58 protein-coding genes and 1 tRNA gene (1 of these 59 cut by a window edge) are annotated in these 54,853 nt (G+C 61.5%); 30 read left to right on the top strand and 29 right to left on the bottom strand.

Features of this window, described 5'->3' with window-relative positions:
* On the bottom strand, positions 1–547 hold the 5' portion of the coding sequence (locus LB519_RS26950) for a hypothetical protein (protein ID WP_224621589.1). It extends 179 nt beyond the left edge of the window; 547 of the gene's 726 nt are visible here — the first part of the coding sequence; it begins with the start codon at positions 545–547; its stop codon lies beyond the left edge, outside the window.
* Between the two features lie 125 nt (positions 548–672).
* Between LB519_RS26950 and LB519_RS26945 the strand changes: the two genes are divergently transcribed.
* Together LB519_RS26945 and LB519_RS26940 are read left to right on the top strand one after the other, a co-directional pair.
* Positions 673–1,014: a DUF6949 family protein gene (locus LB519_RS26945; protein WP_063168099.1), complete on the top strand. Its 342-nt coding sequence runs from the start codon at positions 673–675 to the stop codon at positions 1,012–1,014.
* Positions 1,015–1,033: 19 nt separating this feature from the next.
* Entirely contained in the window at positions 1,034–1,561 is a 528-nt protein-coding gene (locus LB519_RS26940; protein WP_027160406.1) for a gamma carbonic anhydrase family protein, read from the top strand.
* Positions 1,562–1,609: 48 nt separating this feature from the next.
* Here the strand turns inward: LB519_RS26940 and LB519_RS26935 are convergent, their stop codons facing one another.
* Positions 1,610–2,158 (bottom strand): ankyrin repeat domain-containing protein, encoded by a 549-nt coding sequence (locus LB519_RS26935; protein ID WP_063173701.1) that lies wholly within the window; start codon positions 2,156–2,158, stop codon positions 1,610–1,612.
* Between the two features lie 172 nt (positions 2,159–2,330).
* On the opposite strand from LB519_RS26935, the gene LB519_RS26930 reads away from it, so the two are divergent.
* The gene (locus LB519_RS26930; protein ID WP_063172305.1) at positions 2,331–2,990 is read left to right on the top strand and encodes a DUF2726 domain-containing protein; all 660 of its coding nucleotides are present in this window, start codon (positions 2,331–2,333) and stop codon (positions 2,988–2,990) included.
* Between the two features lie 188 nt (positions 2,991–3,178).
* Here the strand turns inward: LB519_RS26930 and LB519_RS26925 are convergent, their stop codons facing one another.
* The 3 genes from LB519_RS26925 to LB519_RS26915 all read right to left on the bottom strand — a co-directional run bounded on the left by LB519_RS26925 (position 3,179) and on the right by LB519_RS26915 (position 5,462).
* Positions 3,179–3,787 (bottom strand): transglutaminase-like cysteine peptidase, encoded by a 609-nt coding sequence (locus tag LB519_RS26925; RefSeq protein ID WP_063172304.1) that lies wholly within the window; start codon positions 3,785–3,787, stop codon positions 3,179–3,181.
* Between the two features lie 241 nt (positions 3,788–4,028).
* The gene (locus tag LB519_RS26920; RefSeq protein ID WP_013531341.1) at positions 4,029–4,646 is read right to left on the bottom strand and encodes a PilZ domain-containing protein; all 618 of its coding nucleotides are present in this window, start codon (positions 4,644–4,646) and stop codon (positions 4,029–4,031) included.
* A gap of 183 nt (positions 4,647–4,829) precedes the next feature.
* A complete protein-coding gene (locus tag LB519_RS26915) occupies positions 4,830–5,462 on the bottom strand; it encodes a PAS domain-containing protein (RefSeq protein ID WP_024503876.1) in 633 nt (210 codons plus the stop codon).
* A gap of 388 nt (positions 5,463–5,850) precedes the next feature.
* Here LB519_RS26915 and LB519_RS26910 point away from each other — a divergent pair, with 388 nt between their 5' ends.
* Both LB519_RS26910 and LB519_RS26905 read left to right on the top strand, forming a co-directional pair.
* Positions 5,851–6,609 carry a rhomboid family intramembrane serine protease gene (locus LB519_RS26910; RefSeq protein ID WP_013531343.1) on the top strand — a complete coding sequence of 253 codons (759 nt, stop codon included), beginning with the start codon at positions 5,851–5,853 and terminating at the stop codon, positions 6,607–6,609.
* Positions 6,610–6,696: 87 nt separating this feature from the next.
* A complete protein-coding gene (locus LB519_RS26905) occupies positions 6,697–7,128 on the top strand; it encodes a CBS domain-containing protein (protein ID WP_013531344.1) in 432 nt (143 codons plus the stop codon).
* Positions 7,129–7,175: 47 nt separating this feature from the next.
* Here LB519_RS26905 and LB519_RS26900 read toward each other — a convergent pair whose 3' ends face one another.
* Complete coding sequence (locus LB519_RS26900) at positions 7,176–7,478, bottom strand: YjhX family toxin (RefSeq protein ID WP_013531345.1); 303 nt, start codon at positions 7,476–7,478, stop codon at positions 7,176–7,178.
* 354 nt (positions 7,479–7,832) lie between these two features.
* Between LB519_RS26900 and gatB the strand changes: the two genes are divergently transcribed.
* The 4 genes from gatB to LB519_RS26880 all read left to right on the top strand — a co-directional run bounded on the left by gatB (position 7,833) and on the right by LB519_RS26880 (position 11,135).
* A complete protein-coding gene (gatB, locus tag LB519_RS26895; RefSeq protein WP_024503878.1) occupies positions 7,833–9,332 on the top strand; it encodes an Asp-tRNA(Asn)/Glu-tRNA(Gln) amidotransferase subunit GatB in 1,500 nt (499 codons plus the stop codon).
* A 4-nt stretch (positions 9,333–9,336) separates the two neighbouring features.
* Complete coding sequence (locus tag LB519_RS26890; protein ID WP_224621588.1) at positions 9,337–9,831, top strand: GNAT family N-acetyltransferase; 495 nt, start codon at positions 9,337–9,339, stop codon at positions 9,829–9,831.
* 161 nt (positions 9,832–9,992) lie between these two features.
* Positions 9,993–10,691: an AIM24 family protein gene (locus tag LB519_RS26885; RefSeq protein ID WP_224621587.1), complete on the top strand. Its 699-nt coding sequence runs from the start codon at positions 9,993–9,995 to the stop codon at positions 10,689–10,691.
* A 27-nt stretch (positions 10,692–10,718) separates the two neighbouring features.
* Complete coding sequence (locus LB519_RS26880) at positions 10,719–11,135, top strand: hypothetical protein (protein WP_224621586.1); 417 nt, start codon at positions 10,719–10,721, stop codon at positions 11,133–11,135.
* 37 nt (positions 11,136–11,172) lie between these two features.
* Here LB519_RS26880 and panC read toward each other — a convergent pair whose 3' ends face one another.
* Both panC and panB read right to left on the bottom strand, forming a co-directional pair.
* A complete protein-coding gene (gene panC, locus LB519_RS26875; protein WP_224621585.1) occupies positions 11,173–12,024 on the bottom strand; it encodes a pantoate--beta-alanine ligase in 852 nt (283 codons plus the stop codon).
* Positions 12,021–12,836, bottom strand: coding sequence for a 3-methyl-2-oxobutanoate hydroxymethyltransferase (panB, locus tag LB519_RS26870; protein ID WP_224621620.1), 816 nt, complete (start codon positions 12,834–12,836; stop codon positions 12,021–12,023). Before panB ends, panC begins: the two co-directional genes overlap by 4 nt.
* A 255-nt stretch (positions 12,837–13,091) precedes the next feature.
* On the opposite strand from panB, the gene LB519_RS26865 reads away from it, so the two are divergent.
* The 3 genes from LB519_RS26865 to LB519_RS26855 all read left to right on the top strand — a co-directional run bounded on the left by LB519_RS26865 (position 13,092) and on the right by LB519_RS26855 (position 14,666).
* Positions 13,092–13,490: an NADH:ubiquinone oxidoreductase subunit NDUFA12 gene (locus tag LB519_RS26865; protein WP_013531353.1), complete on the top strand. Its 399-nt coding sequence runs from the start codon at positions 13,092–13,094 to the stop codon at positions 13,488–13,490.
* Between the two features lie 123 nt (positions 13,491–13,613).
* Positions 13,614–14,204, top strand: a complete 591-nt coding sequence (locus tag LB519_RS26860) for a DUF2155 domain-containing protein (RefSeq protein WP_013531354.1) — start codon at positions 13,614–13,616, stop codon at positions 14,202–14,204.
* A gap of 75 nt (positions 14,205–14,279) precedes the next feature.
* Positions 14,280–14,666 carry a hypothetical protein gene (locus tag LB519_RS26855; protein ID WP_024503882.1) on the top strand — a complete coding sequence of 129 codons (387 nt, stop codon included), beginning with the start codon at positions 14,280–14,282 and terminating at the stop codon, positions 14,664–14,666.
* A gap of 9 nt (positions 14,667–14,675) precedes the next feature.
* Here the strand turns inward: LB519_RS26855 and aat are convergent, their stop codons facing one another.
* The 6 genes from aat to LB519_RS26825 all read right to left on the bottom strand — a co-directional run bounded on the left by aat (position 14,676) and on the right by LB519_RS26825 (position 19,988).
* Complete coding sequence (aat, locus tag LB519_RS26850) at positions 14,676–15,293, bottom strand: leucyl/phenylalanyl-tRNA--protein transferase (protein WP_024503883.1); 618 nt, start codon at positions 15,291–15,293, stop codon at positions 14,676–14,678.
* A gap of 12 nt (positions 15,294–15,305) precedes the next feature.
* On the bottom strand, positions 15,306–16,649 hold the full coding sequence (accC, locus tag LB519_RS26845; RefSeq protein ID WP_013531357.1) for an acetyl-CoA carboxylase biotin carboxylase subunit: 1,344 nt from the start codon (positions 16,647–16,649) through the stop codon (positions 15,306–15,308).
* 10 nt (positions 16,650–16,659) lie between these two features.
* Positions 16,660–17,118 carry an acetyl-CoA carboxylase biotin carboxyl carrier protein gene (accB, locus tag LB519_RS26840; protein WP_013531358.1) on the bottom strand — a complete coding sequence of 153 codons (459 nt, stop codon included), beginning with the start codon at positions 17,116–17,118 and terminating at the stop codon, positions 16,660–16,662.
* 26 nt (positions 17,119–17,144) lie between these two features.
* Entirely contained in the window at positions 17,145–17,579 is a 435-nt protein-coding gene (gene aroQ, locus LB519_RS26835; protein WP_013531359.1) for a type II 3-dehydroquinate dehydratase, read from the bottom strand.
* Positions 17,580–17,728: 149 nt separating this feature from the next.
* Positions 17,729–18,532 (bottom strand): DsbA family protein, encoded by an 804-nt coding sequence (locus tag LB519_RS26830; RefSeq protein WP_013531360.1) that lies wholly within the window; start codon positions 18,530–18,532, stop codon positions 17,729–17,731.
* Between the two features lie 61 nt (positions 18,533–18,593).
* Positions 18,594–19,988: a M48 family metalloprotease gene (locus LB519_RS26825; RefSeq protein ID WP_013531361.1), complete on the bottom strand. Its 1,395-nt coding sequence runs from the start codon at positions 19,986–19,988 to the stop codon at positions 18,594–18,596.
* Positions 19,989–20,133: 145 nt separating this feature from the next.
* On the opposite strand from LB519_RS26825, the gene LB519_RS26820 reads away from it, so the two are divergent.
* On the top strand, positions 20,134–21,282 hold the full coding sequence (locus LB519_RS26820) for a pyridoxal phosphate-dependent aminotransferase (RefSeq protein WP_224621584.1): 1,149 nt from the start codon (positions 20,134–20,136) through the stop codon (positions 21,280–21,282).
* A 4-nt stretch (positions 21,283–21,286) separates the two neighbouring features.
* Positions 21,287–22,234 carry a glutaminase gene (locus tag LB519_RS26815; protein ID WP_013531363.1) on the top strand — a complete coding sequence of 316 codons (948 nt, stop codon included), beginning with the start codon at positions 21,287–21,289 and terminating at the stop codon, positions 22,232–22,234.
* A 172-nt stretch (positions 22,235–22,406) separates the two neighbouring features.
* On the opposite strand, the gene LB519_RS26810 is transcribed toward LB519_RS26815, so the two are convergent.
* Positions 22,407–25,355, bottom strand: coding sequence for a ribonuclease E/G (locus tag LB519_RS26810; RefSeq protein WP_063168092.1), 2,949 nt, complete (start codon positions 25,353–25,355; stop codon positions 22,407–22,409).
* Positions 25,356–26,009: 654 nt separating this feature from the next.
* On the opposite strand from LB519_RS26810, the gene LB519_RS26805 reads away from it, so the two are divergent.
* From LB519_RS26805 to LB519_RS26770, 8 genes are all read left to right on the top strand, one after another.
* Complete coding sequence (locus LB519_RS26805) at positions 26,010–27,272, top strand: N-acetylmuramoyl-L-alanine amidase (RefSeq protein ID WP_063168091.1); 1,263 nt, start codon at positions 26,010–26,012, stop codon at positions 27,270–27,272.
* Positions 27,273–27,485: 213 nt separating this feature from the next.
* Positions 27,486–29,942, top strand: coding sequence for a penicillin-binding protein 1A (locus LB519_RS26800; RefSeq protein WP_224621583.1), 2,457 nt, complete (start codon positions 27,486–27,488; stop codon positions 29,940–29,942).
* Between the two features lie 117 nt (positions 29,943–30,059).
* Positions 30,060–31,191, top strand: a protein-coding gene (gene prfB / locus LB519_RS26795) for a peptide chain release factor 2 (protein WP_013531367.1) whose coding sequence is annotated in 2 segments (ribosomal slippage) — positions 30,060–30,125 and positions 30,127–31,191 — 1,131 coding nt in all. Because the reading frame shifts where the segments join, the coding sequence is not laid out codon by codon here.
* Between the two features lie 77 nt (positions 31,192–31,268).
* Positions 31,269–31,688 (top strand): GFA family protein, encoded by a 420-nt coding sequence (locus LB519_RS26790; RefSeq protein WP_013531368.1) that lies wholly within the window; start codon positions 31,269–31,271, stop codon positions 31,686–31,688.
* A gap of 288 nt (positions 31,689–31,976) precedes the next feature.
* Positions 31,977–32,354 carry a hypothetical protein gene (locus LB519_RS26785; RefSeq protein WP_013531369.1) on the top strand — a complete coding sequence of 126 codons (378 nt, stop codon included), beginning with the start codon at positions 31,977–31,979 and terminating at the stop codon, positions 32,352–32,354.
* A gap of 168 nt (positions 32,355–32,522) precedes the next feature.
* Positions 32,523–32,891, top strand: coding sequence for a GFA family protein (locus LB519_RS26780; protein ID WP_224621582.1), 369 nt, complete (start codon positions 32,523–32,525; stop codon positions 32,889–32,891).
* A gap of 175 nt (positions 32,892–33,066) precedes the next feature.
* Entirely contained in the window at positions 33,067–33,717 is a 651-nt protein-coding gene (locus LB519_RS26775; protein ID WP_013531371.1) for an OmpA family protein, read from the top strand.
* Positions 33,718–33,958: 241 nt separating this feature from the next.
* Positions 33,959–34,564 (top strand): hypothetical protein, encoded by a 606-nt coding sequence (locus LB519_RS26770; RefSeq protein WP_013531372.1) that lies wholly within the window; start codon positions 33,959–33,961, stop codon positions 34,562–34,564.
* Between the two features lie 71 nt (positions 34,565–34,635).
* Here LB519_RS26770 and LB519_RS26765 read toward each other — a convergent pair whose 3' ends face one another.
* A complete protein-coding gene (locus LB519_RS26765; protein WP_024503893.1) occupies positions 34,636–36,231 on the bottom strand; it encodes a DEAD/DEAH box helicase in 1,596 nt (531 codons plus the stop codon).
* 198 nt (positions 36,232–36,429) lie between these two features.
* Positions 36,430–37,203, bottom strand: coding sequence for an NAD kinase (locus LB519_RS26760; protein WP_013531374.1), 774 nt, complete (start codon positions 37,201–37,203; stop codon positions 36,430–36,432).
* Positions 37,204–37,927: 724 nt separating this feature from the next.
* Between LB519_RS26760 and LB519_RS26755 the strand changes: the two genes are divergently transcribed.
* Positions 37,928–38,899, top strand: coding sequence for an NAD-dependent epimerase/dehydratase family protein (locus tag LB519_RS26755; RefSeq protein ID WP_224621581.1), 972 nt, complete (start codon positions 37,928–37,930; stop codon positions 38,897–38,899).
* 115 nt (positions 38,900–39,014) lie between these two features.
* On the opposite strand, the gene LB519_RS26750 is transcribed toward LB519_RS26755, so the two are convergent.
* Positions 39,015–39,293 carry a hypothetical protein gene (locus LB519_RS26750; protein ID WP_127370232.1) on the bottom strand — a complete coding sequence of 93 codons (279 nt, stop codon included), beginning with the start codon at positions 39,291–39,293 and terminating at the stop codon, positions 39,015–39,017.
* Here LB519_RS26750 and LB519_RS26745 point away from each other — a divergent pair.
* The 3 genes from LB519_RS26745 to LB519_RS26735 all read left to right on the top strand — a co-directional run bounded on the left by LB519_RS26745 (position 39,265) and on the right by LB519_RS26735 (position 42,654).
* The gene (locus LB519_RS26745) at positions 39,265–40,299 is read left to right on the top strand and encodes an extracellular solute-binding protein (protein ID WP_224621580.1); all 1,035 of its coding nucleotides are present in this window, start codon (positions 39,265–39,267) and stop codon (positions 40,297–40,299) included. The two genes, LB519_RS26750 and LB519_RS26745, sit on opposite strands and share 29 nt — an antisense overlap.
* Positions 40,300–40,384: 85 nt before the next feature.
* A complete protein-coding gene (locus LB519_RS26740; protein WP_127366804.1) occupies positions 40,385–41,812 on the top strand; it encodes an amidase in 1,428 nt (475 codons plus the stop codon).
* Between the two features lie 140 nt (positions 41,813–41,952).
* Positions 41,953–42,654 carry a TetR/AcrR family transcriptional regulator gene (locus LB519_RS26735; RefSeq protein ID WP_013531378.1) on the top strand — a complete coding sequence of 234 codons (702 nt, stop codon included), beginning with the start codon at positions 41,953–41,955 and terminating at the stop codon, positions 42,652–42,654.
* Positions 42,655–42,761: 107 nt separating this feature from the next.
* Here the strand turns inward: LB519_RS26735 and LB519_RS26730 are convergent, their stop codons facing one another.
* From LB519_RS26730 to LB519_RS26710, 5 genes are read right to left on the bottom strand one after another with little or no spacing between them, the layout of a single operon-like run.
* On the bottom strand, positions 42,762–43,520 hold the full coding sequence (locus LB519_RS26730; protein WP_127366805.1) for an MBL fold metallo-hydrolase: 759 nt from the start codon (positions 43,518–43,520) through the stop codon (positions 42,762–42,764).
* Positions 43,521–43,540: 20 nt separating this feature from the next.
* Positions 43,541–44,605, bottom strand: coding sequence for an ABC transporter ATP-binding protein (locus LB519_RS26725; RefSeq protein WP_127371014.1), 1,065 nt, complete (start codon positions 44,603–44,605; stop codon positions 43,541–43,543).
* Entirely contained in the window at positions 44,602–45,384 is a 783-nt protein-coding gene (locus LB519_RS26720) for an ABC transporter permease (RefSeq protein WP_013531381.1), read from the bottom strand. The genes LB519_RS26725 and LB519_RS26720 overlap by 4 nt, the downstream gene beginning before the upstream one ends.
* A gap of 1 nt (position 45,385) precedes the next feature.
* Complete coding sequence (locus tag LB519_RS26715) at positions 45,386–46,267, bottom strand: ABC transporter permease (RefSeq protein ID WP_224621579.1); 882 nt, start codon at positions 46,265–46,267, stop codon at positions 45,386–45,388.
* Between the two features lie 13 nt (positions 46,268–46,280).
* Positions 46,281–47,372, bottom strand: coding sequence for a spermidine/putrescine ABC transporter substrate-binding protein (locus tag LB519_RS26710; protein WP_224621578.1), 1,092 nt, complete (start codon positions 47,370–47,372; stop codon positions 46,281–46,283).
* A gap of 91 nt (positions 47,373–47,463) precedes the next feature.
* Between LB519_RS26710 and LB519_RS26705 the strand changes: the two genes are divergently transcribed.
* Both LB519_RS26705 and LB519_RS26700 read left to right on the top strand, forming a co-directional pair.
* Positions 47,464–48,078 carry a TetR/AcrR family transcriptional regulator gene (locus LB519_RS26705; protein ID WP_013531384.1) on the top strand — a complete coding sequence of 205 codons (615 nt, stop codon included), beginning with the start codon at positions 47,464–47,466 and terminating at the stop codon, positions 48,076–48,078.
* Positions 48,079–48,202: 124 nt separating this feature from the next.
* Positions 48,203–48,772: a DUF2569 family protein gene (locus tag LB519_RS26700; RefSeq protein WP_224621577.1), complete on the top strand. Its 570-nt coding sequence runs from the start codon at positions 48,203–48,205 to the stop codon at positions 48,770–48,772.
* Between the two features lie 366 nt (positions 48,773–49,138).
* On the opposite strand, the gene LB519_RS26695 is transcribed toward LB519_RS26700, so the two are convergent.
* The 5 genes from LB519_RS26695 to LB519_RS26675 all read right to left on the bottom strand — a co-directional run bounded on the left by LB519_RS26695 (position 49,139) and on the right by LB519_RS26675 (position 54,119).
* Positions 49,139–49,438, bottom strand: a complete 300-nt coding sequence (locus tag LB519_RS26695) for a DUF1236 domain-containing protein (protein ID WP_013531386.1) — start codon at positions 49,436–49,438, stop codon at positions 49,139–49,141.
* 1,247 nt (positions 49,439–50,685) lie between these two features.
* Positions 50,686–51,393 (bottom strand): Crp/Fnr family transcriptional regulator, encoded by a 708-nt coding sequence (locus LB519_RS26690; protein ID WP_224621576.1) that lies wholly within the window; start codon positions 51,391–51,393, stop codon positions 50,686–50,688.
* Positions 51,394–52,007: 614 nt separating this feature from the next.
* Positions 52,008–52,388, bottom strand: a complete 381-nt coding sequence (locus LB519_RS26685; protein WP_224621575.1) for a hypothetical protein — start codon at positions 52,386–52,388, stop codon at positions 52,008–52,010.
* A gap of 269 nt (positions 52,389–52,657) precedes the next feature.
* A complete protein-coding gene (locus tag LB519_RS26680) occupies positions 52,658–53,311 on the bottom strand; it encodes an outer membrane protein (RefSeq protein ID WP_013531390.1) in 654 nt (217 codons plus the stop codon).
* A 409-nt stretch (positions 53,312–53,720) separates the two neighbouring features.
* Positions 53,721–54,119, bottom strand: coding sequence for a hypothetical protein (locus LB519_RS26675; protein WP_224621574.1), 399 nt, complete (start codon positions 54,117–54,119; stop codon positions 53,721–53,723).
* On the opposite strand from LB519_RS26675, the gene LB519_RS26670 reads away from it, so the two are divergent.
* A complete protein-coding gene (locus LB519_RS26670) occupies positions 54,118–54,324 on the top strand; it encodes a hypothetical protein (RefSeq protein ID WP_224621573.1) in 207 nt (68 codons plus the stop codon). The genes LB519_RS26675 and LB519_RS26670 overlap by 2 nt on opposite strands.
* Before the next feature lie 83 nt (positions 54,325–54,407).
* On the opposite strand, the gene LB519_RS26665 is transcribed toward LB519_RS26670, so the two are convergent.
* A tRNA-Thr gene (locus LB519_RS26665) sits at positions 54,408–54,483 on the bottom strand.
* A gap of 156 nt (positions 54,484–54,639) precedes the next feature.
* Here LB519_RS26665 and LB519_RS26660 point away from each other — a divergent pair.
* Positions 54,640–54,807 carry a hypothetical protein gene (locus LB519_RS26660; protein ID WP_013531392.1) on the top strand — a complete coding sequence of 56 codons (168 nt, stop codon included), beginning with the start codon at positions 54,640–54,642 and terminating at the stop codon, positions 54,805–54,807.
* The last annotated feature ends 46 nt before the right edge of the window (positions 54,808–54,853 follow it).

The following is a 54,853-nucleotide window of genomic DNA, read 5'->3' as shown; positions in this document are numbered from 1 at the left end:
CCACTAACGGCTCCTTGCCGGGGCGATTGCCGACAACCAGCACCTCGTTCAGATAGCCTGATTTCTTGTTGAAACCATAAATCATCGTGCCGCCAGGCCCGGCAGTGCCGGGTCGGGTGATCAGCGCGCTGTAGATCGGCGCGAAGCGGCCGCTCATGTCACGCGACATCATCTGCTGTTCGAAGGACAGGAAGACGATGCTTTTGGCTGTCCCCGTATGGTTGAAATCATCCCGCGCGGCCTCGCTGTAGCCGTCCATCTGGGGATAGCGCAGATAGAGGTCGAGCCGCGAGGCGATGCCGTCGCGCCGGGCCTGGGCGAAACGGATGGCATTGGCCGGGACCGTGATGACATTGTTGCCGATCACCACCTGGTGGGCTGTTGCGTCGTCGGTGTATCCGGCCATGGCGATCGAATGGCCGAACCATTTGCCGGCAAGGCTGATCGCCACCGACAACAGGGCGAGCGCCGCGAACCCGTAGAGCACCCGCTTCATCAGCGTGGAATCGACCACGGTGAGTTCGTTGGCGAGCGCTGCCTGCTTCATCTCAGTCCTCGGATCTCGGGCCGCCCGTCCGCCTCCAGTGTCCCCGGGCGGCACACATCGCACGGCATGGCTCTTGCAGCCTGCATGGAACGACTGTGCAATTTCATGGTAAATGGAAAGTTAAGATGGGACCGCTGGAACTCACACTCTTTGCTTTTGCCGTCGGGTTGACGGCCTGCGGGCTGGCCGGATCGGCCATGGAACTGGTGTCGGGCCGCAAGGTCGCCTTCACCGAACCCTATGTGTCGCCGTCACATGTCTTGCGCTCGCTGCTCGCCACGGCCTGTGCGGGACCGTTCATGCTGGTCAACGACGCCATCGATGCCCGGCGTCAGCGCCGCATTTCAACGTTGGCGCTGATGTCCTGCGGCTGCACGGCAATTGCGTGGACCTTGGCGCTGGGCGTCGTCGTGCTTGCCATTGCCTCATGGTCGGTCCGTCTCCTAGGGTCCGAGCTGCCAGCTTGAGACGATTCGGAGACCAGAAATGCCGCTTTATGCGATCGATGGAACAGAGCCCAGCTTCGCCGATGCGGACTCGAACTGGATCGCGCCCGATGCGACGCTGATCGGCGACGTCAGGGTCGGACGCAATGCCGGCTTCTGGTTCGGCGCCGTCATCCGCGGCGACAATGAGCCCATCGTCATCGGTGCCGACACCAACGTGCAGGAACATACGGTCATGCACACCGATCCCGGTTTCCCGCTGACGATCGGCGAAGGCTGCACGATCGGCCACCGCGCCTTGCTGCATGGCTGCACGATCGGCGACAACAGCCTGATCGGCATGGGCGCCATCGTGCTGAACGGCGCGAAAATCGGCAGGAATTGCCTGGTCGGCGCCGGTGCGCTGGTTACCGAGGGCAAGGAATTCCCGGACAATTCGCTGATCGTCGGCTCGCCCGCCAAGGCGATCAGGGTGCTGGACGACGCGGCCGTGGCAAGGTTGCGCGGCTCGGCGGCGCATTATGTCGCCAACGGCAAGCGCTTCAAGGCGGGGTTGAAGAAGGTTTGAGGCTAGCCTGGCATTTGCTGGTTTCTTAGCGCCTCAACTCACTGTTCGTCAGTTGCGCCCAGCCATCGCATCGCGCAGCAAGGAAGCACCGCCTTCAAAGCCGGCAATCTCGGCTTCCTCGATCGCGGTCCTGTAGTCATCGATGCGGGTTTCGAGCGCCGGGTCGGCGCCCGCCGCCAAAAGCAGACGGATCGCATCGACACTGCGGATGGCCACCGAATAGTGCAGCGGAGTCCAGTCGTTGACGCCCCGCATGTTGGGGTCGGCGCCAGCTTCGATCAGCACCCGCACGATGTCCAGCCTATTGGCGCGATCGGTGGACAGCGCCGCAATGATGGACGGAAACCCGCCATGATCCTGATAATTCGGATCCGAGCCCGCATCCAGCAAGGTCGAGATGAAGCCGACGGGACTCCAATAGATCGCATATTCCAGCGGATGCCCAAGGCCGAACTCAAACGGCATGCGCTCGTCGAACCAGCGCGAAGAGCCGCCCAAGGCTAGACCGAGGCCGTCGAAGTCGCCGGCCTTGAAGGCATCGTCGATCGCCTTGAAGAGGCGATGACGCTCGCATCGATCTTCCGGGATTTCCAACATCGCCGTGTTCCAGAAGGCGAAAACCAACGGCCTATATTGCCCCGATCCCCTGCGCGTGGAAAGGCGGTCGTCCGATGCGTCCAGTAGGTCGACGATGCGCATAACATTTCACGGATTGCTGATATAAGTCATCGCTGAATAATAATCTGCATCGCGGAGGTAGCTTTCCGGCATGCCATTCCAGCTCAGTGAGCAAACGCAGCAAATTCTTTCGCTAATTTGCATTCTGTTAGCTGGCGTCTTCATTGGTATGGCCTTGGAACGTCTCCTATCGAGGAAACGGAGGCAGGCATGGAGGGAGAGCAATAGCAGGCGCTGGGCGAGAGAGCGCAGAGGGGGCGACATTCTTAGCGGCCTATGGGTTGCCCCGAAGCCTGTTTCCGCGCCACCGAAACCGATTGATCCTGCTGACCAGTTGCGGATCGTCATGGGTGCGAGCTTCACTATTCAACCGCTCCTCAACAGGAGTGAAGTGCGCGTCTTCAAGGAACTTGATCGCATGGTGATCAGCTGCAATCCGGGATGGCAGGTGATGGCCCAAGTGTCACTGGGCGAAATTTTGCGCAGCGCGAACGCTGACGCCTACAGCTGCATCAACTCGAAACGAGTGGACCTTCTTCTTGTGGACGAGACTTGTCTGCCTCGACATGCGCTCGAATACCAAGGCCATGCGCATCACCAAGGCACAGCAGCAGCACGTGATGCGGTCAAAAAGGAAGCGCTGCGACGTGCTGGCATCAGTTACCATGAGATCGTCGGCGGTCACACGACACCTTCGGAACTCAGGCGACTGGTTGAGAGGCTGGTGGACAAGCCCACCGCACCGCAATAGCTGACCTTTTGCAACGCAGATTTCTCGGAACCTGATTGGTTTTCGAACGGCCATAGCCAGAAATGGCGGAGCCGGCCCGGGGACGGGGCCGGCTCCTTTCACCCGGTCGTTGGGGACGGGGAGGGTGGGGACTCGACCGGGTTTCTCCTGAAGCGCCTCGCATTCACGCGGCGCGCTTGAGCTCTGTTTTAGCGGACGCTGGCGACCGCGTCGGAGCGGCCGTCATTGATCGTCACCCAAACGCCGGAATTCTGGTCCGACTGGCGCTTGAGATAGGTGTAGTCGGTGTCCGTCCAGGACAGGACCTTGGTCTCAAGATTGTCGAGGATGAATTCTCCGAGGCTGGTGCGCACGGTCAGCACCGCGTGGCCGTCGCCATTCGGCTGGCGCGCCACCGTCATCAGCAGATTGCCGGCGGGGACGCCCGCATCCATCAACTCGCGGCGCTTTTCCAGCGCGTAATCCTCGCAATCGCCATAGCCATTGGCCGGATAGGCCCAATATTCCTCGACACCGTAGTTTTCCATGTCGGTGCGCGGCTTGATGCGGGTGTTGACCGAATTGTTGATGTTGACGATCGTCGCCCACAGCTTGCGGGTCAGTTCGACCGGCGCACCCCTGGGGGTCCGTTCGCTGCATTCGCCGGGAATGCGCTGGCAGAACTCATAGTGACCAACAGGCTGGGTGGTGCGTCCACCGGTGTGCATATAGGCCGGTCCCGCGGCATATGCTGATCCCCAAGCGGAAAGCTGCATCGCCATTGCCGCCAGCAACAGCTTGCCCCTCGTTTTCTTCATTGTTGTGGTCTCCCCGTTCGAAGGAGACATTGCCACGTGTGGATTTATTTGACGCAAAAGCGCGAAGTAGATATTGAGTAAAACTCCAATAGAATAAACGTAAAATTTGAATCATTTGAGTATTAATTCGTTTGGATCTGAAGGCTCCCACCTCGGGCGCGGAGCGCTCCCAGAAACAAGCTCCCAGAAACAAAAAACCGGCCGCAAGGGCCGGTTCCTGGAATGTTGCTGTCGGGCCTGCTCAGGCGCGTGGCGTGTTGAATTCGGAATCAAGCGTTTCGGGACGCTGGATCACAGCGAATTCGATGGCGACGCCATCCTCGAAATGACGCACGACCTGCCCGCGCATGGTGCCAAGCATGACCTGGATGCCGATCGCCGGTTTGACGTCGATTTCGACAGCGGCGCCGGAGAGCGAAAGGTCGATGATGCGGCACTGGTACTGGCGGCCGTCGGTGAGCTGCAGCACGCTTGTCGGATTGCGCGGTGCGACGCGCTCGTGGCGGCGATCTTCCGGCAGGTCGAGTTCATGCTTGTTGGCCAGCCAGGTCAATTGCGCGGCCAGCTTGTCCTTCTTGCGATCCGACGCAATGACGGTCATCGCGAAACCGTCCTGCAGGGTGCGTGTGACGACGCCTTCGATGCGGCCGATATGATCGATGTAGGCGATGATTTTTTCGCCGGGCATGCCGATGCGGTCGGTGCGAAACGCGACATTGCCCGGTGACATGTCGACGACTTGGCAGGGATGTTCGGTGCGGTCTTCCAGCATGAAGCGTCCGTAAATTTTAACCCGGACGCGCTGAAAGTTTCGCCTTTCAGCTTGGGACGGCGCATAGTCGACCGCCGCTGACCTCATGACTGCCTACACCCCGTTTGGCATCCCGCGCGCCGATGCGAGGAACTTCATCAGAGAAGTACAACAAAGCGGGTTAACAAAGGGGAAAAGCGGGCGCTCCAGCGTTTTCCTTTTTGCAGGCCGTGGTGCCAAAACCGCCGCGCAGTTTTGGGCGACGTGCATCAGGTCTCAAAAAACAGCGGACTATTCCTCGCGCCCGCCATCGAAGACGACGAGATGACGGATGCGACGCACCCGGCCGAGCGCCGAGATCGTCTCGGGTGCCCCAAGTTCATCGGGAACAAGCGAGGGAACATCGATCGCCGGGCGATTGTTCAGAAGCTCCTTCTCCGGATCTATGACGCGGATTGAATCGATCAACGCATCGGTGATCGGATCGGCACCCAGCCAGAAGGGTTTCTCCACGGCGCTGATGACGCCCAGGCAGCGCGGATTTTCGACGCCGCCGTCCAGCGGCAGGGCAAGCAGTTCGAACTTGTTGGAGCGCCCGTTGCGGCTGAAGCCCTCATAGCTGATGAGCACAACCGATTTCTGCTCGAACACGCCATGGATCAGGCGCGAGACGAGCCGCTGGTCCTTCTCGCGCCACAGCGATGGAAAGGAAAACCCCTTGAGCTCGCGGCCGTAGCAGGCGCAAAGCCTTGTGCCGGCCAGCCGGAATACGGCCTGTCCGCGCGTGTCACGTTCCAGGATAAAGGTGTCGGCCAGCAGCGACTTAATGTCGGCCGGTTCGACCTCCGAACGCTTCGGGGCGGGGCGTCCATCACGCAGGCGGTTCCAATATTGGAACAGCGTGATCGATCCATTCTGGTTCATGCTATGCTGCTCCGCGCAATCTGTCGTCTGATGTCCCATCGGTGAACAGAAGGGCGCCCTCCGAGGACCTACATGCGTTGCGGAGCAGGAAGCGTGCCAGCGTCGTTAACACTTGTTCACGGGTCGGGGCCGTTAAGGTTAACAAGTGGTTTACGTTGCGTCTGAGCGAGCCCCGTGGCACACAAAAACCACTCCAGAAGCGGTCGTTTCGCGACGATCGGCAGCACTTCAGTCAGAGTTTTAGGGGAGCAGGGGGCTCGACCGGCCGTTCAAGGGAAACCTTGAACGGCTTCTTTTTTGATTCGCGCCAGATGATTCGCGGTTTGCTGTTCGGTCCGCGTTAATCTAGATGCTCGAACCTGGAATCCCGCAGTGAGTGCAATTTCAAATGAGTGAACCGGTAATTCCCTCGGAAGCCGACCCGGTCGAGGGCGCGCCCGAGCCGCGGCGCGAGCCGGTGTTCAACCTGCCGCCCGTCGTGCTGGCGGTGATCGGCATCTGCGTCGTCGTCTATCTGTTGCAGCAATATGTGTTGAGCGAATCCCAGCAGATGACATTGCTGTATGACGGGGCCTTCATCCCCGTTCTCTACACCGGGCAATACGGCTTCGACTGGTTCCTGTTTTCGCGGCCCTTCACCTACGCGTTCATGCATGGCGGCTTTGCCCATATCGCCATCAACATGGTGTGGCTCGCCGCGTTTGGTTCACCATTGGCAAACCGTCTGGGAACGCTGTGGTTCGCGCTGTTCTTTGCCGCAACCGGGCTGGCTTCGGTCGCGCTTTTCTGGGCACTGCATCCTTACGGTGAGGCGCCGCTGGTCGGGGCTTCCGGTGCGATATCAGGCATGATGGGGGCTGCGGCGCGTTTTGGCTTCCGCACCGATCGTTCGGCCGGCAAGGCCGCCTTCGCCGGCCCGGTGCTGCCGATCGCATTCGTGTTGCGCTTACGCGGTGTCGTGATTTTCCTTGCCATGTGGATGGTCATCAATCTCGCCACCGGCCTGCTCGGTTTCGCCCCGGGGGTAGACGGCCAGATCGCCTGGGAGGCCCATATTGGCGGCTTTGTCGCCGGCTTCTTCGGCCTGCGCTGGTTCGACAGGAGATGGCAGGCGCCCGAATGGGAGACGGCCGACCACCACACTTGAAATGCAACCGATCACGGCGCACGATGTTCACTCTTACGTGAAGGCCGGTCAGGGCAGGAACCGGCAGGCAAAGCAGAGGAGGACGCCATGACGGTTAAGGCAATTCTCGAGAGAAAAGGCCATGACGTGTTGACGCTCGGGCCGAACGAAAAGCTTAGCGAAGCCATCCGTATCCTGGCAGAGCACAAGATCGGGGCGCTGGTCATCACCAATGGCGATCGCAAGATCGTCGGCATCCTGTCAGAGCGCGACATCGTCCGGGTTGTCGCCCGCGAAGGTGGAGCCGCGCTCGATATCCCCGTGCGTTCGGCGATGACGCCGAAAGTGAAGATCTGCAACGAAAACCACACCGTCAACGAGGTGATGGAGATCATGACCCGAGGCCGCTTCCGCCATCTGCCGGTGGAAAAGGACGGCATGCTCGATGGCATCGTGTCCATTGGCGACGTGGTCAAGCGCCGCATCGAGGATGTCGAACGCGAGGCCGACGAGATCAGAGCCTACATCGCCACCGCCTGAGCGGTGAGGCGAACCGCCGGCCGGAGAACCGACCGGCGGAGCCGTGGTTACCTGTTGTCGAGTTCGGAGCGGACGAGTGCGAGCCCGCGCCGGGTGATGCGGTAGGGTCCACCGTCAGACGAAGAAACAGCCTTCTTCCGCTTCAGTTTTCGAAACAGCTCGAGATCGACGCCCGGATAATGCCAGCCGTCGCGGGTTAGGCATTTGACGGAGGCGATCCGTTTCTTCTCGTTCTTTTCGATTTCAATGCGTCCGCCCTGCGCGAGCAGGTGCAGGATGCGCTGTTTCCACAGCGCCGCGCGTCCTCTTGGACGCGCAAAGGACGCTGTGGCACTTATGATTTGGCGCATGATCCTTTCCGAAAATCGATACCGATTTTCGGGGTCATGCGCTGCGCGAAATACCCATGTGAGAGTTTTCCGGGAAAACAAAAAATGCCGCCGCCGCGAAGCTTCGCGGCACGGGGTTTCAGGTTTTCTGCCCTGCCTCGCCAGGAGGTCAGGGCCTTACCGGGACTGAGCGTAAGTGGACATCCACTCTCCATTGGAATGGACCTCCTATAGGCGAACGCAGCTGAAAAGGCCAGTCCGCGGCTTTGCGCTTGTGTTTTTTGGGCGCTTGTCTCTTTTGGCGGTTTGCACTAGCGAAGTTGCACACCAAAGTGTGCGAAACGCATTATCCGCAGTTCCAATACGCAGGCCACCATGTCCCTCATCGACACCCGCACGCCCGACGCCAAGCGCCTTGTTTCCGGTGCCACCGGCGACTGGGAGATCATCATCGGCCTCGAGGTCCATGCCCAGATTACATCGGAAGCAAAGCTGTTTTCCGGCGCCTCGACCGCTTTCGGCGCGGCGCCCAACGCCAATGTCAGCCTGGTCGATGCGGCGATGCCCGGCATGCTGCCGGTCATCAACGAGGAATGCGTCAAGCAGGCGATCCGCACCGGCCTTGGGCTGAAAGCGCAGATCAACCACAAGTCGGTCTTCGATCGGAAGAACTACTTCTATCCAGACCTGCCGCAGGGCTACCAGATCTCGCAGTTCAAGCAGCCGATCGTCGGCGAGGGCACGGTGATCGTTTCCGTTGGCCCCGATCGTCAGGGCGAATTCGAGGACATCGAGGTCGGCATCGAGCGGCTGCATCTGGAGCAGGATGCCGGAAAGTCGATGCACGACCAGCATGTGACCATGTCCTATGTCGACCTCAACCGCTCCGGCGTGGCGCTGATGGAGATCGTCTCCAAGCCCGACATGCGCTCGGCCGACGAAGCCAAGGCTTATGTCACCAAGCTGCGCACCATCGTGCGCTATCTCGGCACCTGCGACGGCAACATGGACGAAGGTTCGATGCGCGCCGACGTCAACGTTTCGGTGCGCAAGCCGGGCGGCGAGTTCGGCACGCGCTGCGAGATCAAGAACGTCAACTCGATCCGCTTCATCGGCCAGGCCATCGACTTCGAGGCGCGCCGGCAGATCGCCATTCTCGAGGATGGCGGCAAGATCGACCAGGAGACGCGGCTGTTCGACGCCGTCAAGGGCGAGACGCGTTCGATGCGCTCCAAGGAAGAGGCGCATGATTACCGCTACTTCCCCGATCCGGACCTCTTGCCGCTGGAATTCGACCAGGCCTATGTCGATGCGCTGGCCAAGGAATTGCCGGAACTGCCAGACGACAAGAAGGCGCGGCTGATCGCGTCGCTCGGCCTGTCGGTATATGACGCCTCGATCCTGGTTTCGGAAAAGCCGATCGCCGACTATTTCGAGAAGGTGGCCGCCGGCCGCGACGGCAAGCTCGCCGCCAACTGGGTCATCAACGATCTGCTCGGGCAATTGAACAAGGCCGGAAAAGACATTGAAAACGCTCCGGTTTCCCCCGAGCAGCTTGGCGCGGTCATCGATCTGATCAAGGACGGCACCATTTCCGGCAAGATCGCCAAGGACCTGTTCGAGATCGTCTGGAATGAGGGCGGCGATCCGCGCCAGCTGGTCGAGAGCCGTGGCATGAAGCAGGTCACCGACACCGGCGCCATCGAGAAGGCCGTAGACGAGGTGATCGCAGCCAACCCCGACAAGGTCGAACAGGCGCGCGCCAAGCCGAGCATGGCCGGTTGGTTCGTTGGCCAGGTGATGAAGGTGACCGGCGGCAAGGCCAATCCACAAGCGGTCAACGACCTCGTCAAGACCAAGCTGGGCATCGAGTAGCGCGGTGTTTGTCCGCACCGCAGGTGAACGTGATCTGACGGCCATCCGGGCGCTGCTGGTCGAAACCTGGCACACGACCTATGACGCGGTCTATGGCCCTGATCGGATCGACCGGGTCATCGAGGATTGGTGTTCGCCGGCGAAATTGAGAGCTAGCCTTGAGCGGCCGAATGCCGAATTCCTGGTCGCCGACGACGGCAAGCGCATTGGCGGCGTCGCCTATGCCGAAAGCGTCGAAGGCGGCACCGTGGTCGACCTGCAACAGCTCCATGTCGCACCCGACCTGCAAGGCCGGGGCATCGGCGGGATGTTGCTCGATGAGGTGATCGAGAATTTTCCGGAAGCCCGCTCTCTACGCATCGAGGTCGTGGAGCAGAACAGGCGTGCGGTCGCCTTCTATCTGACCAACGGCTTTGCCGAGATTGGCGGGGCCGACAATTATGGGCCGGCGCAGTCCGGGATTGCTGCGTTGATTCTTGAGCGGATGCTGACCGCCTGAGCGCTCGATGATCGCGCGATTGCATCACGTTGTTGCGAGTGGACCCTCGAGCGCACGGCTTTCATTTGACGGCGCAAATATCGAGCGCAAAGCTGTGGCCGCTGACCCCAGCCATGATCGGTGTTTGACCGGTGGCATGCGAGGCAGCTTGGGGAATCGTCATGCCAAGCTTGCCGGAACTGATGCCGACACAGGTGTCGGACGAGACCTTTGGCGGCGTCACCTATCATATAGCGGGCGAGCTGGTGCCGGTGCTTTCGGTCGATGTCACGCGCATGCCGGTCTATTTCGAGCACCACATCCTTTTGTGGAAGAATTCCATCATCACCATCGGCCTGAAATCGCTGAAAGGCGCGCTGAAGCGGATGATGGCCGGCATGCAGATCTTCGTCACCGAGGCGTCGGGGGCGGGCATCATTGCCTTCAGCCGCGATGGGCCTGGCCACATCGTGCCGATCCATCTCAGGCACGGCGAAGAGATCCAGGTGCGCGAGCACCAGTTTCTCGCCGCCACCGGCAATGTCGACTACACCTTCGAACGGGTGCGCGGCCTGGCGACGATGCTGTTCGGCCAGAGCGGCTTTTTCATCGACCGCTTTCGCGGTGATTCCGGCGATGGCATCGTCTGGCTGCACGGCTATGGCAACGTCTTCGAAAAGACGCTCGCCGCCGGCGAAACCATCGACATCGAACCAGGCGGCTGGCTGTTCAAGGATGCCTCGGTCAGGATGGAAACCAAGATCGATCGCCTGTCGAGCGGCTTCTTCGGCGCCAACATGAATTTCATCGTCAACCGATTCACCGGACCGGGCCGTGTCGGCATCCAGTCAATGTATCTGCATATGCCGACGGAGGAATAGTTCGGCGAAGGCCACTGGCGGGCAGCAATGGCGGCCGCGACCCGGCCATGCGTCATCGCGGCGTTTGCCGTGCCGGCTCACCACGGATATGCAAGGGCCATGACCAAATTGTTCCGCACTGCGGCGCTGGCGCTGCTCGCCATCATCATTTTCGCGACCTTGTCGCCGATCCAGATGCGGCCGCATCTCGCTGAAGCAAATGTCGAGCGTGCCATGGCTTATGTCCTGCTGGGCTTCGCCCTGGCGGTCGGCTTCCCCAACCGACTGTATCAAGTGGTGATTTTCGTGGCTGTGATCGCCGGCATGCTGGAACTGCTTCAGCTCATTGATCCCGGTCGCCATGCACGCCTCATCGATGCATTGGTGAAAGCCTTTGCCGGGGTGGTTGGGATCGTCGCGGGACACCTGATCGTCAGGGCCGGCCGGCAAAAGAGCGAGAGCTAGGCGCGGCAGCAATCCGCCGCGGAGGATCGAGCCTTCGCTAGGCAGCGGGAACCCCCACATTGTCGATTAGCCTGGTCTTGCCGAGCCATGCCGCTGCGAGAAGACGCCCTTCGCGGTTTCGACGCCATGGCGCAAGCGTCAGGCTTTCGCGTGCCTCGACATAGTCGACCTTCTGGAAACCGGCGGCGATGAGGTCGCGGCTGGCCTCTTCGGTTGCGTCGGTTTGGTGGGCGCCTGCCGCCAGGGCCGCAGCCGTTTTGCGCAATATCACGTTGAGTTGGCGGGCGACCTTCAGTTCGGCCTCATCGAGATAGGCGTTGCGTGACGACATGGCGAGACCATGCGCGTCGCGTATCGTCGGGGCGCCGACGATCTCGACGGGCAGGTCGAGATCGCCGCAGAGCTGTCTCACCACGCAAAGCTGCTGGTAGTCCTTCTCGCCGAAGACCGCAAAGTCGGGCGTTGCCTGCAGGAGGAGCTTTGCCACCACGGTGGCGACGCCTTCGAAAAAGGTCGGCCGAAAGTCCGATTCGAGCCCGGCGGAGGGGCCGCCGACCGAGATTTTCGTGGCGAAGCCGGCGGGATACATCTCGCCAACCGTCGGTGTGAAAGCAAGGTCGGCCTTTGCCGCGCCGAGCCGGTCGAGATCGCGGGCGAGTTGGCGCGGGTACTTGTCGAGGTCTTCGCTCGGCGCGAACTGTGTCGGGTTGACGAAGATCGACACGACGCAGCGCTCGGCTTTTTCGAGCGCGATCCTGACCAGCGAGATGTGCCCGTCGTGCAAAGCGCCCATGGTCGGCACCATGGCGACACGAAGGCCGTCACGGCGCCAGTCATGGATTTGCGTGCGAAGTGCGGCAACGCTGTCGACGACGACGGGTTGGCTCATGCGTCATCCCTGCTGTTTGTCGCCGAAAAGACATGGCCGGGGCCCGGGAATGTCCGGTTTCGCACTTCTGCTGCATAGCTCTTCGCGGCATGCGAGATCGCGTTGCGCAGGTCGGCGTATTCCTTGACGAATTTCGGCACGCGATCGACGGTCAGCCCGACCATGTCGTCGATGACCAGGATCTGGCCATCGCAGTCGCCGCTGGCGCCGATGCCGATGGTTGGGATGGCGAGGCGGCGGCTGATATCGGCGGCGACCCTCTCGACCGTGCCTTCGATGACCACCGAGAAAGCCCCGGCGTTCTCGACGGCGAGCGCATCGCGAAGCAATGCCGCAACAGCCTCCTCGGTGCGGCCTTTGATCTTGTAGCCGCCGTCCTTCTCGACCGATTGCGGCTGCAGGCCGATATGCCCCATGACCGGAATGCCGGCGGCGACGATGGCCGCGATCTGGCTAACCATTTCGACGCCGCCTTCGAGCTTCACCGCCTGGCAGCCGGTTTCGTCGACGACCCGCCGCGCCGAGGCGACGGCAAGTGCTGCCGTGACCTCATAGCTGCCAGCCGGCAGGTCGACGACGACGCAGGCACTGGCCGAGCCGCGCATCACGGCTTGCCCATGCGCGATCATCATCTCCAGCGAGGCACCCAGTGTCGTCTTGTGGCCATGGAGGACCATGGCGACACTGTCACCGACCAGAAGCAGATCGACATGGTGATCAAGCAGACGGGCGATGGGATAGGTATAGGCGGTCAGGCAAACGATCGGCGTGCCGCCCTTGCGGTGGCGAATCGCCTCGGCGCTGATGCGCATGTCGGTGGTCGGCAATTCCGTGGCCAATCGTCACCTCCTTTGGCCTCAAGCCGGGCTGGATATAAGCATGGGCGCGCAGAGCTTTAGAAACACCGCAAAGGCTTGGCAAGCGTGCATGCAGCCACCGGCAGGATCACAGGCTTGTGTCGGGTTTCAGGAAAGCCATTTGCGCACACGCAGTGGCAAAAGCCTTGCCTTCGGCAAGGCCTGACGCCATAAGCAGGAAACGGGCGCTGCTGGCGCGAGGGTTTTGAAATGAAGACTTTCCTTACGCAGTTTTTCACCTGGTGGAACAGCCAGACGATAGGAACCCGCCTGCACACGTGGCGGTATGGCAAGAAGGTCGGCCAGGACGAGACCGGCAATTTTTACTACGAAGGCGGCATCGATTCGGAAGGCCGCACGCGCCGCTGGGTCATCTACCGCAATTATTCGGAAGCTTCGGCGATACCGCCCGGCTGGCACGGCTGGATGCACCACCGTGTCGACGTCGCGCCGTCCAGCGAGGACTACAAGCCACGCGACTGGCAGAAGCCGCATCAGCCCAATCTGACCGGCAGCCCGGCGGCCTATCGCCCGAAGGGCTCGGTGCTCACCAATCAGCATCGCCCGCAGGTCACCGGCGACTACGATGCCTGGACACCCGGGTCGTAGCGACAGGGTGCAAGCCGGTCCTTTATCGCCACAATTGGTGTTTAGCTGCTTGCTGATCAGAAAACGGCGACTAGCCTTGGCGATCGACAGAATCACCCGGGCGCGAACCACCGGTATCTTTGCATGAGCTTTTCTTACTCAATATCGGCCAGTCTGGCGCTAGCCGCCGGTCTTGCCGTCAGCACCGTGGCCTTCGCCGCTTCGCCTGAGCCCGCGGCACCCGCGCCGGCGCCGCCCGCGGGAGCGGACCGGGTTACCAATGCCGTTGCCGAGTTTGCCGGTATCGACAAGATCACCGGCCGGATCATCACCTTCGATGTCTATATCGACGAGACGGTGCAGTTCGGCGCTTTGCAGGTGACGCCGCGCGTCTGCTATTCGCGGCCGCAGGCGGAGGCGCCGAAGACCGATTCCTTCGTCGAGGTCGACGAGATCACGCTCGACCGCAAGATCCGCCGCATCTTCACCGGCTGGATGTTTGCCGAAAGCCCCGGCCTCAACGCCGTCGAGCATGCCGTCTACGACGTCTGGCTGAAGGCCTGCAAGCAGAAGTCGGATGTGCCGGCGCCCGACGGAGCCAAGGCTGACGCAACCAAAGCGGAGGCTCCCAAGCCCGCCGCAGCCAAACCGGAAGCCGCGACCACTCCGGACGTCACAACGCCTGATGTGACGGAGCCGGACGCTTCGGAACCCGATACTACCGACACCAACTGATCCCCCGGAACCGTCCTGGCCACAATGCGTTGGGCCACGGACGAGCGCACATTCATGCGTAAGGAGGATCTTCCGATGTCAGACAGCAAACGGATCACGGCTAGCAAGGCCGAATTGCTGGAACTCGAAAAGGGATTCTGGACGGGCGACTCCGCCTACTACGCGGCCAACGCCGACACCGAATGCCTGGTGGCATTTCCGCAGATGGCACAGGCGATGGACAATGCGGATCTGGCCAAGACCGCGGCCAAGCCCAACCGCTGGCGCAACCTGCAGATGGATCTCAAGGGCATTATCGAGCCGGGCAGCGACATCATCATGCTGACTTACGAGGCGCGTGCGACACGGGAGAATGGCGAGGCTTATGCCGCGCTGGTCAGCACCGGCTACGTCCATCGCGCCAACGGCTGGAAGATGATGTTCCATTCGCAGACGCCATTGGAAGCCGCTACCGGGAAGTAGGCTCAATCCTCAGGGATAGAATATTGCCTCGCCCTTCAACGCATCGGCGAGCATCTTCTCATACTTGCCGCGCGGCACGTCGACCGCGCCGAACCGCTTGAGGTGCTCGGTGGTGAACTGCGTATCAAGCAGAGCAAAGCCCCGCGCCTTCAAGCGCTCGACGAGGTAGAAGAGGCAGGTCTTGGAAGCGTCCGTCTCTCTGGCGAACATGCTCTCGCCAAAAAACACCCGGCCGAGCGACACGCCATAGAGGCCGCCGACCAGCCGGTCCTCACGCCACGCTTCGACCGAATGACAATGGCCTATCCGATGCAACTCGATATAGGCTTCGCGGATCGGCGCATTGATCCAGGTCGAGCGCCGCTCCGCGCGCTTTTCGGCGCAGCCGTCGATGGTCGCCTCGAAATCGAAATCGAAACGGATGTCGAAGGGATGTTTCTTGATCGTTTTCCAGAGACTTTTCGGCGTGTGAAAGCCGTCAAGCGGGATGATGCCTCGTGTCTCCGGCCGCACCCAGAACACCTCCGGGTCGCCGGCACTTTCTGCCATTGGGAAGACGCCCGAGGCGTAGGCCTTGAGCAGCAGGTCGGTGGGGATGCGATAGCCGGGCGCGTAGGGGCGGGTCATCGCGTCTCCGCGCTACTCTTCCTTGGCCAGGTATTTTTCCAGCCAGTGGATGTCATAATCGCCATTGGCGATGTCGGCATTGCCGACGAGATCGCGAAACAGCGGCAGCGTCGTCTTGATACCGTCGACGACGAACTCGTCCAGGGCGCGGCGCAGGCGCATCATGCACTCGACGCGGTTACGCCCATGTACAATCAGCTTGCCGATCAGGCTGTCGTAATAGGGCGGGATCTTGTAGCCGGAATAGACGCCGGAATCGACGCGGATGCCCAGACCACCCGGTGTGTGGAAATGGGTGATCGTACCGGGCGAGGGGGTGAAGGTGCGTGGGTCCTCGGCGTTGATGCGGCATTCGATGGCGTGGCCGTTGAACTTGATGTCCTCCTGCTTCACCGAGAGGCCGCCGCCGGAAGCGACGCGGATCTGCTCATGCACGAGATCGATGCCGGTGATCGCTTCCGTCACCGGATGCTCGACCTGCAGGCGCGTGTTCATCTCGATGAAATAGAACTCGCCATTTTCGTAGAGGAACTCGATCGTGCCGGCGCCGGAATAGCCGAGGTCGGCGATCGCCTTGGCGCAGATGCCGCCGATACGGGCGCGCTCTTCGGCATTGAGGGCCGGCGAGGGCGCCTCTTCCCAGACTTTCTGGTGGCGGCGCTGCAAGGAACAGTCGCGCTCGCCGAAATGCACGCCGCGGCCAAAGCCGTCGCCGAACACCTGCACCTCGATATGGCGCGGCTTTTCCAGGTATTTCTCGATGTAGACCGCATCGTCGCCGAAGGCCGCACCGGCTTCCGTGCTCGCCGTTTGCAAGGCGACCTCAAGGTCGGCCTCGGTAAGCGCTACCTTCATACCGCGCCCGCCACCACCGGCCGATGCCTTGATGATCACGGGATAGCCGATCTCGGCGGCAATGCGCCTGGCTTCCTTTTGGTCGGTGACGGCACCGTCCGAACCGGGCACAACCGGAATGCCGAGGCGCTTGGCGGTTCGCTTGGCCTCGATCTTGTCGCCCATGATGCGGATATGGTCGCCGGACGGACCGATGAAGGTGATGTTGTGCGCGGCCAGTATGTCGGCGAACTTGGCGTTCTCCGACAGGAAGCCGTAGCCCGGATGCACGGCGTCGGCGCCGGTGATTTCGCAGGCCGCAACGATCTGATGGATGTTGAGATAGCTGTCGCGCGATGGCGGCGGACCGATGCAGACGCTCTCGTCCGCGAGCCGCACATGCATGGCGTCGGCATCGGCGGTCGAATGCACCACCACCGTCTGGATGCCGAGTTCCTTGCAGGCGCGCAGTACCCGGAGGGCGATTTCGCCGCGATTGGCGATGAGGATCTTCTGAAACATCAGGCCCGCTCTACTCGATCACGACGAGCGGCATGCCATATTCGACCGGCTGCGAATCCTCGAAAAGGATCGCGGTCACCGTGCCGGCGCGTGGCGAGGGGATCTGGTTCATCGTCTTCATTGCTTCGATGATCAGCAGCGTCTGGCCTTCCTTGACCTTCTGGCCGACTTCGATGAATGCCTTGGCGTCCGGCGACGGAGCCAAATAGGCCGTGCCGACCATCGGTGAGGTGACCGCATTCTTGGAAAGGTCCGCCACCACAGGCACGGCAACGGCGGCAGCCTGCGCTGCTGCCGGCGCATAGGCCGGTTGCGGCGCCGCGATTGCATGAACGGCCGGCGCCTGCCGCGAGACGCGCACCTTCAGGTCGCCCAGTTCAACCTCGATCTCGGTGAGATTGGTGTCGTTCAGTATGCCCGCCAGATCGCGGATCAGTTGCTGGTCAACACCGGTCTTCTTTATCGACATTTTCGAGCCTTCTGTTTGTTGGCCGGTCATAGGCGTGCGGCCAGCGCCTGTAGCGCCAGCGTATAGCCGAGCGGCCCAAAGCCACAGATCATGCCGACGGCGACCGGCGCGACCATGGAGACGTGGCGGAATGGTTCCCGCGCATGGATGTTGGAAAGATGAACTTCGGCCACCGGCAATGGTGCGACGGCGCGGATGGCGTCGTGGATGGCAATCGAGGTGTGGCTGTAGGCGCCCGGGTTGATGACGATGCCGACAGCCTTGTCGCCGGCTTCCTGAATCCAGTCGACAAGGTCGCCCTCATGGTTCGACTGGCGGAAATCGATCTCGAACCCCAGCGCCGTGCCTGCCTGCTTGCAGTCGTCGGCGATCGCGGCAAGCGTCTTGCCGCCATAGATGCCCGGCTCGCGCTTGCCGAGCGCGTTGAGATTGGGACCGTTCAGGACGAAAACCGTTTTCAAAAAAGCCGACCTTTCCCGGCGCCGTCATCAAGCCGGCGCGCTGGGCCCTCTATAATGGGCATAGCCGCCCGCGGAAAGAGCGCAAGTGCGTTCTTTCACTGTCCACAACAGGCGGAAATGTGCCAGTGAGAGATAGCTGGCGAGCAAGATCAGAGCGCGGCTTTCGCCGCCTCGATCTTTTCAGCCAGCACTTCCTGCCCGAGCGCCCCGAACACCACCTCGTTGCCGACGACATAGGACGGCGTTCCGGTGATCGCCAGTTTGTTGGCAAGATCGTAGGTCTTGGCGAGGGCCTCGTTGATTGTCGGGTCCTTCATCTTCTCGCGCAGCGCCGCTTCGTCGGCGCCGAGCGACAGCGCGACCTTCATGGCCGCCGCCTCGGTGGCGCGTCCCTGACCGCCGAGCAACGCATTGTGGAACTCGCCGTACTTTTCCGGGTGCATCAGGTGGAAGGCCATCGAGACCACGCTCGCCTTCTGCGAATCCGGTCCGAGGATGGGGAATTCCTTGAGCACGAAACGCAGGTCCGGATCGGTCTTGGTCAGCGCCTTCATGTCGTCGATGGCACGTTTGCAGAAGCCGCAATTATAGTCGTAGAACTCGACGATGGTGACCTTGCCGGTCGGATTGCCGACGACGCCGTCGAAGGCGGAGTTGAAAATCTGGTCCTTGGCATCCTTGATCACGCCGAGATGAGCGATGCGCTGCTCTTCCTTCTGCTTGGCCTCAAGCGCGTCCTGGACCTCCAGAAGAACTTCCGGGTTTTTCAACAAATAGTCGCGGATGATGCCTTCGACCTCGGTGCGGTCGATCTTGGTATCGGCCGCCGCCGTCTCGACCGGCTGTGCGGTCCCGGCCTTGGCGATCTGCGGGTTTCCGGCAACGAATCCGAAAGCCAGCATGGCCAGAGCGACCGCAACCCCCGTGGTGCCCAGCAGCAGTGCCTTTTTCATCGTTCCTGTTCCTTCTGCCTGTTTTCCGGTCTGGCTATGTCGTGGCGCGGGGCCGGAAGGTTCACTTGATCTTGGTTGATGGCTTGTAGTTTATGATATCCTGGGCGCGAAGCCAGCGCGGCTCGCCGCGTTTCATCTGCTGCTGCGCCCGCATGGCGAAAATCTTCGCATCCTTGTAGTTGCCGGAATAGAAATGGCTTTCAGCGGTGGCAAGTTCAGCGCCAGGTATGTCGCCCAACTCGCCATAGGCCTGCGCCAGATAGCGATATCCGGCTGAATTTTCCTTGTCGCGACCGAGGCCATTGTTGATCTGCACGACGGCTTTTTTGAGGGAGTCGGGCGTGCCGACGGCCATCAGCGCCTGGCCCACGGACACTGGCAGCAGACCGGACCGAGCCGAATCGAGGCTGACCGCCTTGGCATAGGCGTCCGCGGCTTCCTTGGGTTTGTTGGCTTTCATCAGGATGTCGCCGCGCAGTTCCTGGAAGTAGGCATTCTTCGGTTGCGCTTTGATCAGTGCATTGGTCTTGGCGAGGGCGGCGGCGATGTTGCCGAACAGGTAGGTCGACTGGGCGTCGCCGTACTGGGCGGCGAGGGTTCCTTGCATCTTTCGCATCAGCCGGGACGCGGCCGCCTGGCCTTCCATGTAAACGGCGATCTTCACCCGCATCATGTCATGGCGCTGCTGCAGCGCGGGCGGGTCCGGCCTGTCGACATTGGGGTCCTGTTTCACCAGCACTTCGAGATTGGCGATGCGATCCTGCGGCATCGGATGGCTGATCCGATACGGATCGACCTGGGCGCCCGAAAGCGAAAGTGCGGTCTGGAAGCGGCGGAATGTCTTCAGCATGCCCATGCCGGACTGGCCGGTGGCGTTGAGATAGGTGATCGCCGAGCGGTCGGCCGTCATCTCCTCGGTGCGCTGATAGGCGAGGATGCTGCGCTGTGCCATTTCGCCGCCGCCGGCAGCCACGCCCATGCCGGCGCCGGCGAGACCGCGGCTGCTGGTTGTGGCACCGGCGACAATGGCGCCGGCGCCAAGCAATGTCGCGATGACGGCCATCGTCTTGGCTCGTTCGAGCTGGTCGCGCAGCTTCTGCTGGTGGCCGCCGGCAATATGACCGGCTTCGTGCGCGATGACGCCGATGATCTCGTTGGGCGTTTCAGCCGTCATCAGCGCGCCGGTGTTGATGAACAGCCGACGCCCGGTGACGAAGGCGTTGAAACTCTGGTCGTTGACCAGGACGATGTCGATGCCGTCATTCGCCAGGCCGGCCGCCCTGAAGATCGGCCGCGCGTAATCGCGCACCAGCGCCTCGATCTCGGCGTCGCGCACCACCGGCACGTTCTGGGCGAAGGCGCTGACCGAGCTCGACATTGCAACGGCAACGCCAAGCGAAAGCGTCGCGAAGACGCGCGCTGCCTGGGCAATCGTCGATCTGGGTCGGCTCAACATGATGTGTCCACTGGTAGACGAGCGGGCGAAAGATGAAAAGTCGGCGCCGGAAACTTCCTCAACTTGTGATCCTCACATCAATCGGGCATTTGTGCGGCACATGCGCCAGTGCCTGGCGCCGTCAGTCATCGGGAATACTGGTTAAATGGTCGTTTCGCTCTCACGCCGCGGCAATGTCGAGCCCTTCCATGCGATGGACATTCTGGCAGAGGCAAACCGGCTGAAGTCCCAGGGCGTGCCGGTTGTTTCGATGGCCGTCGGCCAACCCTCCGATCCCGCACCGGTTCTGGTTCGCGCCGCAGCAGCCAAGGCGCTGCAGGATGGGCGCATCGGCTACACCGACGCGCTCGGACTGGCAGGTTTGCGCAAGGCGATAGCCGGACACTACGCCGATCACTATGGGCTTGATATCGAGCCCGGCCGGATCGCGGTGACCACCGGATCGTCGGCCGCCTTCAATCTTGCCTTCCTGGCGATGTTCGATCGGGGTGACCGCGTCGCCATCGCGGCACCCGGTTACCCTGCCTACCGCAACATCATGGCCGCACTCGGCATCGAGGTGGTCGAGATCGAGCTCGGCGACGCCGCCTACCTGCATGCCGGCCATTTGGAAGCCGCGCATCGTGAAAAGCCGCTGAAAGGCGTTCTCTTCGCCAGTCCCGCCAATCCAACCGGCGCGGTCATACCAGCCGATGAACTGGCGGCTCTGGTAAGGACGGCACAGGACCTCGGCATCGCCGTCATCTCCGACGAAATCTATCACCGGCTGGCCTATGCCGCCCCCGACACCACGGCACTTGCCTATGGCGGCGATGTGACGGTGATCAATTCCTTCTCCAAATATTACTGCATGACCGGCTGGCGAATCGGCTGGATGGTGCTGCCGCAGGAACTGGTGCGGCCGGTCGAGCGCGTCGCCCAGAGCCTCTACATCTCGCCGCCGGAGCTATCGCAGATTGCCGCGATCGAAGCGTTCAGGGCGACCGAGGAACTGGAGGCGGTAAAAGGCCGCTACGCCTGGAATCGCGAGCTCTTGATGAAACGCCTGCCGGAACTCGGCTTTCCGCTGGCGGCGCCCATGGACGGCGCCTTTTATGCGTTCTGTGACGTCACCAGGCATACCAATGACAGCATGGCCTTCGCGCGAAAGATGCTGGCCGAGGCGCATGTTGCAGCAACGCCCGGCCGCGACTTCGACACTCAGGCTGGGCACCGGACCATGCGTTTCTCCTATGCCGGCAGCCACGACGACATGGTCGAGGCAATGGTGCGCATCGAACGCTGGTTGAGGTAGCACCATGCCGGAACTTGAACAGGCCCCCAAACTTGATCGGGCATTGGCCGAAGTCGCCGCCGAAATGGCCGAGCGCACCGATCGCGGCGACGTCGCTTCCTACATTCCGCAGCTGGGCAAGGTCGATCCGAAGAAGTTCGGCATCGCGGCGGTCACCAATGACGGCCGCGTGCTGATGGCCGGCGATGCCGACCAGGCATTTTCCATCCAGAGCATCTCGAAAGTGTTCACGCTGACACTGGCGCTCGGCAATGTCGGTGACGCGCTTTGGCAGCGGGTAGGCCGCGAACCGTCAGGCAATCCATTCAACTCGATCGTGCAGCTCGAGCATGAGAACGGCATTCCGCGCAACCCGTTCATCAATGCCGGCGCCATTGTCATTTCCGACATCCTGCTTGCCGGCCACCAGCCGCGCGAGGCGATCGGCGAAATCCTGCGCTTCATCCAGTTCCTCGCCGACGACGAAACGATCATCATCGATCGTGAGGTCGCGGCGTCCGAACGGGCCACCGGCTATCGCAACTTCGCGCTTGCCAACTACATGAAATCCTTCGGCAATCTCCACCACGCGCCGGAGCTGGCGCTGGGCGTCTACTTCCACCATTGCGCCATCGCAATGAGTTGCCGGCAACTGGCGCTCGCCGGCCGCTTTCTCGCCAATGGCGGCAAGAACCCGGCGACCGGGCATTCCGTGGTGTCGGCCGAACGGGCACGCCGCATCGGCGCGATGATGCTGACCTGCGGTCACTATGATGGCTCCGGCGATTTCGCCTTCCGCGTCGGCATCCCCGGCAAGAGCGGCGTCGGCGGCGGCATATTGGGCATCGTGCCGGGCGTGGCGTCGCTTGCCGTCTGGTCGCCCGGCCTCAATGCCAACGGCAACTCCAAGCTGGGGTCGATCGCGCTGGAAAAGCTGGCCAGGATGATGAACTGGTCGATCTTCGCGCCGTGATGCATGTCGCCCAAAAGGTGCGGAGCGGTTTTGGGACAACGACATGCATAAAAATCAAGGAAGCGTTTTAGCCTTTCGCGATCCGGAATAGCGCCAGATAAGAAAATCCCGCACCGTCTTCGAGACGGCGCGGGATTTTTTGTCAACAAACTAGCTCAGGTGGCTGAAAGGCTTAGAAAAAGCCCTTCCGCTGCCACCATCCGCCGCGTTTCGGCTTGTCGTCGGTCTTGTCGTCGGTCTTGTCCTCGGCCTTGGCCGCGGGTTCTTCCGCTACAGTCGAAGACACCACCGGCTCGACCGGCGCATTCACCGCCGCCGGCTTGCGCCGCGACGGGCGGGCCTTCGGTGCCTTCTCGACAGCCGCTGCTTCGTCGGACGCCGTGGCCGGCGTCTCGACCGGTGCTTCCGCCTCGGCAGCCGGCTCTTCGGCGACGATTTCGGCTGCGGCCTTCTTCGGCTTGGCGGCACGGCGTGGCTTCTTCGGCTTCTCCATGCTCGGCGCGTCGTCATTGGCCGGAGCAAGCACCACCGGCTCTTCGGCCGCTGCGGTAACCACCGGCTCGCTGGCGATCACCTCGGTTGCCGAGACTTCGCCTTCGGACGCGTCGGCTGCTTCGCCAGCACTTGCCTCAGCCTCGCCTTCACCGTCTTCGCGGCGGTTGCGCTTGCCGCCGCGCTTGCCGCGCCGGCGCTTCTTGCCCTGGCCTTCGTCCGAAGCTTCAGCTGTGGCAGGAGTTTCGGAAACACCAACAGGGGCATTGTCGTCCGCTTCCGCGTCGCCATCTCCGGCGGCCGAGTCCGAGTCCGAAAACTCGCCGGCCGGAGCCGAGACGGAAGCACCGTCCGCAGGGGCGCCATGTTCGCGATCGCGATCCTTGCCGCCACGCCGACGCCGACGCTTGCGGCGCTTGCGGTCGCGGCCTTCGCCTTCCTCACCACCGGCAGCGGGCCGCGGCTGCTGTTGCTGCGGCTGCTGGCGTGGCTGTTCTGCCTGGATCGGCGCCTCGTCGTCTTCCTCGATGACGGCAATCTCATCCTCGGGCTCGTCCGGCTCGACATAGGCCGGGAAGCTGCGCGCCTCGACAAAGCCTTCCGGCTTTTCAGCCAACGCGCCGCGGAAGATCGCATAGTGCTGCGAACCCACCGAATCGTCGGCCTCGACGGTGATCGTCAGCCCGAAGCGGCTTTCGAGTTCCACCAGCGTGCCGCGCTTGTGGTTGAGCACGTAGAGTGCTGTCGCCGCCGGCGTCCGCACCGTGATGTGGCTGCGCGAATCCTTGAGCAGGAATTCCTCGATCGCCCGCACCACCATCAGCGCGACCGACGAATCGGAGCGCACATGGCCGGTGCCGCCGCAATGCGGGCAAGGCTTCATGGTCGATTCCAGCACGCTGGCGCGGATGCGCTGGCGTGACATCTCCATCAGGCCGAAATGCGAGATACGGCCGACCTGGATGCGTGCACGATCGTTCTTGAGGTGATCCTTCAGCCGCTTCTCGACGGAGCGGTTGTTGCGGTTCTCCTCCATGTCGATGAAATCGATGACGATCAGGCCGGCAAGATCGCGCAGCCTGAGCTGACGCGCGACTTCCTCGGCCGCTTCCAGATTGGTGTGGAGCGCGGTGTCCTCGATCGAGTGCTCCTTGGTGGAACGGCCCGAATTCACGTCGATGGCAACCAGCGCTTCGGTCTGGTTGATGATGATGTAGCCGCCGCTCTTCAGCGTCACTTGCGGCTGCAGCATGCGGTCGAGCTGTGCCTCGATGCCGTTGCGCACGAAGATCGGCGTCGTGTCGCGGAACGGCTGAACCACCTTGGCGTGGCTCGGCATCAGCATGCGCATGAAGTCCTTGGCCTCGCGGTAGCCTTCCTCGCCGGAGACAAGAATCTCGTCGATATCCTTGTTGTAGAGGTCGCGCACCGAGCGCTTGATCAGGCTGCCTTCCTCGTAGACCAGGGCAGGGGCCGTGGACTGCAAGGTGAGATTGCGGACATTTTCCCAAAGCCGCATCAGATATTCGTAGTCGCGCTTGATCTCTGCCTTGGTGCGGCTCTCGCCGGCGGTGCGCAGGATGACGCCCATGCCCTGCGGCACTTCGAGATCGGCGACGACCTCCTTGAGCCGCTTGCGGTCGACCGCGCTGGTGATCTTGCGCGAAATGCCGCCGCCACGCGCCGTGTTCGGCATCAGCACCGAATAGCGGCCGGCCAGCGACAGATAGGTGGTCAGCGCCGCGCCCTTGTTGCCGCGCTCTTCCTTGACGACCTGCACCAGGAGGATCTGCCGGCGCTTGATCACTTCCTGGATCTTGTACTGGCGGCGCACCGGCTTGCGGCGGTTGCGCACTTCTTCCAGCGCATCCTCGGCGCCGACCGATTCGACCTCGTGATCGTCCGGATGCGAGGACTGCACTTCTTCCAGCATGCCGCGATCATTGTCGCCGGAGGTCGCTTCGCTGCCTTGTTCGGCCAGCGGGACGGCTTCGGAAATCACATCGGCCTCGACCGAGGCGGCGATCGACGTCGGGCCGCCTTCGCGGATTTCGCCTTCGTCCTGTTCGGCCGAATCCTCGCCATGCTCGGACGCATCTGCATGTTCGGACGAATCAGCCGCATGTTCGATGATCTCGGACGTGTGCGAGATGTCCTCGACACCAGCGTCGGCACCTTCTTCTGCCTCGTCGGCAGCGTCGCTCGCCTCGCCGGAATCGGCTGCATCGCGCTTGTGCTCGCCCCGGTCGCGGGGCTTGCCGCCGCGCCTGCGGCCGCGCCGTCCGCGATCGCGGCTCTGGCGATCATCGCCGTCGCCGTCCTCGTTCTCCTCGTCCTCAGCCTCCTGCGCTTCCGCGCGCAGCAGTGCCTGACGATCGGCGACCGGAATCTGGTAGTAATCGGGGTGGATTTCACTGAAGGCGAGAAAACCGTGACGGTTGCCGCCATATTCGACAAAGGCTGCCTGAAGGGAGGGCTCTACGCGCGTTACGCGGGCTAGGTAGATGTTTCCTTTGAGCTGCTTCTTGTCCTGGGATTCAAAGTCGAATTCTTCAATACGGTTACCGCGTATGACGACAACGCGTGTTTCCTCCGGGTGGGAGGCGTCTATCAGCATTTTGTTGGGCATTATTTCGTTTCCCCCCGGCAGCCGTCAGCCGCAGCTTGCGAGGCAAAGCCTGCTGCTGCGTGTCTGGAATGTGGGTGCCGGATATTTGAACGTCCGTCGGCCGCCGCTTGAGCGCCATGGCGGTGCCGCCCGCAGCCATAATGGCGCGGTTTGATGCGGACCTTTCCATGATTGCGCTTGAAGCCATCGTCACCAACAGAACTTTTTGAACCAAAGCCCGGACGAACCGGACCAGCTTGTTTGCTCATACAGAGCCGGCACGGGAACAAACCCGGCCGTTTTCCTCACGCAGGCGATTCCCCCGCCACGGGAGCACGCCTGCGAAATTCGTCACGATCACCTGAACCCTTTTCGCCTGAAGCGAAAGGAGCCGCCTTTACGTCTGACCCTGTAGCAAGAAGCTGCGGAGGAGGGCGGTTCCAGGATTGCAGTGATCCACCATCGCTTTTATGATTTGGCGGGGTGGAAGGCAACCCCGATTTCCGATGCCGGCAAAAAGCCGTTCCGTAGCGTAAAGCCAGGCTTGCGGCCCTGCATGAAAAGGCTTGGTTAACCTTCTCTGGATACCAATCGTTAATCGAGTTCGCGGCCTAACCGGCATTTCGACGAAACGACCGGGCGCCGGGCGCCAAACCGGGAGCGACTGCAAGAGAGATGGGATTGGCGGACTTCACAGACAAGGGATGTCGTGTCGGCGGCCGGATCCTGGCCGCTTTCTGCCTCTTGCTGCTGCTGGCGGCCTCATCCGTCTTGTCCTCAAATGCCAGTGCCGCCGACGCTCCGCTCGTGGCAAAAGGCTACAAGATGGCCGGCGATGCCACCAAGATGCGCATCGTCATGGATTTCGACCGCGAACCCGATATCAAATGGTTCCTGCTGCGTGGTCCCAACCGTCTTGTCATCGATCTCGCGAATACGAGATTCGCCGTGGATGCCAAGGATTTGAAGGCGCGGGGCCTGGTCAAGGGCGTGCGCCTGGGCGAACTCGGCGAGGGCGTTTCGCGTCTGATCCTCACCGGCAAGGGACCCTTTGCCGTCGACAAGCTCGACGTGCTCAAGAACGAGGACGGAACCGGCTACCGCATTGCCATCGACATGTCGGCGGCATCCGAACGCGAGTTCGATGCCGCACTTGCCAATCAGGCGCTGACCACCGGATCGACCGTTTCGACCGACAAGGGAGGGCGGGTCGGCACCGGGCCGGTCTCCAATCCGGGCCATCGGTTCACCGTCGTCATCGACCCCGGCCATGGCGGCATCGACGGCGGTGCCGAGGGCCTGAACGGCACCATCGAAAAAAACGTCACGCTGGCCTTCGCCACGGAGCTGCGCGACAAACTCGCGGCCGTCGGCAATTACGATGTGTTCATGACGCGCGACACAGACGAATTCCTGCGTCTGGACGACCGCGTGCGCATTGCCCGTCAGCATGAGGCCGACCTGCTTATTTCGATCCATGCCGACACGATCAGCGTCAAGGGCATTCGCGGCGCCACCGTCTATACCGTCTCCGACAAGGCTTCGGACCCCGAGGCGCAGGCGCTTGCCGACCGTGAGAACCTCTCCGACCAGTTCGCCGGCATGGAAATCAAGAACGACAACAAGGAAGTCACCGACATCCTGATCGACCTGATCCGCCGCGAAACACACAACTTCTCGATGAGTTTCGCCCACACGCTGGTTGGCCAGTTGTCGACCAGCGTCGGTCTTATCAACAATCCGCAGCGCTCCGCGGGTTTCAAGGTGCTCAAGGCACCCGATGTGCCGTCGGTGCTGGTCGAACTCGGTTATCTCTCGAACGCCAAGGACGAGGCGCAGTTGCTCAACGCCGACTGGCGCGGCAAGGCGGCCCAGAGCATAACCAACGCCGTCGCGCTGTTCGCGTCGGCCAAGGCCGGATCGGGAACCGGAGGTTGACATGACCGGCGACGCCTGCAACCAGAGGCGGCGTTGCGCGACGACAACACCCAGTGCTTTTATTTCCGGCCAGCAGCCGTGAAATCAGGCATTGCCGTATTTTGTCCACATGGCGGCGACAAGGGTTTTCGATTACGGATTGGGACCGGCTCGAAAGCTTGCGTGAAAGGCGGCTTCGTTTAGGAAATTCCCGAACCAAGGACTGGAGCGGGTATGATTCGTCTCATTGGCTATTTTTTCGGCATCGGCACGACGCTGGCCCTTCTGGTCGCGGCGGGCGTTGCGATCTACATCGGCCATTTGTCGAAGGATCTGCCCGACTACGAGGTGCTGGCCAAATACGAGCCGCCGGTGACCACCCGCATCCATGCGTCCGACGGCGCGCTGATGGCCGAATATGCGCGCGAACGGCGCCTGTATCTGCCGATCCAGGCCATTCCGGACCGCGTCAAGGCGGCCTTCCTGTCGGCGGAAGACAAGAATTTTTACAATCACCCGGGCATCGATGTGACCGGCCTCGGCCGCGCCATCATCGTCAACCTGCAGAATTTCGGCTCGGGCCGGCGCCAGGTCGGCGCCTCGACGATCACCCAGCAGGTGGCGAAGAACTTCCTGTTGTCCTCGGACCAGACCTACGAGCGCAAGATCAAGGAGATGATCCTCGCCTTCCGCATCGAGCAGGCCTATCCCAAGGATCGCATTCTCGAGCTCTACCTCAACGAAATCTTCTTCGGCTTCGGCGCCTATGGCGTCGCCGGTGCGGCGCTGACCTATTTCGACAAGTCGGTCAACGAACTGTCCGTGGCCGAGGCCGCCTACCTGGCCTCCCTGCCCAAGGGGCCGAACAACTATCACCCTTTCAAGCATGCCGATCGCGCGATCGAGCGCCGCAACTGGGTCATCGACCAGATGGTCGAGAACGGCTATGTCACGCGTGAGGAAGGCAACAAGGCCAAGGCCGAGCCGCTGGGCGTGACGCCGCGGCGCAGCGGCACCTATCTGTTCGCCGGCGAGTACTTCACCGAAGAGGTGCGCCGCCAGATCATCGCCCGCTACGGCGAGAATGCGCTCTACGAAGGCGGCCTCTCCGTCCGCACCACGCTCGATCCGAAGATCCAGCTCATTGCCCGCAAATCGATGCAGAACGGGTTGATGAAATACGACACGCTGCGCGGCTATCGCGGGCCGGTGACATCGATCGATGTCTCGGGCGACTGGGGCGTGCCGCTTGGCGCCGTCAAGGGACTGGAGGATGTTCCCGAATGGTCGCTCGCCGTCGTGCTCGACAGTTCGGCGACCGGCCTGTCGATCGGCCTGCAGCCCGCACGGCAGGCGTCGGGCGAGATCGTCAAGGAGCGCGTCGAAGGCAGCATCAGCAAGGAGGACATGGGTTTTGCCATGCGCCATGTGGTCGCCGGCAAGACCGTCAAGGCCAAGTCGCCGGCGGAGGTGCTGAAGCCGGGCGACGTCATCTTCGTGCAGAAAAACGATGGTGCCGAGGGCACCTACAGCCTGCGCCAGGTGCCCGAAGTGGAGGGCGGCCTGATCGCTATGGACCCGCACACCGGCCGCGTGCTGGCCATGGTCGGCGGCTTCTCCTATGCGCAGTCCGAATTCAACCGCGCCACGCAAGCCATGCGCCAGCCGGGCTCCTCGTTCAAGCCGATCGTCTATTCGGCAGCGCTCGACAATGGCTATACGCCGGCCTCGGTCATCATGGACGGGCCGATCACGATCCAGAGCGGCAACACGAGCTGGACGCCGAAGAACTATGACGGCACCGTCGCCGGTCCGGCGACCCTGCGCTCCGGCATCGAGAAGTCGCGCAACCTGATGACGGTGCGGCTTGCCAATGACATGGGGATGAAGCTGGTGGTCGAATATGCCGAGCGCTTCGGTGTCTACGACCATCTGGCACCCTATCTGCCAATGGCGCTGGGTTCCGGCGAAACCACCGTGATGCGCATGGTGTCGGCCTATTCGATCATGGCCAATGGCGGCAAGTCGATCAAACCGTCGCTCATCGACCGCATCCAGGACCGCTACGGCAAGACGGTGTTCAAGCAGGACGAACGTGGCTGCCAGGGTTGCAATGCGCAGGAATGGCAGAACCAGCCGGAGCCGGAGCTGGTCGACAATTCCGAGCAGGTGCTCGACCCGATGACCGCCTACCAGATCACCTCGATGATGGAAGGCGTCGTGCAGCGCGGCACCGGCGCCACCATCGGCGAACTCGGCCGTCACATCGCCGGCAAGACCGGAACGACCAACGATGAAAAGGACGCCTGGTTCATCGGTTACACGCCCAACCTCGTCGTCGGCCTCTACATGGGCTATGACACGCCGCGCGGCCTCGGCCATGGCGCCACCGGTGGCGGTCTCGCAGCCCCGATCTTCAAGGACTTCATGCGAGTGGCGCTGGACGGCACGCCCAATGTCGACTTCAAGGTGCCGGAAGGCATGAACCTGGTCGCCATCAATCGCAAGACCGGCATGCGTGCCGCATCGGGCGATCCCGGCACCATCATCGAAGCCTTCAAGCCGGGCACCGGTCCCGCCGACAGCTATTGGGTGATCGGCATGGGCGCCGACGGCTCAAATGCCACCGGTGGCGCGCTGTCGCCGCAAGCCAATCAGGCTATCCAGTCCGGCGGCGGCGGCCTCTACTGACGATTTTCAGGGGCGGATGGGCTGGCCTTGGGCCGGCCCATTTTGCTTTACAGCCGGCGGCGGCGTGCCTATGTATCGCGCCGACCGATTTCAGCAAACAGGACAGAACAGCCAGCCATGCGCGCGGAAACGCAGAATATTGTCGACGAGATCAGGCAGGCGATAACCCTGCTGAGGAGGCATCTTTGACTGGGATCAAGCCATAAAGCGGCTTGAATACCTCAATGTGCGCGCCGAGGACGCCAGCCTCTGGAACGAGCCGCTGGAAGCGCAGAAGCTGATGCGCGAACGCCAGAGCCTCGAAGAAGGCATCGCCTCGGTGAAAGGTCTGACGCAGGCGCTGGAAGACAATATCGGCCTGATCGAACTCGGCGAGGAAGAGCGCGATGAGGGCGTGATCGCCGAGGCGGAAGCCGCGATCCGCTCGATGCAAGGCGAAGCGAAGGCCCGCCAGGTCGAGACGCTGCTGTCGGGTGAAGCAGACTCCAACGACACCTATCTCGAAATCCATGCCGGTGCCGGCGGCACCGAAAGCCAGGACTGGGCCTCGATGCTGCTGCGCATGTACACGCGCTGGGCCGAGCGGCGCCGTTTCAAAGTCGAAGTGCTGGAAATGCATGACGGCGAAGAGGCCGGCATCAAGTCCGCCACGTTGATGATCAAAGGCCACAACGCCTATGGCTGGATGAAGACGGAATCGGGCGTTCATCGCCTGGTGCGTATTTCGCCCTATGACAGCAATGCGCGCCGGCATACGTCCTTCGCCAGCGTCTGGGTCTATCCGGTCATCGACGACACGATCGAGATCGACGTCTCCGAATCCGACGTCCGCATCGATACTTATCGCTCGTCCGGCTCGGGCGGCCAGCACGTCAACACCACCGATTCGGCGGTGCGCATCACGCATCTGGCCACTGGCATCGCGGTCGCCTGCCAGGCCGAACGTTCGCAGCACAAGAACAAGGCCAAGGCCTGGGAGATGCTGCGCTCGCGCCTTTACGAGGAAGAGCTGAAGAAGCGCGAGGCGGTTGCAAACGCCACCGAAGCATCGAAGAGCGATATCGGCTGGGGCCACCAGATCCGCTCCTATGTGCTGCAGCCCTATCAGTTGGTGAAGGATCTCCGCACCGGCGTCGAGAGCACCAGCCCGTCGAGCGTGCTCGATGGCGACCTCGACGATTTCATGGAAGCCTCGTTGTCGCAGCGCATCGAAGGCGGTGCCGGCGAAGCCGTGGCGGACCTGGACTAGGATATGCCCATATTCAGGTGAGGCCGGCCTGGCCTCATCTGAACATACCCCTGCGCACCACAGCAATGGAGGAGAGAGTGCCGAGCAAGCTCACCGGAAAATGCTTTTGCGGCGCGGTTCACTACGAGGTGGCCGACGAATTCCTCTATGCCGCGAATTGCCATTGTTCGGACTGCCGGCGCACCACCGGTTCGGCATTCAAGCCTTTCGCCGGTATCGAGCGTGAAAAGTTTGTCCTCACCGAAGGCGAGGACAAACTCCTGATCTTCGGCGACCAAAGCGGCCACAACGCGCATTGCTGCCAGTGCGGCTCCTTGCTTTATTCGCTCGTGCGCGACGGCGCCTATGTCCATGTCGCCATGGGAACGCTCGTCGACGACCCATCCATTCGTCCAACCGAGCACATCTTCGTCGGTTCGAAGGCGGGCTGGTTCACCATCACCGATGACCTGCCGCAGTATCAAGAGCACGTGATTGCCGGCTCCGACCAGCAATAGGCTGGAACCACAGCGGGCCAATCCCGTTTATTCGACGCCCGTTTGCCGGGAATTGACCTTGGCCTCATCTCGTCGGCGGTAGCGGATGCCTGACGTCTGTAGAACGATGTCGGGAATGCATGTTCTTGCGCCGACCAAGGAATCAGCCCAGCATCCAAGGGCTGGGAGAGAAAAAGCATTTATGGCCGGACGCGGCATATCTGCGACCCGACGATCCGGCCACTGGGAAGATACGTTCCGGGAACGGGCAAGCGAAACGCTTGATGCTCGTTTGAAAGGAACGTTTCCATGTCTGCTGCCACACTCAGATCGGCCAATGCCGTTCAACCGGCTGGCCGACTTTTGTTTTCCCTGTTCGCGATCGGCGCGATGGCAATGCTGACGGCACCTGCCTTCGCGCATGACGCCACGCCCACGGCGGCAAAGCCACAAGGCTGGAGTTATCCGTTCGCATGCTGCGCCAACTATGATTGTCGCACGACCCATACAGGCGAAGTGCTGGAGAAACCCGAGGGCTATGTCATCGCCGGAACGGGTGAGGTCGTTCCAATGACCGACAAGCGTGTCAAGGACAGCCCGGACGGCGAGTTCCATTGGTGCGCGCACCAGGGGGGCCTCGACGCCGGCAGGACAATCTGCCTGTTCGTGCCGCCGCGCTCGTATTGACGATAGGAGCGCATTCCTACGTCCGCCTGATCGCGTGTGACGGGACGGGCTTGCTGAGACGCGCCTGTCGCGGTAGCGCCGGTGATGCTTGCTGACAGACAGTTGTCAGGAGCACCTCTTTATGCTGCCTTTGCCGCACAGGGTGGCGGCGACAGGAGGAGTTCGTTGATGACCATCAAGGCAAGCTGTCATTGCAAGGCGACGACGTTCGAGGTTTCGCAAGCACCGCAGACGGTGACGCAATGCACCTGTTCTTTCTGCTCGAAACGCGGCTCGCTCTGGGCCTATTACGTGCCTTCGCAATTCAAGCTCACCAGCCCGATGGAGAACGTCTCTTTCTATCGTTGGGGGTCGAAGACCGTAAAGCACGGTTTTTGCGCCACCTGCGGCTGCGGCACCTTTACCGAAACGCCGGACTGGTCGACAGGCGAGCCGGATTTCGACAATCCCAAGATCAGCGTCAACTCGCGGCTGTTCGATAATTTCGATCTCGACAAGGTCGAAGTGGTTGTCATAGACGGCAAGAACCTCTGGTAGCTTATCCAAACCATTCCGGCACGGCGATGCGGCGCCACCACCGGGTATTGGTCCCTCGGGAAAAGCCGTGAACGGCGCTTTTGCCGTTCCGCTTTTCGCCGCAATTCATGGTACAAGTCGCGGGAAGGGCTGATTTGGCGCCACCGCAAGGCGTGACTTGGAGAGGGACCATCCTATGAAAAAGACTGTGCTCGTCGTCGTGGCGACGGCTGTGCTCGTGAGCGCCTGCACCACCACCGATCCGTATACAGGCGACCAGAAGATTTCCAACACGGCAGCCGGTGCCGGCCTTGGCGCCCTGGCGGGTGCCAGCCTTGGCCTGCTTGCCGGTGGCAACGACCGCCGCAACGCACTGATCGGCGCCGGCATCGGCGCGCTGGCCGGCGGCGCCATCGGCGCCACGATGGACCAGAACGAGGCCGAACTGCGCCGGCAGCTCGAGGGCACCGGTGTCAGCGTCACCCGCAGCGGCGACCAGATCATCCTCAACATGCCGTCCGATATCACTTTCAACTCGGATCAGGATGCGGTGAAGCCCGGCTTCTATCAGGTCCTGAACTCCGTCGCGCTGGTGCTGAAGAAGTTCAAGCAGACCACGGTCGACGTGTTCGGCCACACCGATTCGACCGGTGGCGACCAGCACAATTTCGATTTGTCGCAGCGTCGTGCTTTGGCGGTGGCGAACTATCTGTCCGGTCAGGGCGTGGATCAGCGGCGCTTCGCCGTCACAGGCTTCGGCAAGACACGTCCGGTCGCATCCAATGCCACAGCCGAAGGTCGGGCCCAGAACCGCCGCGTCGAGATCCAGCTGTCGCCGCTCACCTGATCCGTCCGGCAAGCGGATGCGAAACGGCCCTCATGCGGGGCCGTTTTTGTTTGAGCTGACATCGGCGCTCTGGATGGGTACGGTATAGATTTAGTTATTGCTAAAATATAGCTTTCCGGCGGCCATGGAAAGGAATAGCATCATGGCAGTCCAGCGGGGATGAGGCGGTGTAACCGGCCGCGCAATCAGCATTTTTCCGCCTCGGTCTTGCACGGCCAGATCAGAAATCTGGGAGGAATGCATGACAAGAACAGCCAGCCTTGGGCGCTGTGGCGTCCTCGTTTTAACAGGTTTGGTGGGCGCGTGGCTGAACGTTGCTTCGGCTCGGGCCGAGGACGCCAACAAGGCCGACATCGAAGCCTTGAAAAAGTCGCTCGCCAAATATGAGGATTACACCGCTGCCGTCCGCGACCTCTATCTGTCGACGGTCGGCTGCGTCTACTACAGCGGAGAAAAGATAGCGGGCGCGATGGATTACCCGAAGGGCGCCATGGGTATTCACTTCGTCAATGTCCCGAGTGTCGGCCAGAAGCTCGACCCGATGCACCCCAACGTGCTGATCTATGAACCGACCAAGAAGGGTTTGCGGCTGGTGGGCGCGGAATGGCTGGTGCCTCTGACGCCGGACATAAAGGAGCCTCCGAAGCTGTTTGGCCAAACCTTCATGGGGCCGATGGAGGGGCACTACCCTCTCATCCCGAAGGAGTTCGTCCACTATGACCTTCATGCCTGGCTCGGAGACAATCCGAACGGCATGTTCAGTCCGACGAACCCGAACGTGAAATGCTCGAAGGCCGAGTTTCCGATGCTGGAAAAACCGACCAAGATGATGCCTGGGCCGATGTAACGGGCGAACCAGGCTGGAGCTCTACCGAGAAGGCAAGCCGGATGGCTGGCTTGCCTTCGAAGCGGTCGAGATCAGACCTTGGCGACGATCCGCATGAAGGCCGGCATGTCATCGCCGAAGCCAACGGTGGAATCGTTGTCTTCCTGGTGACGTTGGCGGGCAGGGCGGCTGTTGTCTCGCTGCGGCCGGGTATCGCCGCGTTCCGGTGCGCGCTGTTCGTTGCGATCGGACGATTTGCGCTCGGTGTTTTCCGAACGGATCGCTTCCTTGCGCGAGCGCCGTTCGCCGACGTCGGCGGCTGCCGCTGCGACCTCGGCCACCGGCTGGTCCTCGCGGACTGTTTCCGGTGCCGTGTCTTCGCTGCGCTTGGCGTGGCGTTCGCGCGGTTTGCGCTCGCCGCCCTTTTCCCTGCTGCGGTCGTCGTCCTTGCGGCCGGCGCGGCGCGGTGCGCCCTTGCCACGGCGCGGAGCATCGTCCTCGCCGCCTTCGCTGGCAACCACCGTCGACAAGTCGCCGTCATGCCATTCGATCTTGTTGCCGATCAGCCGCTCGATGGCGTCGATGTATTTGGTGTCCGACTTGGTCGCGATGGTGAAGGATTTTCCGGAGCGTCCGGCGCGGCCGGTACGGCCGATACGGTGGACATAATCCTCGGCATGGATCGGCACGTCATAGTTGAAGACATGGCTGACGTCGGGGATGTCCAAGCCGCGCGCGGCGACGTCGGAAGCGACGAGGTAGCGCAGCTTGCCGTCGCGGAAATTGGCCAGCATCTGCATGCGCGCGCGCTGGTCCATGTCGCCATGCAGCGCACCGGCGTCGAAATCATACTTCAGCAGCGAGCGGAACAGTTCCGACACTTCGACCTTGCGGTTGCAGAAGATGATGGCGTTCTTCAGTTCGGCATCTTCGGCCTTGATCAGGTTGCGCAGCGTCTCGCGCTTGTCCCACGGCTTGGAGCCTGATTTGACCAGCCGCTGGGTGATGTTGGTGGCGGCGGACGCGGCCTTCGAGACCTCCACGCGCACCGGCGCATGCAGGAATTTCTCGGTCAGCTTGGTGATTTCCGGCGGCATCGTCGCCGAGAAGAACAGCGTCTGCCTGGTGAACGGGATCATCTCGCAGATGCGCTCGATGTCGGGAATGAAGCCCATGTCGAGCATGCGGTCGGCTTCGTCGATGACGAGGATCTCGACGCCATTGAGCAACAGCTTGCCGCGCTCGCGGTGATCGAGCAGGCGGCCGGGCGTCGCGATCAGCACGTCGACGCCGCGCTCCAGCTTCTTGTTCTGTTCGTCGAATGAGACACCGCCGATCAGGAGCGCGATGTTGAGCTTGTGGTTCTTGCCATATCGGATGAAATTCTCTTCGACCTGCGCGGCGAGTTCGCGCGTCGGTTCCAGGATCAGCGTGCGCGGCATACGGGCGCGGGCCCGGCCGTTTTCGAGGCGGGTCAGCATCGGCAGCACGAAGGAAGCCGTCTTGCCAGTGCCGGTCTGGGCGATGCCCAAAATATCCTTGCCGAGCAAGGCGTGCGGGATCGCACCAGCCTGGATCGGCGTCGGCTGGGTGTAGCCGGCGTCGGTGACTGCGGAAAGGACCTTCGGCGACAGGCCGAGGTCTGCGAAGGTCAACGCTTCTTGAGCGGTCGTGGTGTCTGAGGACAAGTGTTGTTGTCTTTGGCTGGTTCGGGGAAGCGCAACGGCGTCTAATGGCGTCGCGGCAAGCGCCACGCGCCTGCAAGATCGGTATTGCAATTAGGAGCAAGCCCTCGATTTGTCAACAGAAACGGGCAGCAATGGCACGATTGTGAAGTTGTAACCTTAATCGGGATGCTTAATCGACCTGTCGGTCGCAGCGCCGGCTCAATAGCGGAACTGTTCGGCGAGAATACGCTCGTTCCAGGAATGATTGGGATCGAACAGCAACGTTGCTGTCGCGGTGGGTGATTCTCGCACCGTCACCGAGGTCACCGCCTTGACCTCGGTATGGTCGGCGGCGGCGTTCACCGGCCGTTTTTCCGGCTCGCGGATGTCGAAGCGCACTGTCGCTTTGTTGGAGAGCAGCGCGCCGCGCCAGCGGCGCGGGCGAAACGGGCTGACCGGGGTCAGCGCCAGCAGCGGCGCGTCGAGCGGCAGGATCGGCCCGTGCGCCGAAAGATTGTAGGCGGTGGACCCGGCCGGGGTTGCGATCATGACGCCGTCGCAGTTCAGTTCCTCAAGCCGGACCTGTTCGTCGACGGTGATGCGGATCTTGGCCGTCTGGTACGATTGACGCCACAGCGCCACCTCGTTGATAGCCAGTGCCGAAATCGTTTCGCCTTCCGAGGTCACGGCCAGCATCTCCAGCGGGCGGATGGTTTCGGCGACGGCGGCTTCGAGACGCTCGGTCAGGCCACCGGAACGATACTCGTTCATCAGGAAGCCGATGGTGCCACGGTTCATGCCGTAGACCTTCTTGCCGGTCCCCATCGTGTCGCGCAGGGTCTGCAGCAGGAAGCCGTCACCCCCAAGGGCAACGACGATCTCGGCCTCCTCGACGGAAGACTGGCCATAGCGCGCCGACAGGCTTTCCAGCGCCGTCTTGGCGTCAGCGGTGTCGGACGAGACGAAGGCGATGTGGCTGGCGGCTTTGCTCATGGCTCCCCGATGACGACCGGTTGGCAGCGGCAGGGCCGCGCCAATTTCGGGGTAGCATGGGCGGGGTAGGTCTGCAAACGGAGCCGCCATCCCGGATGGCAATGCCATTCCCGGGATGGCGAGGCGACCGCGGGACGGCGGATGCGGACATGCGTTCGCGTATCATGTCAAAGGCTACGCGAATGTGATGGTTAAGACCGGCCTTAAAGTCTCGTAAAGCCGGATCGGTCATGTTAGCCGGCAGTGGATGGGTGGCGTGGGGGCTAGCCAGTCGAGGCCGACATATTGCCGGTAACACGCCTGATCATTGTCTTTCTGATGCTGGGAAGCTTCGCGCTGCTCTTTGCCGAACTGGTGCGCCAGTCCGAAGAGACGAGCTTCCGACCGCAGCCCACGGCGTCGCGCTGTGGTGACGCAGCCGGAGCGCCATGCCCGCAAAGGGCGCTGTAGCGCTGTAACCTGATCATCCTTTCGGACGACCGGCGGCATTGGCGGCCGCTTCGGTGCGCGACATCGCGCGGCAGTTTCTCTCCTTAAAAGCAGAGGCCGGTCGGCTGCCGCACGTTCCACTCGTGAAAGCTTGCTGTTTGCACTCGCGGCGCTTGGCGGTGTAGATGGGTGCACCGATTGGCGGAAAGGTTTTTGGGTAGCCTCGTATCCGCCGTTGTTGGGAAACAAGCCCTGCGGCTCGTTGACTGGCCGGGTGTCTGGAGCAGGGGGTTCCATGTCGCGCAGCGTGTTGATTTCTGGTGGCTGCGGCTTCCTCGGCTCACATCTGGTCGACCGTCTGTTGCGGCGAAGCGATCTGGAAAAGCTGATCGTCGTCGACAATCTTTGGACCGGGACGCGAGACAACGTCGCACATGTCGCCGATCCGCGTTTCGATCTGCAGATTGCCGATGCCGAAAGCTTTTCATCCCTTCAACGCTTCGATGAGATCATCCATCTCGCGTCGCCGGCTTCGCCGCTTTGGTACATGCGCGAGCCGGTACGCACGATCAAGGCCAACATCGGCGGCGCGCTCAATCTTCTGACGCTGCTCAAGCCCGGCGGCCGTTTCTGCTTCGCCTCGACCTCGGAAGTCTATGGCGACCCCCTGATTTCACCCCAACCCGAGGGTTACAGGGGATCGGTGGACTGCACCGGTCCCAGGGCCTCTTATGATGAAAGCAAGCGCTGCACCGAGGCATTGCTGTTCGAACAGCAGCGGGTTGTCGGGCTCGACATTCGCGTCGTCAGGATTTTCAACACATATGGGCCGCGAACCCGCATCGACGACGGACGCGCCGTTTCGAACTTTGCCATCCAGGCTCTGACAACCGGGGTGCTGACGGTCTATGGCGACGGGTCCCAATCGCGCAGTTGGGGTTATGTCGACGACATCGTCGAGGGGCTGGAACGTTACTTCTGGCGCGACGGCATCTCGCATCGCGGCCCTCTGAACATCGGCAACGATCACGAGGTTTCCGTCCTGCGCATCGCGGAATTCGTCAGGTCGCTTGTCCCCGGCAGCCGCATCGAGCACCACCCTCCGGCTCCCCAGGATCCGACAAATCGGCGTCCGGACCTGACGTCGGCGAGGCATGTCCTTCCTGGCTGGGAAGCCAGGACGGGCTATCAGGAAGGCATCGGGCGCACCTTCGATTGGTTCCGTCAGCGAATTGCGGCCGGAACCGTTGCGGCCCCAACGGCCTGACGCGCCCGGCGTCGCGGCCAAAGCTCTTTCCTGGCTGCCCACTTGGTCACCACCGCATCGGGCGCACCCATCGGCGACCCCTGGCCCTATCCGCATAAAGATATTGACTGCATGTTTAGTCATAGTTACTCCTGAGGTCGCGAATTGAGTTGGACAGCCGGCGCCAGCCGGTGAATGGCCACCATGAAGAGGGGAATATCTCGACTGCGATGCGGCTTGCCGTTGCCGGTGCGCCGCATGCCGCAAATGCGATGTCGACGGCCGTTCTCGTGCCGTCGATCGGCATTGTCGCGGCCATCTTTTCGTCAGCAGGAAACGGACCTGAGGCCGTAACGCCGCCGGTCCCAACAATGGGAGCATACAGCATGAACTGGAAACTGACCGCGACGGCCATCGGCCTGTCGCTGCTGACTGTCACGGGCGTTGCCCATGCCGACGGCGAACTCAACATCTACAATTGGGGCAACTACACCAGTCCCGACCTGATCAAGAAGTTCGAGGAGACCTACAAGGTCAAGGTCACCGTCACCGACTATGATTCCAACGATACCGCCCTGGCCAAGGTCCGGCAGGGCGCCTCCGGCTATGACATCGTCGTGCCCTCGGCGAGCGTCGTGCCGGTCTGGATCAGCGAAGGTCTGCTCTTGGAGACCGATCCCAACAAGATGGAGAACTTCAAGAACGTCGATCCCAGGTGGGTCGATGTTCCATTCGATCCAGGCCGCAAATATACCGTTCCATGCCAGTGGGGCACGACCGGCATTTCGTTGAACAAGTCGGTTTATGCCGGCGACCCCAACACATCGGCGATCTTCCTCGACCCACCCCCCGAACTCGTCGGCAAGATCAATGTCGTACCCGAAATGGGTGACATCATGTTCCTCGCCATCGCTTACGAGGGTGGCAAATATTGCAGCAGCGACATGCAAATGCTGAAGAAAGTGCATGACAAGCTGGTGGAGGCCAAGGCGAAATGGCTTTCGCTCGACTATGCGGCCGTCGATGGCCTGGGCAGGGGCGACATCGCCGCGGGCGTCAACTGGAACGGCATATCGCTGCGCGAGCGGCTTGAGAACGACAAGATCGTCTATGGCTATCCCAAGGAAGGCTATCCGATCTGGATGGACAATGTCGCTGTCCTCAAGGACGCCAAAAACGTCGACAACGCCAAGCTGTTCCAGAATTTCATCATGGATCCGCAGAATGCGGCGCTGATCTCAGCCTTTGCGCGTTATTCGAACGGCATCAAGGGCTCGGAAGCCTTCATGCCCGACGACATGAAGACCGCGCCGGAAGTCAACATTCCCGCCGATTTCGCCGCCAAGGGCCAGTTCATGCAGGCATGCCCGCCCGACGTGCAGGCGCTCTACACGAAGATCTGGACCGATCTGCAGAAATGACCTGACCAGGCTTTCCCGCGCCGCAGCACGCGGCGCGGTCATCTCCGTCCATGCAACGCGATGCGCAGATCGCAGGAGACTTCCCATGACCGATCTCGACCTTTGCTACATGCCGGCCAGCGAGGCGCTGCGGCTGTTCAAGGCAAAGAAGCTTTCGCCCGTCGAACTGATGCAGGCCACCATCCGCCGCGCCGAAGCCACCAAGCCGACGATCAACTGCCTCACCTTCACGCATTTCGACGAGGCGATGGATCTGGCCAGGAAAGCCGAGGCGAAATACGCCAGGGGGGCCCGTACCGGGGCGCTCGAGGGGCTGCCGATCGGCATCAAGGACGAGAGCTACATCAAGGACAAGCCGACCTCGCACGGCTCGCTGCTGTCCCGGGATGCCATCGGTGGCCATACGTCGACGATGAACGAGCGCATCATCAAGGCCGGAGGCATTGTCCATGCCCGCACGGCGACGCCTGAATTCAGCTGCGCCGGCTACACCTGGTCGAAACGCTGGGGCGTGACGCGCAATCCGTGGAACCCGGATTTCACGCCCGGAGGTTCGTCCGGCGGTGCCGCGGCGACGCTGGCGTCCGGCACGTCGTCGATCGCCACCGGCTCGGACATTGCCGGGTCGATCCGAATTCCCGCGTCGGCCTGCGGTCTTGTCGGCTTCAAGCCGCCTTACGGGCGCAATCCGGACGAGCCGCCGTTCAACCTCGATTTCTACTGCCACACCGGACCTTTGGCGCGAAACGTCGGGGATGCGATCCTGCTGCAGAATGTCATGTCCGGACCGAGCCCGCTCGACATCGCCACGCTCCGCCCAAAACTGCGCCTGCCCAGCGACTACAAGCCGATCAAGGGCTGGAAGATTGCTTTCTCGATGGACCTCGGTTCTTTCGAAGTGGACCCCGATGTGCGCAAGAACACGCTTGCCGCCTGCGATGTGTTTCGCTCGCTTGGCGCCACGGTCGAGGAAGTCGATCTGGGCTGGGGCGACGACGTGCTCAAGGCGGGCATGGCCTATCTCGAACATCTGTTCGGCGCCTCGCTGTCGCAACTGCTCAAGGAGCACGGCAAGGACATGACGAGCTATGCCAGGCAGTTCGCCGAGGACGGGCAAAGGTCGAAGGCGACGGACTTTGTCGGAACACTGGAAGTGGCGGCCAGGATGTACCAGACGCTGGGGCCGCTGCTGGAGACCTACGATGTGCTGATCTGCCCGACCAACGCGCTTCCCGCCGTGCCGGCGGAGTTCGATCAGACAACGGGCACGGTCGAGATCAACGGCAAGCAGGTGAACCCGTCGCTTGGCTGGGTGATGACGACGCCGTTCAACATGATGAGCCGCTGTCCGGTTCTATCCGTGCCGTCGGGCCGGGCGGCAAGCGGCGTGCCGACAGGCATCCAGATCGTCGGCCGCACCTATTGCGATGCCGATGTCTTCCGGGCGGCCATGGCCTATGAGACGGCCAAGGGGCAGTGGTACACAAACGCCGAAACGCGCCCGTCGCTATAACAGGGCGATGCGGCCCTTGCCGCGATCGTGGTTGATCTGCGGTTTCGGTTGTGGTGAGCCGACGCCGGACACCTCGAATAGACGAATCCGTGGCGGCGCCGGCGATCGCCGGCAGAAGGTCCGAAAGGAGCTGGACGAAGATGGCGCAACAGAAAGCTGCGGCGGCAAAACGCAAAGGCGCAACGGCGAAGAATGGACGTGCGGCAAACGATGCCGCGCCGCCCAAGGACCGTCGGCGCGAACGCGGCGAAGCCAGCGTGCAGCGGATCATCGACGCCACCATCGAGCTCATCGCGGAGGAGGGGCTGGCAAGCGTCACCATGCAGCGCATCGCCGAACATGTCGGCTCGTCCAATGCCCTGGTCGTCTTCCATTTCCGCAGCAAGGAGAACCTGTTTCGCGCCGTCCTGCAGTATCTCAGCGATCGATATGATGAGCTGTGGGTGACGCTGGTGCGAGCGCCCGGCCTGTCGCCGGTTGAGCGGGCCCTGGGCGCAGTCGATTGCGCGCAACGTTTCGCCCGCCAGCACCCGAAATGGGTTTCGGTCTTTGTCGTGTTCTCCAGCGACCGCAAGAGCATGCAGATCTACAATGAGATCGGCCTGCCGAGCGATCTTGCCTACACCGCCGAAGCGCGCGAGCTGCTGATCGAGATTTCGCGCAGCGGCGGTTATACCGGCGTCGACATAGACACCCTATCGGAGAGCCTGAATTATCTGGTCCACGGCGCCTGGTATTGGGATCATCTCAATCCGTCCAGCCGTGACACCAACGTGCTGCGCAAGACCATGCTGCTTCTGCTGCATCAGGCATTCCCGCGGCATTTCGAATTGATGCGCTAGAGCAATTCCAGGAAAAGTGTGAAACGGTTTTCCGTCCGGAATTGCGCCAAACAAGGAGTTGGAGTGGTTCGCCGTTTCCGTGAAATGGTGAACCGCTCTGACCGCTTTCAGGGCTGCCGCAGATGGCAGCCGGCCTGCCGCTTCTGTTCCAGATACTCGTCGACGAGCTGGCGGTAGCGCACTTTGCCGAAACTCGGGAAATGGCCGCCATGCACGACCGAGACATCGAGGTCGCGCAGGCGCAGCAGTGTCGCCATGTAGTCTGATATGTCCGAGTGGTAGACGTCGTCGATCAGCGGGCCGTCATAGATGATGTCGCCTGATAACAGGATGCCCGTCCTGTTTTCATAGAGCGCGATGCCGCCGGGCGAATGGCCGGGCGTGTGGATCACCTCGAAGGCACGATCGCCGAGATCGACGAAGTCCCCATGCTCGAGCAAACGGCCGGCCGGTGCGGGCGGAATGCCGTAGCGCGCCGTGTCCCAGCCTTGCGGCTGGCAATCGAACATTTCGTCGGTCGCATAGGTGCCGGCTGCCGTCCACTCGTTACGCGGATCGGCGAGTATCCCGGCCTCGGCGGCGTGCACGCAGCGCTCGGGAAATTCGTGGTGGCAGCCTATATGGTCGAAATGCGTGTGGCTGGCGACGCAAATCAGCTTGCGCTCGCTGACCAACGGCACGTAACGCCGGAGGCTGAAATGACCGAGGCCTGTGTCGAAGAGGAGATCGCGATCGCGGCCGCGCACATGCCACATATTGCAGCGGAAGAACGGTTTTATCCAAGGCTCGTGGATCAAGGTCACGCCATCGCTCATGCGGATGGTCTCGTACCAGTCTGGTGCCTCGATGACCGCAAGCGTTGCCATGTTTCAATCCGTCAGAAAGTTCAGTCCGTCAGCAGGATGATCTGGTCGGTATCGCAGGAAATCGCGACCCTGTCGCCCGGCTGGACGGCCGCCGTCGCGGGCAATTTGGCGATGAAGTGGAGCGAAGGGTCCTCGACGGAAACGGCGAGCATGCGCTTGAAGCTGCCCTGGAAAACCACGTCGCTCACCTCGGCTGTGCCAAGCCTGACACCGCCGCGCGCCTCGCCGAGGACAAGATGCTCCGGCCGTATGGCCAGCGCAACGGTAGAGCCGACCGGCAAGGCGCCGGGCAGCGAGACCGGCCCGACCGGCGTCGCGACGGTGCTTGTCCTATCCTTCGCCTCCGTGACCGTGCCGGCGAGGATCGTGCTTTCGCCCATGAAGGTCGCCGAAAAACGCGTCGCCGGCCGTGCGTAGACGCGCTCTGGCGGACCTTCGTCCTCGATGCGCCCGTCATTCATCACCACGCAATGGTCAGCCAGCGCCATCGCCTCTTCCTGGTCGTGCGTGACATGGATAAAGGCGGTGCCGACGCGCTTCTGGATCGCCTTCAATTCATCCTGCATCTGCCGGCGAAGTTTGAGGTCGAGGGCGCCGAGCGGCTCGTCGAGCAAAAGCACCGCCGGCTCGATCACCAGCGCGCGCGCCAGCGCCACGCGCTGCCGCTGGCCGCCGGAAAGCTGATGCGGTTTCTTGTCGAAGGCGGCAGCCAATCCGACCAGCGCCAGCGCCTCGCGCGCCTTTGCCGCGCGTGTCGCGCCGTCGACGCCCTGCATGCGCAGACCGAAGCCGACATTGCTGCCGACGCTCATATGTGGGAACAGCGCATAGTCCTGGAACACCGTCGTCGTCGGCCGCTTGGCCGGCGGCACCGACGTGCAATCCTCGCCACGGATGAACACCTTGCCTTCGCTAGGGGTGACGAAGCCGCCCAGAATGGACAAGAGCGTCGTCTTGCCGGAGCCGGACGGCCCGAGCAGGATCGTGTAGCTGCCGGGCTCGATCTGCAGCGAGACATCCTTCAGCACGGTGTGCTGGCCGAAGCGATGCGAGACACTGCTGATGTCGACGAGGGGCGCGCTCATGCGGGCTTTCTCCGAAGCAATGTCAGTTCAAAAAACACCACCAGCACGATGGAGACGGCGAAGACCAGCGAGCCGACGGCATTGGTCTTGGGATTGAGGCCGGAACGCAGCAGGTTCCAGATCTCGACCGGCAGCGTGGTGTCGAAGCGGGTGAGCAGGAAGGAGATCACGAATTCGTCCCAGGAGAAGGTCATCGACAGGAAGAAGCCGGCGAAGATGGCCGGCGCCATGACCGGCACGGTGATCAACAGCAGCACCTTCCATTCCGGCGCGCCGAGGTCGCGCGCGGCGCGCTCGATGTTGATCTGGTGGTCCCCCATCTGGCTGTAGATGATGGCAAAGCACAGCGGCAGATTGATCACGACATGGCCGATGCCGGCAGCCAGTAGCGATTTCGGTACGCCGGCCCAGTTGAACAGCACCAGCAGCCCCATGCCGATGATGAGATAGCTGACCGTCAGCGGCAGGGTGATCAGCCCGCGCAGCAGGCCGGAGCCGGGCAGGACGAAGCGGGCAAAGCCCCAGGCGGAAAGGAAGCCGAGCGTCACGGCGGCGAGCGAGGAGATGGACGCGACCAGCAGCGAATTGACCAACGCCGAAGTCAGCCGTGGGTCCGAGAGCACTGCGTCGTACCAGCGCAGCGACGGGCCGGTGAAGGGCGGGATCGGGAACGACGTCGCCTGCAGCGAAAACAGCACCAGCACGATCACGGGCAGGAAGATGAAGCCGTAGACGGCAAGCGCGTAGAGCCAGGAGGCGATGCGGACAATCCTGCGCATCTCAGGCCCGCTCGATCTTCAGCCAGCGGGCGCAGGCGAGATAGGCGATGGTGACCACCGCCATCAGGATGATCGACAGCGCCGAGGCCAGCGGAAAGTCGCCGCGCCGGCCGATCTGCATCATCACCAGCTGCGGCATCAGCAGCTCGTTGTTGCCGCCCAGGATCTGCGGCGTGATGTAGTCGCCCATGCACAGCACGAAAGTGAGGAAGGCGCCGACCATGATGCCGGGCAAGGTCAGCGGCAGCACGACATGCAGGAAGGTTCGCACCGGCCCGGCGCCGAGATCGGCGGCCGCCTTGCGGTAGCTCGGGCTGAGCTGTTTGAGATTGGCGAAGATCGTCAGCGTCAACAACATGACGAAGAAGTGCACGAAGCCGGTGATGGTGGCGAAACGCGTGTTGGCGAGATGCACAGGCTCGCTGATGAGGCCGGAGCCGGTCAGCGCCCGGTTTACGACGCCGTTCTGCGCCAGCACCAGCAGCCAGGAATAGGAGCGCACGACATAGGAGGTCCAGAACGGCAGCACCGCCAGCATCAGCGCCAGCCGCTGCCAGCGCTCCGGCACCTGTTCGGCGAGGATCCAGGCGAAGGGATAGGCGAGCAGCACCGAGACCACGGTGACGATCGCGGTCACCTCAAGCGAGTTCACCATCGCCTGCCAGTAGGAAGGGTTGGTGAAGAACTGGCTGTAGTTGGACAGCGTGAAGCCGCCGCCCTCATGCGCCGTCAGGCTGGAAAACCCCATGGCAATGAACGGCAGCACGAAGAACAGCAGCGTCCAGCCGAGCGCTGGCGTGACCAGCGCCCGGGGCAGAGCAGAGCTCGCCCGGGGCAGGGTATGGCCCGCCCGGGGCAAGGGGTTGTTTCCAGCCGAGCTCATGAGCGCTATCGGCTCATTTCGCCTGCAGCATTTCGGTCCACATGTCCTGCATCTTCTTGTCGAGATCGGCGTTCGGCGCCGGATAGGCCTGGGCACGCGTCAGGAAGCCCGGCTGTTCGTCGAAGCGCAGCACCTTCTTCTGGTCGTCGGTCAGTGCTGCCTTGGTGTTGGCCGGCATGCCCCAGTAGCAGGAGGAGGTGGCAAGCCGCGCCTGGCCCTCCGGGCTCATAATGTACTGGATGAACTTCAGCGCCATGTCCTTGTTCTTGGAATCCTTGAACATGGCCAGCGACTGCGACCACAGAACCGCACCTTCTTTCGGGATGGAGAAGTCCAGCGCCGGGTTTTCCTTGGCTAGGCCCGCCGTCACCCATTCGCCGCCGCCGACCAGTATGTCGACCTCGCCCGTCGCCAGCGCCGTCTGGCTGGCGGTCACTTCGCCGACCAGCTTGGCATTGGCTTTCATCTTCAAGAGCTCGTCCTTGAGGGCGGGCAGGTCGGCTTCGGTGAGATCGGCCGTCTTCTTGCCGATCGCCAGTGCGGCCATGCCGATGACCGGCAGGTAGTAGTCGTAGATGGCGACCTTGCCCTTGTACTTGTCGCCGGTCAGGGCCGCCATCGACTGCATGTCGGCCGGGTCGACCTTGGTCTTGTTGTAGCCGATCGTGTTGTAGCCGAACTTTTCGGTGATGCCGTAGCGCTTGCCGCCGACCATGGTGGAGCCGTCCATCTTCACCTGCGCAAACAGGTCGGCCAGCGGCAGCTTGTCTTCCGGCAGCGGCTCGAACAGGCCTTTTTCGACGCCGCGCGGCACGTCGATCGAATCGATCACCATCACGTCCCAGTCGCCCGGCTGCGACTGTTCGACGATGGCGAGGCCAGCGCCGGTGCCCTCGAATTCCTTGACGTTGACCTTGACGCCATTGGCCTCCTCGAAGGGCTGCAGCAGCGCCGGATCGGCATGATCGCACCAGATCAGCGCGTTGAGGTCGGCGGCCTGGACAGCGCTGCCGGCTGCGAGCAACAGCGCCGCGGCCGCGCACGCAGCATGCAGATGGCTCTTCAACATGGAAAGCGAATTCATGCTCTTGGAATGTGCGGACATCGAGTGTTCTCCCTTGCCTTTGTGGCTTCTTGCAAAAAATTGAACCAATTCTAAAATTGAGTCAATTCTGTTTTTGTGGCAAGAGGCTGGAATGAGCGGATTGCGGGCAAGGCAAAAGGCGGACCGGCACAGGCGCATCATCGAAGCGGCGGCGGAACTGTTTCGAGAGGCCGGCTATGAGGGCGCCAAGATAGAGGCGATCGCCACGCAGGCCGAGGTCTCGGTCGGCACCATCTACAACTACTATGAGAACAAGGGCGACATCCTCGGCGCCATCGTCTCGCTGGAGGTCAATGAGGTGCTGAATGCCGGGCAGGGCGTCGTCGCCAGGCCGCCGGCCAATGTCGGCGATGCGCTGGATACGCTGATCGGCATCTACATCGAGCACTCGCTGCACTATCTCAGCAAGGAGATGTGGCGGCAGGCAATGGCGATCTCGACGCAACTGCCCGACAGCCCGTTCGGCCAGGCCTACACCGCGCTCGACCGCGCGCTGACCGAACAGATCCGCGCCCTGATCGCCCGCCTGCAGGCGCTCGGCCTGGTGCGGCAGGACATCGACGGAGCAGCGCTCGGCGAACTGATTTTCAACAACATGAACATGATGTTCATCGAATTCGTGAAGCGCGACGCGGCGAAAATACCGGAGCTGCGCGCGGCGATCCGAAGGCAGAACCGGATTTTGGTGGCGGCGATCGGGGTGTGAAGGAGTCAGGAGCAGACAGGAGAAATCGTCGGTTCGACATAACTTCATTCACACGAGGGCTCGCCTCTTGAGTTGAATCTAAAACCTTGTACAACTTAAAGGGGCATAAAAAGGGGAGGCGTAAATGGGGGCGTTTTCCATCTGGCATTGGGCGATCATGCTGCTGTTGATCGGCGTGCCTGTTTTCTTTGCTGTTCGATCGGCCGCGAAGCCGTCGCAGAATCCTGAGGCTCTTGTGGGCTTCGGCGGCTGGCTGATGCTGCTGGCTATCGGTCAGGCATTGTCACCGCTGCGCACACTCGCCGAATTGGGGGCTTCCAGCGATGGCTACAACCAGCTCATGCTGGTGCCGAATGGACCCATGGTGGTCTATGGCGAGGTTGCCCTGCTGCTGGCATTTATGGTGTTTCAGCTTGTGGTGCTCGTTGCCATGCTGAGGCGGAGCCTTCGGTTCAAGCAGTTGTTTCTCATCCAATGGCTCGCAATCCCGGTGGCGGTCATACTAAACGCGATCTGGGTCTCCACCGCGATCGGGGTTTCGGTTCGGCAAGTGGTCACTGGCGAGGCGCTTGCGACGCACATAGTCTCGTTTGTGCTGATAGGGCTCTGGGTCGCCTACGTCTACAAGTCCGTCAGGGTGCGGAACACCTTCACCAGGGTTGGGGCATCCACCCAGGTTGCTGGCGCGTCGTAGAAGAAGGCACAACTTGGAATGTTGGAACTGCGCGCGGCGATCCGCGGGCAGAACCGAATTCTTGTGGCGGCGATTGGGGTGTGACCTCGTGCACCACTATGTCGCCATCGAACCTGGAACGGCCAGATCCTGAGCCGACCGACCTCGACCATCATCCGTGACGGCTGCGACCTTTTGGAAGGTCTTTATTTCGGCCTCATTTATACGTGCTGCCCGCGCTCTCGCCTGGAGATCAACCAGGCGCGCCACGAGCGATTGCGACGTCTCGACTTCAGGGTTCATCATTTTCATTTGTCCGATTGAGTGGCGATTTGACGAGCGCAACCCGCCGGCATCCCTGCCGGCGGGCCTGGCCGGTTCGAAGTTTCAGTCGTAGACTTTCACAATCTTGCGTGTGCTCGGGTCCACCAAAACCGTTCGGTTATCGACCACCGTATAGCGGTATTTGACGTTGGGAACCTCGTGGAGTTCGACCGTGTCTGGCAGAGCCGTGCCGACATTCAACTCCACCCCCGGAAGCTTCACAGAAGCCAAGGGTTGCTTCTTCACGTATTCGCGGACGACGGTGTCCTGTTCCGGTGTGATAACCACATCCTGTGCCGCAACCGCGCCGACGCTGGCCAACAGCAAGAGCGCCGCAGCGGCGCTGCTTAGGTGCATCCTCATTTGTTTTTCTCCTCTTGTAACCTGGCGGCAGCACGATCGGCTGGGCGCCAGCCACCCGAACACGTCGCCAGGCCAAACGTTCCTCATACGGGCCTCTGTCTGAATCCGCGCAGGACCAAAGTCTGGTTGGAAAACGCAATGGTCTTACCCGTTGGGAGTAGGCGGAACGGCTTAGGCCTAAAGGTTGTTGTCTCTCCAATTCGGAGAGAAACAGTGGAAAAAAGTGTCGGCCAGGCGCGATGGTTGCTCGCACCGATTTTCGCAACAGCCATCACCTTCCTGGTGATGGGGGTCGTTCTTGGCTGACATGGCGTGGATCGGCGCAGCTACGTCCCTTCCTGCGCTGATAGGACCCGTGAGCTGCTTCGGCGGCGGGCGGGTCCTGTATTTCACCGTGCGCCCATGCATGCTCATTCGGCAGGCGTGGGCGCATTTCTAGCACATGTACCTTGGGAGGTTTATTATGGATCGGCGATCCTTCTTGACTGCAATGTTTGGCGTTGCCGGGGCAGCGGCCCTTGCAAGCGCTGTCCGCCCAACTGACGCAATGGCGGGTGTTCCAGGGGCCGGACACGGCATCCTCGATGAACTTGAGACGCCACAAACAGAGACCTTTGAAGAAGACGCACAGGCAGAAGTGCAGCAAGTCTACCATCGGGACTGGCACTACCGTCCCCACCGCCGCCGGCGGGGCTGGAGACGGGTTTGCCGCAGTTATTGGCGGCATGGTCGCCGTCGCGTCCGGTGCTACCGCCGACGTGGTCCTTCGGTCGTCCTTCGATTTTAACTGATTTCCCGCCTCGGTCCGTTCCGGCTCACGCGCCGAGAACGGGCCGGTTTAGATTCTTTTCGGTGAACGATGACAATGACATTGGTCCACAGATCGAATGAGAGTGGCAGCGCGAACCAACCGGGAAATGGCAACGATGATCGTGCGCCCGGGTTTGTGGCCTCCGTCGCTTTGCCGGACAGAGAAAACATTGCCGACCTTGTCAGACGAACAGAGCGCATGGCCATCTTGGTGGTTCTTGGACTGAGCGGCTGGTTGATGCTCGTCCCCGCTATTTATCTTGTGCTGACGCACGGGATATGAAGCTTGCGGGACATCCGTTGGATTGCAATCGCATCGGATCGCGGCTTCCGCAGCCGTTTCGTGTCACCGGCAATGTGGGCGGGACGGGCTGTATTGCTGGCGCGAGGCGCAGGTGCTTGGATCACCGCGGCCTACGTCCGGCATGCTTGGAGCGCTATAATCCAACTAGCCGAACGTAATCGGCTTCTGGCTTGCCGTAGGTGCCGTTTGCGCAGGCCGCAAGTCCGTTGCGGTCCCTGATGTGCACTTCGCCACGTCGAGAATAGATGAAACCACGTCCTTCCAGAACTTGCAGCCCAACGGTAACGCCTGGGCGTCTTGCTCCAAGCATGACGGCGAGAAACTCATGGGTGATTGCAAGGCGCTCGCCGTGGACCCGATCGTCACACATTAGAAGCCAGCGCGCCAACCGCTCTTCAAGGTGTGATTTTGCGTTGATCAGGGCCGTATAGCTGGTCTGGATGTGGAAGTAGTGGACATAGCGCAACAGGAACAGGCGCAACGTTGGGCTGTTCGCAAGAGCCTCCTTGAAGGGTTCGGTTCCCATCCTGAAAGCGCTGCCGGCCGACTGAACGTAACATTGATGCGCCGCATAGTCAGCGCCCATCACGAGCGCGGCACCGGTCATTCCCTCAAAGCCGACAAGGCCCACCTCGGCTTCCTTACCTGAAGCCGTCGCGACCACAGAAGCGATGCCGTCCTCCAGGAAGTACACCGTCTCGATCTCCGAATCGGCTTTCTCTAAGGTCATTTTCGGCTCGAGGTCACACAGTTCAAGGTGTGGCTGCAAAAGCCCCAGGTCACCAGGGTCAAGCCTGCGCAACAATTGGTTTCTGTAGGAATCGTTCTCTGGATTGGTCATAGCTCAATCCCGCTTGGGGCAAGAGCTTTCCAATCTCCCTGCCGTCTGCGCCCGTAGACACGTGCAGACGATTTAAAAAATATACGCCCTCCGGCGCGCGATTGACAGTGAAATGCAACCTGATGCACGGCGTCCCCTCAGCCGCCGAATTGCAAAACAGGGGTGTACAAAGTTAAAGGGTTGGAATCGTACAGAACTCTGCTTCGTACGAATCCGACAATTTGTGATCGCAGCCAACGAGCCGGCATGATGTACATGGTTATCAATGTCGAGGCAGAGCGACGAGAGGGCACTGGTAGGACCGACTGGCAAGGCGACGGCTGTGCCCCATAACGGGTCAAAAGTTTTTGGCATCTAAATTGCTTTCACAGGTATGGGGTGGGCGAGAGCCCGTCGCTTCGCAAATGGAGCGGCGGGTCTACCCTACCAGTGACTGTCGAATGGCCACGGCAGCAGAATGTACCGCCTTTCAGCAGAAACTAACGGAACATCCGTACTCGCCCAAAGTTGGATTGCAGGAAGCATCGCATGCGGGCTTCCGCAGCCCGTTTCGTGTCACCGGCAATGTGGGCGGGGCGGGCTGTTTTGCGTTGGTACGCAATTTATACCGCTGACTACTTGTGGGTAATCCAGTCCAACAAGCCAACGTTAACCTGCTCGCACCCGACATATTCGCGGACCAGGCTTTCAGCCAGGTGGCGCCATTCACACTCGGGAACGCCTGTTTCCCTGACCAGGTTTCGAAACGCCGAGCGGAGAATGTCGGCATCGAAGGCCGAGACGGCAACAGGACCTGGCTCCGGATCTCCCTCCCGGGCCATGTCATCGCGATGACGTTGGCGAAGGCGCTTGAGCAGTTCGCGCGAGGCCTCGATTGCGCGTCGGGAGTGGTCCATATCACGGCGAAATGAGGCAGTTCCGGCCAGGGAATGGTGCCGCAACCGAAAGCTGGTTTCTATAACCGCGTGTGCGACTTCTATATGCGTTTCTGCCATCGCGGCCTCCCTTCCGGCGAAAGGATTTATTTACTCTCTTGTCACGCGTGACCCAAGAAGGATTCAACGTACGGTTTGGTACGAAGGGATGGCGCGCAGATGGGCATGGTCCCGAACGAACGAAGGGCCTGAACGGCAAACTATTTGCGATCCAGGCCCCTAGCCGTCGGGTTCGCGGCGACATTGCGCCCGCGGAATGCCATTCACAAGCTGGACCTTGGTCTTGCCATTCCCGCGGGGGGCGTCAAAGTCGGAGACGCGCTGAACAGTTAGAACTTCATCGCGATGCCGACGCGGAAATCGTGCGTCTGAAGCGTGTGTTCCAGCGTGCATCCGCCGCCACAATATTCAAGCGACTTCTTGCCGAAGAAGGAGAAGTCGTATTCGCCGCGCAAGAACACGTTGTGTGTGAGCGCGACGTCGATGCCTGCTCCAACAACACCACCGACCAAGGTGGCATCCCGCTCAGCGTTTCCACCTGGGTAGAATGTCTTCAGCTTTGCAGCGGTTACACCAGCCGTGACGAACGGCATGTAGGCTCCCATGTCCATGCCAACGCGACCCTTTACGGATCCGAACAAACCTGTGGAGGCGTCAAGGACGCCTGGGCCTGGAATATCGTCGAAGGTGTTCTTCTTGAAGCGGTAGCCAAGCTCGCCTTCGACGCCATAGACAATCTTGCCGGATTGGAGGTTATAGCCTGCAAAGCCGCCGACCGTTGCCGAGCCGACATTATGCGTTGCGCCAGCCTGGGCGCCCGGTCCATAGATCTTGTAGTGTTCCAACGTTCCGGCACCGAACACGCCGGCGTATGGCCCTTGCCAGGTCCATTCAGGGGTATCGACAGGAGCGATCGTCATATCGGCAGCCATGGCCGGAGCCGCGGAAAGCGCCACGAATGAAGCGAGCAAAAAAGCTTTCATGAAATCCCCATCAAAATCGCCAATCGCTTTATATCGATGAGCCTGCAACTTTGTATATAGCTAGGAAGTCACACCCGTAGGCTAAGTTGCTGCGCCTGAATTCGGCGAAATAGGTATCGGGATGGCCGGTGCAAGCAGGCATCCCTCGAAGAGCTCAATACTTCCGCGTCAGGCTTCGATGCGGGCATTATCGAGAAATTCAAGTGCGGAGCGTGGAAGGGTGCCGTTCTGATCTTCAATGAAGCCGCTGCCGCACGGATCAGGCTTGCAGCTGTGTTCGTGAAGAATGCCGATGGGTATACCGGACGGCTCAATCCGCAGCAATCAGGAAGGATGCCGTCGACGCCATAGTTAGGCGGCGGCGCGCAGGGCGGTGACTCGCCCAATGTCCGGGTCCCTTCTCAGCCATCTATCGGTAAAGTCCCGGGTATTTGGCCTTCTCAGCCTGGCAATTTCCCGCTCTCTGGACCGCCTTGGCGTAAGCTCTTTCATAGGTGCGAATGGCCTTCCGGAACTTAGGAGGATTAGGCGTCAGGTGTTTTTCTATCCCCTCGTACAAAAGCACAGGGACAGCAATGATAGCTTTTCCATCTTCTGTAGGCCTCAGCCGGCACCTTTGCATAACGCCGTTGAGGTTACCTGCCATTTTAGCGGCCAAATTTAACTTGGCATCGGGCATCCCGACCAGGAAGTGGATATTGTCCTGTCCTGCCGAAGCCGCCGAAGACGCGAAGCAAATTGCGGCGGCGAGTGCGACCAAAATGCGGATCAAAGTGACGTCCCCCCAATATTCCCAAATCTGAGCCATGCTGAATATTTGGCAACCTAGCACCAAGCACACTATCCACAAATATGACACCTTCAAAACGCTCTCGCTCGATGCGCCAATGGGAGGGACTGACCTTAGGCGAATCGATTTGCTGGTGGCGCCGGAACCTTACGAGCCGGAGGAGGACGAAGAGGATGATCCGGATACGGTGATGCTCTGGGCGGATACTCGCGTTGGCAAATGAAAAATTCCAGGTGGATAAGCGGTGGATCGAACCCGAACCTTGTTTTCTAAGCTTTTGAAAATGTTATGGTTTTTGCATTGTGCTGGTGCCCCCGGACGGAATCGAACCGCCGACCTTCGGTTTACAAAACCGCTGCTCTACCAGCTGAGCTACAAGGGCACGGCGCTCCGGTTAGCATATTTGTTGAGCCAGTAAAGACAAAACTCCGTTTTTTCCCGGCATGCCGCATGGGCCATCGGCGAGGGCATCCTGAAAACCGCCGGATTGCTTCCTACATCTAGGGAAGGGTGCAATCGCTTCGAGCAGGGGTGTCGCATGATCAGATTTGTCATCATTCTCCCGATCATCTTCGTGGCCTGGATGCTGCTGGTGAAGATCATCAGCGACGTGAAGAAGGCCAATGTCGACTGGACCGGCGTCACCACCATCATCGGTTTCATCGCGCTGGCGTTCTGGCTGCGCCATGTCACGGGGATGGGGTGAGGGAATAGGAATAGGGGAATAGGGGAATAGGGGAATAGGGGAATAG

This window comes from Mesorhizobium sp. AD1-1 (assembly GCF_020164655.1).
Taxonomy (GTDB): domain Bacteria; phylum Pseudomonadota; class Alphaproteobacteria; order Rhizobiales; family Rhizobiaceae; genus Mesorhizobium; species Mesorhizobium ciceri.
Note: the sequence above shows the minus strand (reverse complement) of the source record. Positions and strands in the feature narration are given on the sequence as shown.

Excerpts from the sequence above, each read along its gene's own strand:
- LB519_RS26945 (WP_063168099.1), top strand. The coding sequence starts at position 673 with ATGGGACCGCTGGAACTCACACTCTTTGCTTTTGCCGTCGGGTTGACG.
- LB519_RS26940 (WP_027160406.1), top strand. The coding sequence starts at position 1,034 with ATGCCGCTTTATGCGATCGATGGAACAGAGCCCAGCTTCGCCGATGCG.
- LB519_RS26935 (WP_063173701.1), bottom strand. The coding sequence starts at position 2,158 with ATGTTGGAAATCCCGGAAGATCGATGCGAGCGTCATCGCCTCTTCAAG.
- LB519_RS26930 (WP_063172305.1), top strand. The coding sequence starts at position 2,331 with ATGCCATTCCAGCTCAGTGAGCAAACGCAGCAAATTCTTTCGCTAATT.
- LB519_RS26925 (WP_063172304.1), bottom strand. The coding sequence starts at position 3,787 with ATGAAGAAAACGAGGGGCAAGCTGTTGCTGGCGGCAATGGCGATGCAG.
- LB519_RS26920 (WP_013531341.1), bottom strand. The coding sequence starts at position 4,646 with ATGAGGTCAGCGGCGGTCGACTATGCGCCGTCCCAAGCTGAAAGGCGA.
- LB519_RS26915 (WP_024503876.1), bottom strand. The coding sequence starts at position 5,462 with ATGAACCAGAATGGATCGATCACGCTGTTCCAATATTGGAACCGCCTG.
- LB519_RS26910 (WP_013531343.1), top strand. The coding sequence starts at position 5,851 with ATGAGTGAACCGGTAATTCCCTCGGAAGCCGACCCGGTCGAGGGCGCG.
- LB519_RS26905 (WP_013531344.1), top strand. The coding sequence starts at position 6,697 with ATGACGGTTAAGGCAATTCTCGAGAGAAAAGGCCATGACGTGTTGACG.
- LB519_RS26900 (WP_013531345.1), bottom strand. The coding sequence starts at position 7,478 with ATGCGCCAAATCATAAGTGCCACAGCGTCCTTTGCGCGTCCAAGAGGA.
- gatB (WP_024503878.1), top strand. The coding sequence starts at position 7,833 with ATGTCCCTCATCGACACCCGCACGCCCGACGCCAAGCGCCTTGTTTCC.
- LB519_RS26885 (WP_224621587.1), top strand. The coding sequence starts at position 9,993 with ATGCCAAGCTTGCCGGAACTGATGCCGACACAGGTGTCGGACGAGACC.
- LB519_RS26880 (WP_224621586.1), top strand. The coding sequence starts at position 10,719 with ATGGCGGCCGCGACCCGGCCATGCGTCATCGCGGCGTTTGCCGTGCCG.
- panC (WP_224621585.1), bottom strand. The coding sequence starts at position 12,024 with ATGAGCCAACCCGTCGTCGTCGACAGCGTTGCCGCACTTCGCACGCAA.
- panB (WP_224621620.1), bottom strand. The coding sequence starts at position 12,836 with ATGCGCATCAGCGCCGAGGCGATTCGCCACCGCAAGGGCGGCACGCCG.
- LB519_RS26865 (WP_013531353.1), top strand. The coding sequence starts at position 13,092 with ATGAAGACTTTCCTTACGCAGTTTTTCACCTGGTGGAACAGCCAGACG.
- LB519_RS26860 (WP_013531354.1), top strand. The coding sequence starts at position 13,614 with ATGAGCTTTTCTTACTCAATATCGGCCAGTCTGGCGCTAGCCGCCGGT.
- LB519_RS26855 (WP_024503882.1), top strand. The coding sequence starts at position 14,280 with ATGTCAGACAGCAAACGGATCACGGCTAGCAAGGCCGAATTGCTGGAA.
- aat (WP_024503883.1), bottom strand. The coding sequence starts at position 15,293 with ATGACCCGCCCCTACGCGCCCGGCTATCGCATCCCCACCGACCTGCTG.
- accC (WP_013531357.1), bottom strand. The coding sequence starts at position 16,649 with ATGTTTCAGAAGATCCTCATCGCCAATCGCGGCGAAATCGCCCTCCGG.
- accB (WP_013531358.1), bottom strand. The coding sequence starts at position 17,118 with ATGTCGATAAAGAAGACCGGTGTTGACCAGCAACTGATCCGCGATCTG.
- LB519_RS26830 (WP_013531360.1), bottom strand. The coding sequence starts at position 18,532 with ATGAAAAAGGCACTGCTGCTGGGCACCACGGGGGTTGCGGTCGCTCTG.
- LB519_RS26825 (WP_013531361.1), bottom strand. The coding sequence starts at position 19,988 with ATGTTGAGCCGACCCAGATCGACGATTGCCCAGGCAGCGCGCGTCTTC.
- LB519_RS26820 (WP_224621584.1), top strand. The coding sequence starts at position 20,134 with ATGGTCGTTTCGCTCTCACGCCGCGGCAATGTCGAGCCCTTCCATGCG.
- LB519_RS26815 (WP_013531363.1), top strand. The coding sequence starts at position 21,287 with ATGCCGGAACTTGAACAGGCCCCCAAACTTGATCGGGCATTGGCCGAA.
- LB519_RS26810 (WP_063168092.1), bottom strand. The coding sequence starts at position 25,355 with ATGCCCAACAAAATGCTGATAGACGCCTCCCACCCGGAGGAAACACGC.
- LB519_RS26805 (WP_063168091.1), top strand. The coding sequence starts at position 26,010 with ATGGGATTGGCGGACTTCACAGACAAGGGATGTCGTGTCGGCGGCCGG.
- LB519_RS26800 (WP_224621583.1), top strand. The coding sequence starts at position 27,486 with ATGATTCGTCTCATTGGCTATTTTTTCGGCATCGGCACGACGCTGGCC.
- LB519_RS26785 (WP_013531369.1), top strand. The coding sequence starts at position 31,977 with ATGTCTGCTGCCACACTCAGATCGGCCAATGCCGTTCAACCGGCTGGC.
- LB519_RS26780 (WP_224621582.1), top strand. The coding sequence starts at position 32,523 with ATGACCATCAAGGCAAGCTGTCATTGCAAGGCGACGACGTTCGAGGTT.
- LB519_RS26775 (WP_013531371.1), top strand. The coding sequence starts at position 33,067 with ATGAAAAAGACTGTGCTCGTCGTCGTGGCGACGGCTGTGCTCGTGAGC.
- LB519_RS26770 (WP_013531372.1), top strand. The coding sequence starts at position 33,959 with ATGACAAGAACAGCCAGCCTTGGGCGCTGTGGCGTCCTCGTTTTAACA.
- LB519_RS26760 (WP_013531374.1), bottom strand. The coding sequence starts at position 37,203 with ATGAGCAAAGCCGCCAGCCACATCGCCTTCGTCTCGTCCGACACCGCT.
- LB519_RS26755 (WP_224621581.1), top strand. The coding sequence starts at position 37,928 with ATGTCGCGCAGCGTGTTGATTTCTGGTGGCTGCGGCTTCCTCGGCTCA.
- LB519_RS26745 (WP_224621580.1), top strand. The coding sequence starts at position 39,265 with ATGAACTGGAAACTGACCGCGACGGCCATCGGCCTGTCGCTGCTGACT.
- LB519_RS26750 (WP_127370232.1), bottom strand. The coding sequence starts at position 39,293 with ATGGCCGTCGCGGTCAGTTTCCAGTTCATGCTGTATGCTCCCATTGTT.
- LB519_RS26740 (WP_127366804.1), top strand. The coding sequence starts at position 40,385 with ATGACCGATCTCGACCTTTGCTACATGCCGGCCAGCGAGGCGCTGCGG.
- LB519_RS26735 (WP_013531378.1), top strand. The coding sequence starts at position 41,953 with ATGGCGCAACAGAAAGCTGCGGCGGCAAAACGCAAAGGCGCAACGGCG.
- LB519_RS26730 (WP_127366805.1), bottom strand. The coding sequence starts at position 43,520 with ATGGCAACGCTTGCGGTCATCGAGGCACCAGACTGGTACGAGACCATC.
- LB519_RS26725 (WP_127371014.1), bottom strand. The coding sequence starts at position 44,605 with ATGAGCGCGCCCCTCGTCGACATCAGCAGTGTCTCGCATCGCTTCGGC.
- LB519_RS26720 (WP_013531381.1), bottom strand. The coding sequence starts at position 45,384 with ATGCGCAGGATTGTCCGCATCGCCTCCTGGCTCTACGCGCTTGCCGTC.
- LB519_RS26715 (WP_224621579.1), bottom strand. The coding sequence starts at position 46,267 with ATGAGCTCGGCTGGAAACAACCCCTTGCCCCGGGCGGGCCATACCCTG.
- LB519_RS26710 (WP_224621578.1), bottom strand. The coding sequence starts at position 47,372 with ATGTCCGCACATTCCAAGAGCATGAATTCGCTTTCCATGTTGAAGAGC.
- LB519_RS26705 (WP_013531384.1), top strand. The coding sequence starts at position 47,464 with ATGAGCGGATTGCGGGCAAGGCAAAAGGCGGACCGGCACAGGCGCATC.
- LB519_RS26700 (WP_224621577.1), top strand. The coding sequence starts at position 48,203 with ATGGGGGCGTTTTCCATCTGGCATTGGGCGATCATGCTGCTGTTGATC.
- LB519_RS26695 (WP_013531386.1), bottom strand. The coding sequence starts at position 49,438 with ATGAGGATGCACCTAAGCAGCGCCGCTGCGGCGCTCTTGCTGTTGGCC.
- LB519_RS26690 (WP_224621576.1), bottom strand. The coding sequence starts at position 51,393 with ATGACCAATCCAGAGAACGATTCCTACAGAAACCAATTGTTGCGCAGG.
- LB519_RS26685 (WP_224621575.1), bottom strand. The coding sequence starts at position 52,388 with ATGGCAGAAACGCATATAGAAGTCGCACACGCGGTTATAGAAACCAGC.
- LB519_RS26680 (WP_013531390.1), bottom strand. The coding sequence starts at position 53,311 with ATGAAAGCTTTTTTGCTCGCTTCATTCGTGGCGCTTTCCGCGGCTCCG.
- LB519_RS26670 (WP_224621573.1), top strand. The coding sequence starts at position 54,118 with ATGCTGAATATTTGGCAACCTAGCACCAAGCACACTATCCACAAATAT.
- LB519_RS26675 (WP_224621574.1), bottom strand. The coding sequence starts at position 54,119 with ATGGCTCAGATTTGGGAATATTGGGGGGACGTCACTTTGATCCGCATT.
- LB519_RS26660 (WP_013531392.1), top strand. The coding sequence starts at position 54,640 with ATGATCAGATTTGTCATCATTCTCCCGATCATCTTCGTGGCCTGGATG.